The sequence below is a fragment of the Pseudomonas canadensis genome, assembly GCF_030980095.1.
Classification (GTDB): domain Bacteria; phylum Pseudomonadota; class Gammaproteobacteria; order Pseudomonadales; family Pseudomonadaceae; genus Aquipseudomonas; species Aquipseudomonas canadensis.
Genome location: NZ_CP133298.1, coordinates 461,330 through 519,000 on the forward strand (window position 1 = coordinate 461,330; position 57,671 = coordinate 519,000).

40 protein-coding genes and 1 pseudogene (1 of these 41 cut by a window edge) are annotated in these 57,671 nt (G+C 60.7%); 25 read left to right on the plus strand and 16 right to left on the minus strand.

Annotation, left to right across the window (positions count from 1 at the left end; genetic code table 11):
* Nucleotides 1-199: the 5' portion of a beta-ketoacyl synthase chain length factor gene (locus tag RB216_RS02090; RefSeq protein ID WP_028615447.1), read on the minus strand. The gene continues 521 nt to the left of window position 1, outside the view; only the first 199 of its 720 coding nucleotides appear in the window; the start codon lies at nucleotides 197-199; its stop codon lies beyond the left edge, outside the window.
* Between the two features lie 348 nt (nucleotides 200-547).
* Between RB216_RS02090 and RB216_RS02095 the strand changes: the two genes are divergently transcribed.
* Both RB216_RS02095 and RB216_RS02100 read left to right on the plus strand, forming a co-directional pair.
* On the plus strand, nucleotides 548-1,318 hold the full coding sequence (locus RB216_RS02095; protein ID WP_028615448.1) for a ParA family protein: 771 nt from the start codon (nucleotides 548-550) through the stop codon (nucleotides 1,316-1,318).
* Between the two features lie 479 nt (nucleotides 1,319-1,797).
* On the plus strand, nucleotides 1,798-2,013 hold the full coding sequence (locus tag RB216_RS02100) for a DUF6124 family protein (RefSeq protein WP_028615449.1): 216 nt from the start codon (nucleotides 1,798-1,800) through the stop codon (nucleotides 2,011-2,013).
* A 91-nt stretch (nucleotides 2,014-2,104) separates the two neighbouring features.
* Here the strand turns inward: RB216_RS02100 and trxC are convergent, their stop codons facing one another.
* Nucleotides 2,105-2,539: a thioredoxin TrxC gene (gene trxC / locus RB216_RS02105; protein WP_058423529.1), complete on the minus strand. Its 435-nt coding sequence runs from the start codon at nucleotides 2,537-2,539 to the stop codon at nucleotides 2,105-2,107.
* A 236-nt stretch (nucleotides 2,540-2,775) separates the two neighbouring features.
* Here trxC and RB216_RS02110 point away from each other — a divergent pair, with 236 nt between their 5' ends.
* Nucleotides 2,776-3,063 carry a type II toxin-antitoxin system HigB family toxin gene (locus RB216_RS02110; protein ID WP_028615451.1) on the plus strand — a complete coding sequence of 96 codons (288 nt, stop codon included), beginning with the start codon at nucleotides 2,776-2,778 and terminating at the stop codon, nucleotides 3,061-3,063.
* Nucleotides 3,064-3,071: 8 nt separating this feature from the next.
* A complete protein-coding gene (locus RB216_RS02115; RefSeq protein ID WP_069078677.1) occupies nucleotides 3,072-3,473 on the plus strand; it encodes a helix-turn-helix domain-containing protein in 402 nt (133 codons plus the stop codon).
* A 40-nt stretch (nucleotides 3,474-3,513) separates the two neighbouring features.
* Here RB216_RS02115 and selO read toward each other — a convergent pair whose 3' ends face one another.
* The 5 genes and pseudogenes from selO to RB216_RS29760 all read right to left on the minus strand — a co-directional run.
* Complete coding sequence (gene selO / locus RB216_RS02120; protein WP_236317981.1) at nucleotides 3,514-4,977, minus strand: protein adenylyltransferase SelO; 1,464 nt, start codon at nucleotides 4,975-4,977, stop codon at nucleotides 3,514-3,516.
* Between the two features lie 48 nt (nucleotides 4,978-5,025).
* Nucleotides 5,026-8,409 carry a mechanosensitive channel MscK gene (gene mscK, locus RB216_RS02125; protein ID WP_028615454.1) on the minus strand — a complete coding sequence of 1,128 codons (3,384 nt, stop codon included), beginning with the start codon at nucleotides 8,407-8,409 and terminating at the stop codon, nucleotides 5,026-5,028.
* A gap of 50 nt (nucleotides 8,410-8,459) precedes the next feature.
* Complete coding sequence (locus RB216_RS02130; RefSeq protein ID WP_016977199.1) at nucleotides 8,460-10,202, minus strand: potassium/proton antiporter; 1,743 nt, start codon at nucleotides 10,200-10,202, stop codon at nucleotides 8,460-8,462.
* Between the two features lie 343 nt (nucleotides 10,203-10,545).
* The gene (locus RB216_RS29755; protein ID WP_370694346.1) at nucleotides 10,546-11,418 is read right to left on the minus strand and encodes a methyl-accepting chemotaxis protein; all 873 of its coding nucleotides are present in this window, start codon (nucleotides 11,416-11,418) and stop codon (nucleotides 10,546-10,548) included.
* Between the two features lie 30 nt (nucleotides 11,419-11,448).
* Nucleotides 11,449-12,210: pseudogene (locus tag RB216_RS29760) on the minus strand (MCP four helix bundle domain-containing protein); the annotation flags it as partial.
* A 239-nt stretch (nucleotides 12,211-12,449) separates the two neighbouring features.
* Here RB216_RS29760 and RB216_RS02140 point away from each other — a divergent pair.
* Together RB216_RS02140 and RB216_RS02145 are read left to right on the plus strand one after the other, a co-directional pair.
* Complete coding sequence (locus RB216_RS02140) at nucleotides 12,450-12,680, plus strand: hypothetical protein (protein ID WP_016977201.1); 231 nt, start codon at nucleotides 12,450-12,452, stop codon at nucleotides 12,678-12,680.
* Nucleotides 12,677-12,970: a cell division protein ZapA gene (locus tag RB216_RS02145; protein WP_016977202.1), complete on the plus strand. Its 294-nt coding sequence runs from the start codon at nucleotides 12,677-12,679 to the stop codon at nucleotides 12,968-12,970. The genes RB216_RS02140 and RB216_RS02145 overlap by 4 nt, the downstream gene beginning before the upstream one ends.
* On the opposite strand, the gene RB216_RS02150 is transcribed toward RB216_RS02145, so the two are convergent.
* Nucleotides 12,967-14,769: an acyl-CoA dehydrogenase gene (locus RB216_RS02150; RefSeq protein WP_308908263.1), complete on the minus strand. Its 1,803-nt coding sequence runs from the start codon at nucleotides 14,767-14,769 to the stop codon at nucleotides 12,967-12,969. The two genes, RB216_RS02145 and RB216_RS02150, sit on opposite strands and share 4 nt — an antisense overlap.
* A 200-nt stretch (nucleotides 14,770-14,969) precedes the next feature.
* Nucleotides 14,970-18,923, minus strand: coding sequence for a trifunctional transcriptional regulator/proline dehydrogenase/L-glutamate gamma-semialdehyde dehydrogenase (putA, locus tag RB216_RS02155; RefSeq protein WP_308908264.1), 3,954 nt, complete (start codon nucleotides 18,921-18,923; stop codon nucleotides 14,970-14,972).
* 460 nt (nucleotides 18,924-19,383) lie between these two features.
* On the opposite strand from putA, the gene putP reads away from it, so the two are divergent.
* The 3 genes from putP to RB216_RS02170 all read left to right on the plus strand — a co-directional run bounded on the left by putP (nucleotide 19,384) and on the right by RB216_RS02170 (nucleotide 23,739).
* The gene (gene putP / locus RB216_RS02160; protein ID WP_308908265.1) at nucleotides 19,384-20,868 is read left to right on the plus strand and encodes a sodium/proline symporter PutP; all 1,485 of its coding nucleotides are present in this window, start codon (nucleotides 19,384-19,386) and stop codon (nucleotides 20,866-20,868) included.
* Nucleotides 20,869-21,072: 204 nt separating this feature from the next.
* Nucleotides 21,073-23,034 (plus strand): type VI secretion system Vgr family protein, encoded by a 1,962-nt coding sequence (locus RB216_RS02165; RefSeq protein ID WP_308908266.1) that lies wholly within the window; start codon nucleotides 21,073-21,075, stop codon nucleotides 23,032-23,034.
* 21 nt (nucleotides 23,035-23,055) lie between these two features.
* The gene (locus RB216_RS02170; protein WP_308908267.1) at nucleotides 23,056-23,739 is read left to right on the plus strand and encodes a DUF4123 domain-containing protein; all 684 of its coding nucleotides are present in this window, start codon (nucleotides 23,056-23,058) and stop codon (nucleotides 23,737-23,739) included.
* Here RB216_RS02170 and RB216_RS02175 read toward each other — a convergent pair.
* The gene (locus RB216_RS02175) at nucleotides 23,725-25,002 is read right to left on the minus strand and encodes an O-acetylhomoserine aminocarboxypropyltransferase/cysteine synthase family protein (protein ID WP_308908268.1); all 1,278 of its coding nucleotides are present in this window, start codon (nucleotides 25,000-25,002) and stop codon (nucleotides 23,725-23,727) included. The genes RB216_RS02170 and RB216_RS02175 overlap by 15 nt on opposite strands.
* A 174-nt stretch (nucleotides 25,003-25,176) precedes the next feature.
* Here RB216_RS02175 and RB216_RS02180 point away from each other — a divergent pair, with 174 nt between their 5' ends.
* Complete coding sequence (locus tag RB216_RS02180) at nucleotides 25,177-26,013, plus strand: 23S rRNA (adenine(2030)-N(6))-methyltransferase RlmJ (RefSeq protein WP_028615462.1); 837 nt, start codon at nucleotides 25,177-25,179, stop codon at nucleotides 26,011-26,013.
* Between the two features lie 195 nt (nucleotides 26,014-26,208).
* Here RB216_RS02180 and msrA read toward each other — a convergent pair whose 3' ends face one another.
* The 4 genes from msrA to aceE all read right to left on the minus strand — a co-directional run bounded on the left by msrA (nucleotide 26,209) and on the right by aceE (nucleotide 34,238).
* The gene (gene msrA, locus RB216_RS02185; RefSeq protein WP_028615463.1) at nucleotides 26,209-26,856 is read right to left on the minus strand and encodes a peptide-methionine (S)-S-oxide reductase MsrA; all 648 of its coding nucleotides are present in this window, start codon (nucleotides 26,854-26,856) and stop codon (nucleotides 26,209-26,211) included.
* Between the two features lie 73 nt (nucleotides 26,857-26,929).
* Nucleotides 26,930-29,623: a putative bifunctional diguanylate cyclase/phosphodiesterase gene (locus tag RB216_RS02190; RefSeq protein ID WP_028615464.1), complete on the minus strand. Its 2,694-nt coding sequence runs from the start codon at nucleotides 29,621-29,623 to the stop codon at nucleotides 26,930-26,932.
* 305 nt (nucleotides 29,624-29,928) lie between these two features.
* On the minus strand, nucleotides 29,929-31,581 hold the full coding sequence (aceF, locus tag RB216_RS02195; RefSeq protein WP_122685811.1) for a dihydrolipoyllysine-residue acetyltransferase: 1,653 nt from the start codon (nucleotides 31,579-31,581) through the stop codon (nucleotides 29,929-29,931).
* An 11-nt stretch (nucleotides 31,582-31,592) separates the two neighbouring features.
* Complete coding sequence (gene aceE, locus RB216_RS02200; RefSeq protein WP_028615466.1) at nucleotides 31,593-34,238, minus strand: pyruvate dehydrogenase (acetyl-transferring), homodimeric type; 2,646 nt, start codon at nucleotides 34,236-34,238, stop codon at nucleotides 31,593-31,595.
* Nucleotides 34,239-34,621: 383 nt separating this feature from the next.
* Between aceE and glnE the strand changes: the two genes are divergently transcribed.
* From glnE to RB216_RS02240, 8 genes are all read left to right on the plus strand, one after another.
* Nucleotides 34,622-37,561 (plus strand): bifunctional [glutamate--ammonia ligase]-adenylyl-L-tyrosine phosphorylase/[glutamate--ammonia-ligase] adenylyltransferase, encoded by a 2,940-nt coding sequence (gene glnE / locus RB216_RS02205; RefSeq protein WP_308908269.1) that lies wholly within the window; start codon nucleotides 34,622-34,624, stop codon nucleotides 37,559-37,561.
* 161 nt (nucleotides 37,562-37,722) lie between these two features.
* The gene (gene waaF / locus RB216_RS02210) at nucleotides 37,723-38,757 is read left to right on the plus strand and encodes a lipopolysaccharide heptosyltransferase II (protein WP_308908270.1); all 1,035 of its coding nucleotides are present in this window, start codon (nucleotides 37,723-37,725) and stop codon (nucleotides 38,755-38,757) included.
* Between the two features lies 1 nt (nucleotide 38,758).
* On the plus strand, nucleotides 38,759-39,820 hold the full coding sequence (gene waaC / locus RB216_RS02215) for a lipopolysaccharide heptosyltransferase I (RefSeq protein WP_028615469.1): 1,062 nt from the start codon (nucleotides 38,759-38,761) through the stop codon (nucleotides 39,818-39,820).
* A complete protein-coding gene (locus RB216_RS02220; protein ID WP_308908271.1) occupies nucleotides 39,820-40,944 on the plus strand; it encodes a glycosyltransferase family 4 protein in 1,125 nt (374 codons plus the stop codon). The genes waaC and RB216_RS02220 overlap by 1 nt, the downstream gene beginning before the upstream one ends.
* Nucleotides 40,941-41,747 (plus strand): lipopolysaccharide core heptose(I) kinase RfaP, encoded by an 807-nt coding sequence (gene rfaP, locus RB216_RS02225; protein WP_068932718.1) that lies wholly within the window; start codon nucleotides 40,941-40,943, stop codon nucleotides 41,745-41,747. Before RB216_RS02220 ends, rfaP begins: the two co-directional genes overlap by 4 nt.
* Nucleotides 41,747-42,481 (plus strand): lipopolysaccharide kinase InaA family protein, encoded by a 735-nt coding sequence (locus RB216_RS02230; RefSeq protein ID WP_028615472.1) that lies wholly within the window; start codon nucleotides 41,747-41,749, stop codon nucleotides 42,479-42,481. Before rfaP ends, RB216_RS02230 begins: the two co-directional genes overlap by 1 nt.
* Nucleotides 42,478-43,230 (plus strand): lipopolysaccharide kinase InaA family protein, encoded by a 753-nt coding sequence (locus RB216_RS02235; protein ID WP_308908272.1) that lies wholly within the window; start codon nucleotides 42,478-42,480, stop codon nucleotides 43,228-43,230. The genes RB216_RS02230 and RB216_RS02235 overlap by 4 nt, the downstream gene beginning before the upstream one ends.
* Nucleotides 43,230-44,669 carry a lipopolysaccharide kinase InaA family protein gene (locus RB216_RS02240; protein ID WP_308908273.1) on the plus strand — a complete coding sequence of 480 codons (1,440 nt, stop codon included), beginning with the start codon at nucleotides 43,230-43,232 and terminating at the stop codon, nucleotides 44,667-44,669. The genes RB216_RS02235 and RB216_RS02240 overlap by 1 nt, the downstream gene beginning before the upstream one ends.
* Before the next feature lie 118 nt (nucleotides 44,670-44,787).
* On the opposite strand, the gene RB216_RS02245 is transcribed toward RB216_RS02240, so the two are convergent.
* Complete coding sequence (locus RB216_RS02245) at nucleotides 44,788-46,872, minus strand: TonB-dependent receptor family protein (protein ID WP_308908274.1); 2,085 nt, start codon at nucleotides 46,870-46,872, stop codon at nucleotides 44,788-44,790.
* A gap of 205 nt (nucleotides 46,873-47,077) precedes the next feature.
* Here RB216_RS02245 and RB216_RS02250 point away from each other — a divergent pair, with 205 nt between their 5' ends.
* From RB216_RS02250 to RB216_RS02275, 6 genes are all read left to right on the plus strand, one after another.
* Nucleotides 47,078-47,416 (plus strand): YceK/YidQ family lipoprotein, encoded by a 339-nt coding sequence (locus RB216_RS02250; protein ID WP_122730539.1) that lies wholly within the window; start codon nucleotides 47,078-47,080, stop codon nucleotides 47,414-47,416.
* A gap of 142 nt (nucleotides 47,417-47,558) precedes the next feature.
* The gene (locus RB216_RS02255) at nucleotides 47,559-49,316 is read left to right on the plus strand and encodes a carbamoyltransferase family protein (protein ID WP_028615477.1); all 1,758 of its coding nucleotides are present in this window, start codon (nucleotides 47,559-47,561) and stop codon (nucleotides 49,314-49,316) included.
* Nucleotides 49,317-50,213 (plus strand): antimicrobial resistance protein Mig-14, encoded by an 897-nt coding sequence (locus tag RB216_RS02260; protein ID WP_028615478.1) that lies wholly within the window; start codon nucleotides 49,317-49,319, stop codon nucleotides 50,211-50,213.
* A complete protein-coding gene (locus tag RB216_RS02265) occupies nucleotides 50,210-51,610 on the plus strand; it encodes a PIG-L deacetylase family protein (RefSeq protein ID WP_236318022.1) in 1,401 nt (466 codons plus the stop codon). The genes RB216_RS02260 and RB216_RS02265 overlap by 4 nt, the downstream gene beginning before the upstream one ends.
* Before the next feature lie 59 nt (nucleotides 51,611-51,669).
* Nucleotides 51,670-52,818 (plus strand): glycosyltransferase family 4 protein, encoded by a 1,149-nt coding sequence (locus tag RB216_RS02270; RefSeq protein WP_308908275.1) that lies wholly within the window; start codon nucleotides 51,670-51,672, stop codon nucleotides 52,816-52,818.
* The gene (locus RB216_RS02275; RefSeq protein ID WP_028615481.1) at nucleotides 52,815-53,696 is read left to right on the plus strand and encodes a glycosyltransferase; all 882 of its coding nucleotides are present in this window, start codon (nucleotides 52,815-52,817) and stop codon (nucleotides 53,694-53,696) included. Before RB216_RS02270 ends, RB216_RS02275 begins: the two co-directional genes overlap by 4 nt.
* Before the next feature lie 54 nt (nucleotides 53,697-53,750).
* Here RB216_RS02275 and RB216_RS02280 read toward each other — a convergent pair whose 3' ends face one another.
* Nucleotides 53,751-55,607 carry an O-antigen ligase family protein gene (locus RB216_RS02280; protein ID WP_308908276.1) on the minus strand — a complete coding sequence of 619 codons (1,857 nt, stop codon included), beginning with the start codon at nucleotides 55,605-55,607 and terminating at the stop codon, nucleotides 53,751-53,753.
* A 158-nt stretch (nucleotides 55,608-55,765) separates the two neighbouring features.
* Here RB216_RS02280 and msbA point away from each other — a divergent pair, with 158 nt between their 5' ends.
* Complete coding sequence (gene msbA / locus RB216_RS02285; RefSeq protein WP_028615483.1) at nucleotides 55,766-57,571, plus strand: lipid A export permease/ATP-binding protein MsbA; 1,806 nt, start codon at nucleotides 55,766-55,768, stop codon at nucleotides 57,569-57,571.
* Nucleotides 57,572-57,671 lie beyond the last annotated feature (100 nt).

A 57,671-nucleotide genomic window follows, 5' to 3' on the forward strand; every position in this document is an offset into this window, starting at 1 on the left:
CCAGTGGCCAGCCCACGCTGAACGCCATGCGTGCCAGGCGGTTCAGGCGGCGGCGTTGCATGGCCGGCAGGAATGACACATCGGGACAGGCTTCGCTGGCAGGCAGCAACATCGGGGCCAGGCACCAGGCGCGCCAGTCGTCCACGCTATCGAGCCCAGGGGCCCAGGCGCGCCATTGGGCGATGTTGAAATTGATCACTGAGAAGTTATCCCGCCCCTGCGGGCTTCCATGTGCGACTTTTGGCCCCGAATACCGGGACAGGGAACAATAGTCGAATGGCGCGCATTATCCCGGTGCCGTGGGGTTCTAGCAAACTTTGGTAAAAATTTGTGCACGGTTGATTACAAAATAGTGGAAAGGATTTACAGATTGTCCTTTACCAGAGGACTGATTGGATTGTCGGACCGTTCTTTTTAATCTGTCGGCTGCGTATTAAAGACAGGTCACCAATCGCCCGTGATGCAGCAGTGCATGGATGAACGAGGTAGCTAACAGGCGCTTTTGCCCTCTACACTCGGATATTCATTGATACACGGAGGTTTTTCCATGCGGCGTGTGGTGTTCAATCAGAAAGGCGGCGTTGGCAAGTCCAGCATTGCCTGCAACCTGGCGGCAGTCAGCGCCAGCGAAGGTTATCGAACCCTGTTGGTGGACCTCGATGCACAAGCCAACTCAACCCAGTACCTCACGGGGCTGACCGGCGACGATATCCCCATGGGTATCGCGGATTTTTTCAAGCAAACCCTGTCTTCCGGGCCATTTTCCAAGAAGAACAAGGTAGATATCTACGAAACCCCGTTCGACAACCTGCACGTCATCACCGCGACCCCGGAGTTGGCCGACCTGCAGCCCAAGCTTGAGGCCAAGCACAAGATCAACAAGCTGAGAAAGCTGCTGGATGATCTGAGCGAGGATTACGACCGGATCTACCTGGATACACCGCCAGCCCTGAATTTTTATGCGGTTTCGGCGCTAATTGCCGCTGATCGTGTGCTGATCCCCTTTGATTGCGACAGCTTCTCGCGCCAGGCCCTGTATGGTCTGCTGGCGGAAATCGAAGAATTGAAGGAGGACCACAACGAAGGCCTTGAAGTGGAAGGCATCGTGGTCAACCAGTTCCAGGCCCGGGCGAGCCTGCCGCAGCAGATGCTGGATGAGTTGATTGCTGAGGGCCTGCCGGTGTTGCCGGTGTACCTGGCCAGTTCCGTACGCATGCGTGAATCGCACCAGGAGAGCAAGCCGCTGATCCACCTGGACCCACGGCATAAGCTCACACAGCAATTTGTGGAGCTGCATAACCTGCTGGAAAACGCGTGATCTGAAAGGCAGCGCGGATCTGAGTTTGAAATGCGATCAGTGTGGGAGCTGGCTTGCCTGCGATCGCATCGCCTCGGTGTATCAGGCAGACCGAGTCGCCTGCATCGCAGGCAAGCCAGCTCCCACACTTGGTTCTGCATTCCAGCCGCTGGATTTGTCCCACAGAGGCTGTAGGACGGGTCTGGCAATGGGGTTATGCCTTGTAACGATGCCTACAGGTAAGCCAGAATCGCCCGGCTTGTGCGTCTGGATGGGCTTCTCTTAAGGTTCTCGGGCCGCTGAATTCTCAGTGGTCGGGTTTAGTAGCCCGTGTTGAGACGTACAGCAAAATCGTCGATCAGGACCTTCCTGAATTTGATGGTGGCTGTACGGAGGGCGCTCTTGAGCGCGCCGGTTGCGTCTCCCGGTCTACTAACCTGCGTACAGCTGCCACCCCCGTTTAGTAGCGGTCGGTTGCGGCTCCTGCTCGGAGACGATCCATGGTTAACCTTTATACCGTCACCCCCAACCTCCCCACCGAAACCCTGGTCCTCAACAGCTACGAAACCTTCTCATCCGTTCGCACCCTGTTGCTCAACCTGTCCAACGATCTCACCGGCGAACACCGCGACGTAGCCCTGGCAATCCACCAATTAAGCGAACTGGGCGTATTGCTGGTCGGCCAGATGATGGACCGCGAAACACCCGTGGCCTAACGCTGGAATGCCTCACTGTAGGAGCCGGCTTGCCGGCGATGGCGCCCTCAAGAACGCCATCGCCGGCAAGCCGGCTCCTACAGGTCGGGTGTCAAATGCCCTGGCTGCGTAACCACGCCATCAACTGCGGCAACGGAAACGCCCCACTCTGGCGCGCCACTTCGCGACCGTTCTTGAACAGAATCAAACTGGGAATCGAGCGAATCCCCAACTGCGCCGACAACTGCTGATTGGCCTCGCTGTCCAGCTTGGCCAGCCGGCACTTGCCCGCCAACTGCCCGGCCGCCTGCTCGAACACCGGCGCAAACGATTTACACGGTCCACACCAGTCGGCCCATACATCCACCAGCAACGGCAGGTCGCCTTTGATCTGGCTGGCGTAGTCGCCTTGTTTCAGCTCAAACGGCTTCTTCAACAAAACCGGCTGCTTGCAGCGCCCGCACTTTGGCGCATCACCCAGGCGTTCACCAGGGATGCGGTTGAGCCCGTTGCAGTGGGGGCAGGGGATTACAAGAGGTTCGGACATGGTGGGGCTCCAACGAAAGCAGTCAGTGGAGCTCAATGTGGAGTCGGGCGCAGGTGTTATCAAGTTCTAAGCGACGTTGCATATGCTCACAGATTTTTGCGCGCCGATTACGCGTGCCTATCTAGGCTGTGAAAGCGTGTTCGACAAGGCACCACCGGTCCGATCGGTTCTATAGCAAATTGCGATAGTCAGCGTTCGGGTTTAACCTTCATAGCAAGATGCGATAGGGATGTTGCATGCGAGTGATCAGTGCGAAGCAAATACGAAATGCCAAGGAAAAATGGCCTCACTCAGCGAGTGCTCTGGATGAGTGGCATCGTAAGGTCAAAGTCATCAGCCCTGAAGATTTTGCGACGTTGAGAGCAGTTTTCCCTGCTGTGGATAAAGTTGGGGCACTGCATGTGTTCAATATTGGAGGTAACAAGCTCCGCCTTGTTGCCATCGTGCGCTATCGAATGCAGCGCCTCTATATCCGGCATATTTTGGACCATCGTGAATACGACAAGGGTAAATGGAAGGAGTAATGGGAAAAATGAGTGTATTGATCGAGCAGGTTGCCGAGCATTGGCAGTTCGTGTCCCCCTTGTTGCGTAAGCCGAAAACCGAGGCTGATTACGATCTGTTGGTAGAGGCGCTCGACGAATTGCTGGATATCGTGGGGGAAGATGAAACCCATCCGCTGATGGGGCTGGTCGATATCATCGGTGACTGGGTTGAGGCCTACGACTTAGAGCATTGGCCTATACCTGAGGCGAGCGGAGTTGATGTACTGCGGTCAATGATGCAGGAGCATGGTTTGACGCAAAGTGATCTGCCTGGCGTAGGCGCTCAATCGGTTGTCTCAGAAATCCTGAGTGGAAAACGCCAGCTGAACGTTCGGCAGATTCGTTGGCTGGCGGAGTTCTTCAAGGTGCCGGTGGACATGTTCATCTGATCATGACCAAGACGGTGGGCGATCTTCTGGATACGCCTCCTTAAGACGAACAACTAATCTCCAAATGCTTCCCCCAATCCGGCGGCCGCTGTGCGTATTGCTCCATCCCCGCTTGCTCCTCAAACGGCTTGGAAAGCACCTCATGCAGCCGTCGCACCTCGCTGTAATCCCCGGACTCGGCGGCAGCGATGGCATTCTGCGCAAGATAGTTGCGCAAGATGTACAGCGGGTTCACCGCGTGCATCCGTGCACGGCGCTGTTCCTCGCCGTAGTCACCATCCCGTGCAACACGCGCCTTGTACTGCTCGGCCCAGGCATCAAACCCGGCCAGGTCGACGAAGTCATCGCGCAGCCGCGTCACCGCCAACGCCGCCGACTCATCCCCCAGGCGGCGGAAGAACAGGGTGTAATCCACGCCGCTGTTCTGCATCAGCTTCAACAACCGCTCGACCAGATGCTGGTCATCGTCTTCGGCGGTGGTGAGTCCCAGGCGGCGGCGCATCAGATCCAGGTAGTTCGCCTGATACAGCGGCAGGTACAGCCCAAGGGCTTCTTTCAAGGCGTCGACGCTGATAAACGGCGTCAGTGCTTGCGCCAATGCACTCAAGTTCCACTGCCCAATCGGCACCTGATTGCTGAAGGAATAGCGTCCTTCATGGTCCGAGTGGTTGCAGATGAAGTGCGCGTCAAAGTCATCCAGAAACGCAAACGGCCCGAAGTCGAAAGTGATGCCGAGGATCGACATGTTGTCGGTGTTCATCACGCCATGGCAGAAGCCATAAGCCTGCCACTTAGCGATCAATTCGGCGTTGCGCTCGACGATTTCGCGGAACATCGCCAGGTACGGCTCGGGTTGTTCGCGGCACTCGGGGTAGTGCAGGTTCAGTACATGCTCGGCCAACAGCGCCTGCTGCTCGGGCTTCTTGGTGTAGTAGAAATATTCGAAATGGCCGAAGCGGATATGGCTGTGCGCCATGCGCAATACCATCGCGCCACGCTCCTGTTTCTCACGCCACACGGGGGTGTCGGAGCCGATCACGCACAGTGCGCGGCTGCTGGGGATGCCCAGCGCGTGCAGGGCTTCGGAGGCCAGAAACTCACGGATCGACGAGCGCAACACGGCACGCCCATCGCCCATGCGTGAGTAAGGTGTCATCCCGGCGCCCTTGAGGTGCAGGTCCCAGTGCTCGCCGGCTTCGTTGTACACCTCACCCAGTAACAACCCACGGCCGTCACCCAGCTGCGGGGTGTAGCCGCCGAACTGATGCCCGGAATAGACCATCGCCCGCGGTTCTGCCTCGGCCCACAGTTTGTGGCCGCCAAACAATTCGGCAAATACCGGCGTTTGGGCAACAGCGGGGTCAAGGTCGAGCAGGGCCATCGCGGCCTCGCTCGCTACGACCAGGCGCGGTGCGTCGAGGGGCTCAGGCAGTACGTGGGTCGAGAACGCGTCGCCCAGGCGTGCGAAGCGGTTGTCGAAGGTCAGTTCGTCGAGGGCTTTCACCGGCCATCTCCAGCAGAATGTCCGAGCATTCTGCTGGGGATAGCGGAGTTAGTCGAGCTTGCTCGGCGGCGGTTCCGGCGCATCGTCGACTTTGCCGGGTGGCGGCTCGGGGGCGTCTTGCTCTGTCTCAGGCCCTGCGATGGTCTTGCGGTCATCCTCAACCGGCACCAATTTGTATTCCTGACCGTGCATATTCTTCAGGTACACCTCCATCTGCCGGAACGAGATGTTGATGTGCTGTTTCTTGAACTCACGGTTGATGTAGCGGTTGACCTCGTCCAGCACCGGGTTACGGTCACCCAGGTCGCGCACATGCATGCGCAGTTCGTGGTCGAGCGTGCTTTCGCCGAAATTGAGGAAGTAAACATGGGGTTCTGGCTCTTTCAGGACCCGTGGGTTTTCCCTGGCAGCCTTGAGTAACAGTTCCTTCACCAGGTCCAGATCCGAGCCGTAGTCCACGCCCAGTTTCAGGGTGACGCGGGTGATGGTATCGGTCAGCGACCAGTTGATCAGTTGCCCAGTGATGAAGGTTTTGTTCGGGACAATGATGTCCTTGCGGTCAAAGTCAGTGATCGTGGTGGCGCGGATGCGGATCTTGCTCACCGTGCCCGACAGGTTGCCGATGGTGATGGTGTCGCCGATGCGCACCGGGCGTTCGAACAGGATCATGATGCCGGAGATGAAGTTCGCGAAGATCTCCTGCATACCAAAGCCCAAGCCCACCGACAGCGCCGCCACCAGCCATTGCAACTTGTCCCAGCTCACGCCGAGGGTGGACAAGGTGGAGACGAAACCGACGCCGGCAATCACATACGACAGCAACGTGGTGGTCGCATAGGCGCTGCCCTGGGCCAGGTCCAGCTTGGACAGCACCAGCACCTCGAGCAGGCCGGGCAGGTTGCGCGCCAGGGCGAAGGTGATGCCGATGATGATCAGCGCGCCGAGCAAGTCGCCGATGCTGATCGGCACCATGCTGATATTGGCACCCGTACCGCTGGTGTATTCGTACAACGTGACGTTATCCAGATACGAAAACACCGAGATCAGGTCAGACCATACCCAGTACAGCGCCGCGATAAAGCCGCCGAGCAAGGCCAGGCGAATCAGTCGCATGGACTGTTCGTTAACCTGTTCGATGTCCAGGGTCGGTTCTTCGATCACTGCTTCGCCGTCGCCGGCTTCCTTGGCGGCCTGGCGTTTGGCCAGGGCACGCGCATAGGCCAGTCGCCGGGCGGCAACGCCCAGGCCGCGGACGAAGGTGGCTTCGATCACCAGCCAGAACATCAGCAGGTAAAGGGTGTTGATCAGGCGGTCGCTGAGCTTGAGCGCGGTGTAGTAGTAGCCAAAGCACACGGCGATAAACAGCGCGACCGGCAGCGCGGTAAACATCAGGCCCACGGCCTTGCGGAACAGTGAGGCCTTTTCATGGGTCGGGCTGTTGAGCAACAGGCGGCCGAGCAGCCAGGCCATCAGCGCGTAGCAGGTGAGTACCACGCCGATGCCCAGCACATCGTCGGCCAGCGCCGCCGGTTGGTGTTCAGCGATGGCCACCACGGCCACCAGCGCGAGTACCACCAGCCCGAGTTTGCGCACCCAACCTTGCAGGAATTCGACCTGGGGCTTTTCCCAGCGAAAGTGCAGTTCCGCCACGCCACCCGGCGCCAGGATGCGATAAGCGGTATAGAACACCAGCCAGGCCTGGGCGATTTGCAGCAGGGCCGAACCGAGGTTGGCGTTCTGCCCACGGGCGTCGATTTGCAGCGCGTAGCCGCACAGCGCCAAGCCTAAGGAAACCGGCATTGCGAGCAGAATATTGATCAGGATGGCCTGGGGCGTGTGCCACTGGCTGTCGCGCTTGAAGTGGCCAATATCCAGATGCACCTTGTTCAGGCGCTGGTACAGGTTTTTACGGCGCCATAGCAGCGCGCCAATCAACAGCAGCAGCGGCAGGAACAGCAGCGGGCGCTGGGTCAGGCCGTCGTACAGTTCGCTGACGCTGGAGGCCCAGGGCAAGGTGGCGACTTGCTTGCTCAGGTGCGCCGGTACCGTTTCCAGCCATTCGGTGTCCAGCGGCTTGTTGCTGGGGATCCAGAACATCTGCTCATCCAGCGTCGCGCGCAGGGTGGTGGCGGTGCTGAGCAGTTGTTTCTGGTTCAGTTGCAGGGTGATGGATTCATTGAGCAGCGCGCTCAGCTCACGGCTCAGGCGCTCCAGCAGGTCGCTGCGGGTGATCGCCAGTTCCAGCAGGGTGCGGCGCAGTTGGGGGGTGATGTCTTCCGGCGCTTGGTTGGCCAGCAAGTTATCCACATAGGCACTTGGCGAACTGATCAGTTCGCGTTGCTGGTTGACCTCGAATTGGTACAGGCGAATGTTGGCGATGTCGTCCGCCAGGTCGCGGTCCACGGTCAGGCGTGGCAAGGCTTGTTTCTGTTTGTAGAGGATCTTGGACAGCAACAGGCTGCCCTTGAGCACGTTGATCTGCTCGTCCAGGGCCGAGTCGCTCTGGGTCACCGTGTCGAGTTGCTGCTTGGTTTTCAGGTTCTTCTGGGTCAGATCGTTGAGGCGGTCGGTGCTTTTGAGCAGGTAGTCGGACAACTTCAGGTTGGCCGCGCTTTCCGTGGCCAGCAGGCTACTGCCGCCGGCCTTTTGCGCTTCGATGGACTGCTGGGTCACCGTTTGTTGGGACTGGGCCAGGCGTTTCTGGTTGATCAGGGTTTGCAGGTCCTGGATCTCTTGTTCCAGGCGCGCGGTTTTTTCCATCACCAGGTCGTGTTGGCTGTTGCCCAGGTCTTGCAGTTGACTGTTGCCGGCCAGTTCCTGGCGACGCAGCGGGATCAGTGCGTTGAGGGCGGCCAGTTCGGCATTGAGCTGGTTGCGCTGGTCGCCGCTGAGGGTCTTGCCGTTGTCCTTGCCGGCCTTGAGGATCGAGTTGATCTGCAGGATGCGCGTCTGGCTGCTGCTGATTTCGGTCTGGGCGCGCTCGGGGCGGGTTTGCGCGGCGATGGACAGGCTGTTGGCGTCAGCCAGTTCTTTTTGCAGGTCGCCTTGCTGGGTGGTGCGCTGCACCAGCAGTTGCTCAAGCTGCGGCACCGGCAGGGTGGCGTAGCGCTGGGCGACCGGGATGATTTTGGTGGCCTTGAGCCGGGTCAGTTCGCGCTGGTTGTCGGCGGTCTCGCGCGGCGCGTCTTCCAGCTGGCGCTTGAGGTCGACCAGGCGCTGCTCGTAATCCTGCTTGTTGCCCAGGTACGTCAAGGTCTGCTGCAGGATGCCCTGCAGGGCCTTCATGTCGGCGTCGGGCAACTTGCGGTCGGGCAGCTTGTCCAGGGTTTGCTGGATGGCGTCGGCGCTGGGCGGGTCGGCCGCGTGAACGGTGCCGACACAAAGGGTCAGGCCCAGCAGGGCAGTGGCGAGGAACGTGCGCAGGGTAGGCATAGAGACCGGTCTTGCAAGGTGAAGAATCGGGGGCGTCGTCGCCCCGCAGTTTAGAGGAAGAGTCCGGGGCCCGGGCGACTTCCTTCGGGGAATCTGACGCCCACTTTGCCAATCTTGTTCCCGTCCATGACCGCGACGGTCCAGATGGTGTTGTTCCACTCCACCTGGTCGCCGACGATGGGCGCGCCGCCGACTTTCTGGGTGATGAAACTGCTCAGCGGCATATCCGGGTCGATGCCTTCCAACTTCAGGCCGTACAGCGCGGAAACCGCGCCCAGTTGGGCATCGCCTTCCAGCACGAAGTCGCCGAAGAAACGCAGGTCCAGACCGCGTTGCGGGGCTTGGCTGAACAGTTTGCCCAGGGCCGGCAGGTTGTGTTCGTGGCCGATCACGCAGAGCAGGTCGCCGACTTCCAGCACGGTACTACCCGACGGATGGAGCAGTTGCTGGCCACGGAACAGCGCGGCGATCCGCGTGCCTTCGGGCATTTTCAGCTCACGCAGGGCTGCGCCGATGCACCATTTTTCCGCGCCCAGGCGGTAGACGAACAGCTCCCACTCGCTGGTGACGTGCACTTCCAGCGCGGCGCGGGAAATCGGCGCCGGGTCCGGCGGTACGGTGACTTTGAGCAGCTTGGCCACCCACGGCAGGCTCGTGCCCTGCACCAGCAGCGACACCAGCACGATAAAGAACGCGAGATTGAAGTACAGCTGCGCATGGGGCAGCCCGGCCATCAGCGGGAACACCGCCAGAATGATCGGCACCGCGCCGCGCAGGCCCACCCAGGCGATAAAGGCCTTTTCCCGACCGTGGAACGCTTTGAAAGGCAGCAGGCCGACCATTACCGACAATGGCCGCGCAAACAGAATCATCCACAGCGCCAGGCCCAGGGCCGGCAACGCGATGGGCAGCAAGTCATGGGGCGTGACCAGCAGGCCCAGTACCAGGAACATGCCGATCTGCGCCAGCCACGCCATGCCGTCGAGCATATGCAAAATGCCATGACGGCTGCGCACCGGGCGGTTGCCGATCACCAGGCCGCACAGGTACACGGCGAGGAAGCCGCTGCCGTGCAGGGCGTTGGTTACGGCGAACACGAACAGGCCGCCAGCGATCACCAGGATCGGGTACAGGCCGGTGGCCAGGTTGATGCGGTTGACCATTTGCAGCATCAGCCAGCCGCCGCCCAGGCCGACCACGCCGCCGATGCCGAACTCGCGCACCAAGTGAGTCAGCAGGCTCCAGTGCAGGCCGGTCTGGCCGCTTGCGAGCATGTCGATCAAGGTGACAGTGAGGAACACCGCCATTGGGTCGTTGCTGCCGGATTCGATTTCCAGGCTGGCGGTGACCCGTTCGTTGAGGCCCTTGCCGCCGAGCAGCGAGAACACTGCCGCAGCGTCTGTGGAGCCGACAATTGCGCCAATCAACAAGCCTTGGATGATATTGAGGTCAAACAGCCAGGCCGCGGCCATGCCGGTGAGGCCTGTGGTAATCAACACCCCCACCGTGGCCAGCGACAACGCCGGCCAGAGTGCCACGCGGAAACTCGCCACCCGTGTGCGTAAACCGCCATCGAGCAGGATCACGGCCAGGGCGAGGTTGCCCACCAGGTAGGCGGTTGGGTAGTTATCGAAGATGATGCCGCCGCCATCGACGCCGGCGACCATGCCCACGGCCAGGATGATCACCAATATCGGGATACCCAGGCGGGACGAAAGAGAACTCACCAGAATGCTCGCACTCACCAGCAACGCGCCGATCAAGAACAGGCTGTTGATGGTCGTCGCATTCAAAGGCAGTACTCCATGAGCAAACAAGACGGGGCGCAAACTGACCATGCAGTCTGCGTGCCAGCGATTCTAACCTGTTGAATTGCTGCGCTGTCAAAAAGCTTTTTCTGATTCGTGCGGAGCTAATGTAGAAGCTGGCTTGCTCTAGTGAGCAGGGCTCTAGTGGTGAGCAGGCAGGCTGTGATGATCAAGACTTTTGTGGTGAGCAGGCTTGCCCTGCGCTGGGCTGCGAAGCAGCCCCAAAACCAGTCACCGCATACTGTCTGTAAAAATGAGGTGTTCCTGTTGGGGCTGCTTCGCAGCCCAGCGCGGGGCAAGCCCGCTCACTACAGTCGGTCGGGGTCAGTTACAGGCGGAAGCGCCCGACCATTCCATTCAAGTCCACCGCCAGGCGCGACAGCTCGCTGCTCGCCGCACTGGTCTGGCTGGCACCGGTGGCCGATTGCACCGACAGGTCACGGATGTTCACCAGGTTGCGGTCCACTTCCCGCGCCACCTGGGCCTGTTCTTCCGCTGCGCTGGCGATCACCAGGTTGCGTTCGTTGATCTCGACGATCGCGGTATTGATGGTATCCAGCGACATCCCGGCGCCTTTGGCGATATTCAGCGTCGATTCGGCGCGTTCGGTGCTGTTGCGCATCGAATCCACCGCGTGTTCGGTGCCGGCCTGGATACTGCCGATCATCCGCTCGATCTCGCTGGTCGATTGCTGCGTGCGATGAGCCAGGGCGCGCACTTCATCGGCGACCACCGCAAAACCGCGACCGGCTTCGCCAGCACGTGCCGCTTCAATCGCCGCGTTCAGGGCCAGCAGGTTGGTCTGGTCGGCCAGGCCACGGATCACGTCCAGCACCTTGCCGATATCGCGGGACTCATTGGCCAGGTCGCCAATCAAGGTGGCGGTGGCTTGCACATCGCCGCTCATGCGTTCGATGGCGCTGACGGTTTCCTGCACCAGGTCACGGCCATCGCCGGCAGAAGTGGTGGCGTTGCGCGATGCCTCGGAGGTGCTCACCGCATTGCGGGCAACTTCTTCGACGGCACTGGTCATCTCGTTCACCGCCGTGGCGGCTTGTTCGATTTCGTTGTTTTGCTGGGTCAGGCCACGGGCGCTTTCGTCGGTGACGGCGTTCAGTTCCTCGGCAGCAGACGCCAGCTGGGTCGCGGACCCGGCGATGCGTTGCAGAGTGTCGCGCAGTTTGTCCTGCATCTTGGCCATGGCCGCCAACAGGCGCCCGGCTTCGTCGTTGCCGTCGACTTTGATCGGGCGCGTCAGGTTGCCTTCGGCCACTTCTTCGGCTGCTTCCAAGGCCTGGGAGATGGGCAGGGTGATGCTGCGGGTCAGCAGCCACGCAAACAGCAGTGTCAGCAGGGTGGCGATCACCAGAAGGCTCACCACCATGTTGAAGGCCATGTTGTATTGGTCTTCGGCGTCTTTATTGGTAGCCAGGGCCATCTTATTGTTGATGTCCAGCAGACGGGTGAGCACGGCGTTGACCTGCTCGGAGTTGCTCAGCAGTTCGGTGTTGAGCAGGGTGCGCAGCTCTTCCACTTGATTGGCGCGCGACAGGCTCTTCATGCGCTCTTCAATCTGATGGTACTGGCCCAGCAGGCGTACGTATTCGTCGTAGGTCGAGAGCTCTTCGCTGCTCTCGATGAGTTTTTCGTAGATGCCCTGGGCCGTGCGAATCTGCTGATTGCGCAGCTCAAAGGCTTCCAGGGTTTTTTGCTGGACCTCCGGCTCGCGGTTGGTCAGCAGGCGGTACGACAGCACCCGCAGGCGCAGAGTCAGTTGGGTGAACTCATCGAGGGCACGAATGCTTGGCACGCTGGACAGGGTGATGTCTTCCGTGGCGGCGCGTATCTTGCTCATTTGATTCAGGGCGAACACACCGAGAAACAACATCAACGCGCCAATAAACGCGAAGCCGAGGAAGGCCCTCGGAGCGATATTCATATTACGAAGCGACATGCGGGAATCCTGGGGGAGATGCGCGATCCGTGCGGCCATCAGACGGGGTGTCCCTCTTTATCGGTCGTACGACTAAAGTCTAAAGGGGCGTGTGCGGTTTTGTCGCATCTGACGAGGGGTTTGATCGATTCAGGAACCAGATCCGGTAAATGCAGTCACTAAGGCTCGAAAGTGCGGCCCGGCCCTTAAAAATCGGGCTGCGCGCCGGGGATAACCCTGGCATCCGAGGTGAATTTTCTTTATCGTCACCGCCCTTTTAAAAAGCTCGAGAAATCAAAATGTTAGAAGCATCCCTCAGCCAATTGGAACAACTGGTCAGCGACCTGGTACAGCAGAACCAGGATCTGCTGGGCACCAACGAATCCCTCAAGGCCGAACTGGCCCGCGCCAAGGACGAGAACGACAGCCTGCAACTGAACCTGATGGAACAGGAAGAAAAGCACGGCGCCACCGCCGCGCGTATCCAGGCGCTGGTTGAGCGTGTGAGCGCAGGGCCTGTCGGCGCATGAGTGAAGGGATAAAGGTCGTTTCGATTCTCGGAGAGGATTACTCGATCAAGGCACCGGCCGGGGAAGAGAAAACCCTGATGCACGCCGTGACCCTGCTCAAGGCGTCCCTGGCCACCACCAAGAAGAAGTACCCGACCCTGATCGGTGACAAGCTACTGGTGCTGGCGGCGCTGAACTTGTGCGCCGAGCAGATCGAAATGCAGCAGGCGCACCAGCAGGAACTCGACCGTTACCAAGAGCAAGTCAGCGCCACGGTCGATGTGATTTCCAAGGCGATCGGAACGCCTTAGAACCACTCATCTTGCATGCCGAGGCACGTGTCATCGCGGGCCTCCAAGATTGCCAGTTCATGATGGCAGCTCGGCACTTCCCAGGTCAGGAAGTACCGGGCAGCCTGGAGCTTGCCTCTATAGAAGGCCACATCCGCCGCATGACCCTTGGCCAAGCCTGCTTCGGCGCGAATCGCCTGTTCCAGCCAGCGCCAGCCAATTACCGTATGCCCGAACACCTTCAGGTACAGCGCCGAATTCGCCAGGCTGCTGTTGACCTTGCCCTGGGCGAGATCCGTCAGCAGGCCAAGGGTGACGGTTTGCAGGCGGTTGACCAGCTGTTCCAGGGGTTCCCTCAGTGGGGTGAGGCTTGGGTAAGCCTGCGCGCGAGCACCAGTTTCGGCAATTAGTCTTATCAGTTGCTTCAGACCCGCACCGCCATTTTGTGCCAATTTGCGCCCGAGCAAATCCAGGGACTGGATGCCGTGGGTGCCTTCATGGATAGGGTTCAGGCGGTTGTCACGGTAATACTGCTCCACAGGGTACTCGCGGGTGTAGCCATGGCCGCCGAGAATCTGGATCGCCAGTTCGTTGGCTTTGAGGCAGAACTCCGACGGCCAGGATTTGACGATGGGCGTGAGCAGGTCCAGCAGTTCGTGGGCCTGTTTGCGTTCGGTTTCGGTGGCCAGGGTGGTGGTGTCGTCGAACAGCCGCGCGGCGTAGAGGCCGAGGTCGAAGGCGCCTTCTACGTAGGATTTTTGGGTGAGCAGCATGCGCTTGATGTCTGCGTGCTGAATGATCGAGACCGGCGCGGTCGTGGGATCTTTACTATCGGGCAGGCGGCCTTGTGGGCGTTCGCGGGCGTATTCCAGCGAGTAGAGGTAGCCGGCGTAACCGAGCATGACGGCGCCCATACCGACGCCAATCCGCGCCTCGTTCATCATCTGGAACATGCAGCTCAAACCCTGGTGCGGCTTACCCACCAGATAACCGATGCAATTGCCGTTATCGCCGAAGTTCAGCGCAGTGGACGTGGTGCCGCGCCAACCCATCTTGTGGAACAGCCCGGCCAGCAACACATCGTTGCGCTCGCCCAGGCTGCCGTCGTCGTTGACCAGGAACTTGGGCACGATAAACAACGAAATGCCCTTCACCCCGGCCGGTGCGTCCGGAAGTTTGGCCAGCACCATGTGCACGATGTTTTCCGACAGCGGGTGGTCACCGCCGGAAATGAAGATCTTATTGCCCTTGAGTCGGTAAGTCCCGTCAGCCGCTGGCTCTGCGCGTGTACGAATATCTGACAGGGATGAGCCGGCGTGAGGTTCGGTGAGGGCCATGGTGCCAAAGAAACGGCCGTCGATCATCGGTTGCAGAAAGCGTTGTTTCTGGTCCTCAGTGCCGAAGCTCTCGATCAGGTTGGCGGCGCCCATGGTCAGGAACGGATAGGAAGTAGATGCCGCGTTGGCCGACTGGAAGTGCGCAAAACAGGCTTGGGACAGCAGGGTGGGCAGTTGCATGCCACCCGCTTCAAAGCTGCGGGCTGCGTTGAGGAAGCCGGCTTCGAGGAACGCATCCACCGCTGGCTTCACTTCCGGAATCAGGATGGCCTTGCCGTCTTCGTAGCGCGGTTCGTTTTCGTCGTTCTTGCGGTTGTGAGGAGCGAAATACTTCTCGGCAATAGTGCGCGCGGTACTGATGGCCGCATCGAAGGTTTCGCGATTGTGCTCGGCAAACCGCTCGCGCTGGGTCAGGCCCTCGGCATCGAGGACTTCATACAGCTCGAAAGCCAGATTGCGGGAACTGAGCAGCGTCTCGGACATGGCGGCTTACCTTTGGAGGAATTGGCCTGAGTCTAAGTGCGCGAATAGAGGCTGGATAGCAAGATTGATTTGGGTGATGGAAGGCCAGAACAAACTCGGTTCTTGTGGGCGCTGGCTTGCCTGCGATGCAGACACCTCGGTGCGTCAGTTGCACTGAGGTGCTGCTCTCGCAGGCAAGCCAGCTCCCACAGGGTTTACCGTTAGCCGATGGTCATGAGGCTGGCGTTACCGCCAGCTGCCGCCGTGTTAACACTCAACGCCCGCTCGATCACCAGGCGTTCCAGTGCAATCGCGGTCTCGCCTTGGGACAAGCCATGCACCCCGACAATCGCCCCACTGCGCTGCGCAACTTGCTGGCACACCGCACGCAATTGATCGGAATCACCGTGATGCAAGACCGCGTCGAACACTACGTCGTCCTTGGTCCAGTCGGCCACGCGCTTGATCTTCGCCTGAATCTCCTTCGGCAGGCGTGGGAACAAGGCCTTGGTCAGGTCAGATTCCGGCCATACCGCCGAACCGCCCACGGCCAGTACCGCCGCCAGTTGCGTCAGCAGATCGCCTTCCACTTCCGCCAGGCACAGTACGTGCTCGCGGGGCAGGATGGCGTAGCTGTTGCGTTCGCCGGTCGGGCCGGCCAGTTGGCGGGTGATACCGCTTTGCGATTGCGCGGCGAACTGGCTGCACAGGGCGCTCAGGTCGCTGAACTTATTGCTGTCGGCCCAGGATTTCAGGGCGGTCAGCGGCTGGCTCATGGCATCTCGCAGGCGCACGTCCGGCGCGGCCAGTGCGTCGCCGCGTACGAAGGATTGCTCGATGGCATCCGTAGGGCGCGTCGACAGCAGGCGGTACAGGTACAGCGGGCCTCCGGCTTTCGGGCCAGTGCCCGACAGACCTTCGCCGCCGAAAGGTTGCACGCCGACCACAGCGCCCACGATGTTGCGGTTCACATAAACGTTACCGGCGTTGACGTTGTCGATCACCTTGGCGATGGTCTCGTCGATACGGGTGTGCACGCCCAGGGTCAGTCCGTAGCCGGAAGCGTTGATCTGGCCGATGAGCTGGTCGATCTCTTTGCGCTTGTAGCGCACCACGTGCAGCACCGGTCCGAAGATCTCCCGTTGCAGCTCGTCGAAGCTTTCCAGCTCGATCAGGGTCGGCATCACGAAGGTGCCACGCTTGATCTCTTCACCGTCGGCAATCGCCACTTGATACACATTGCGGCCTTTGTCGCGCATGGCCTGGATGTGTTTTTCGATGCCGGCCTTGGCTTCGGCATCGATCACCGGGCCGATGTCGACGGACAGGCGCTCAGGGTTGCCCAGACGGCATTCCGCCATGGCGCCCTTGAGCATTTCGATGACACGGTCTGCCGAATCTTCCTGCAGGCACAGTACACGCAGGGCCGAGCAGCGTTGGCCGGCACTGTCAAAGGCCGAGGACACCACGTCGATTACCACTTGTTCGGTGAGCGCCGAGGAGTCGACGATCATCGCGTTCTGGCCGCCAGTTTCGGCGATCAGCGGGATCGGACGGCCCTGGGCATCCAGGCGGCCGGCGACATTGCGTTGCAGCAGGCGCGCCACTTCGGTAGATCCAGTGAACATCACGCCTTTGACGCGATCATCCCCCACCAGGCGGGCACCCACGGTTTCGCCCTGGCCCGGCAGCAGTTGCAGCACGCCTTCCGGAATACCGGCTTCCAACAGGATGCGCACGGCTTGCGCGGCGACCAGCGGAGTTTGTTCGGCCGGCTTGGCCAGTACCGGGTTGCCGGCGGCCAATGCGGCGGCGACTTGGCCGCTGAAGATGGCCAGCGGGAAGTTCCACGGGCTGATGCACACCACCGGCCCCAGTGGGCGGTGGGCGTCGTTGGTGAAATCGTTGCGTGCCTGCACCGCGTAATAGCGCAGGAAGTCTACGGCTTCACGCACTTCGGCGATGGCGTTGGCGAAGGTCTTGCCGGCTTCACGGGCCAGCAGGCCCATCAGTGGCTGAATCTCGCCTTCCATCAGGTCGGCGGCACGTTCCAGGATGGCGGCGCGCTCGGCGGGCGGGGTGGCCTGCCAGATCGGACCGGCGCTGATGGCGCACTGGATAGCGTTGTCGACGTCTTCGACGGTGGCTTCTTGAACATGACCGACCACGTCACGCAGGTCGGACGGGTTCAGTACCGGCGCCGCCGCTTGCTCGCTGGAGGCGCAACCGAGCATCGGCGCAGCTTTCCAGTTGTTGTGAGCCGTGGCCAGCAAGGCGCAGGACAGCGACGCCAGGCGGTGTTCGTTGGCCAGGTCGATACCGGCCGAATTGGCGCGGTCGCTGCCGTACAGGTCACGCGGCAAGGGGATACGCGGGTGCGGCAGGCCGAAGCCGCCTTCCAGCGTGGCCATTTGCTCGATGCTGGCCACTGGATCGGCCACCAGCTCCTGAATGGAGATGGATTGGTCGGCAATGCGGTTGACGAACGAGGTGTTCGCGCCGTTTTCCAGCAAGCGACGGACCAGGTAAGCCAGCAGTGTTTCGTGGGTGCCGACTGGAGCGTACACACGGCACGGACGGTTCAGCTTGCCATCGGCAACCTTGCCTACGACCTGCTCGTACAGCGGTTCGCCCATGCCGTGCAGGCATTGGAACTCGTACTGGCCGGGGTAATAGTTCTGACCGGCGATATGGTAGATGGCCGACAGCGTGTGAGCGTTATGCGTGGCGAACTGCGGGTAGATGACTTCCGGCACCGACAGCAGCTTGCGTGCGCAAGCAATGTAGGAAACGTCGGTGTACACCTTGCGGGTGTAGACCGGGTAGCCTTCCAGGCCTTCGACCTGGGCGCGCTTGATTTCGCTGTCCCAGTACGCGCCTTTTACCAGACGGATCATCAGGCGGTGGCGGCTGCGGCGCGCCAGGTCGATGACGTAGTCGATCACATACGGGCAACGCTTCTGGTAGGCCTGGATCACGAAACCGATGCCGTTCCAGCCGGTCAGTTGCGGCTCGAAGCACAGGCGCTCGAGCAGGTCCAGGGACAGCTCCAGGCGGTCGGCTTCTTCGGCGTCGATGTTCAGGCCGATGTCGTATTGCTTGGCCAGCAAGGTCAGGGACAGCAGGCGCGGATACAGCTCGTCCATCACGCGCTCGTACTGCGCACGGCTGTAGCGCGGGTGCAGTGCCGACAGCTTGATGGAGATACCCGGACCTTCATAAATCCCACGGCCGTGGGAGGCTTTGCCGATCGAGTGAATGGCTTGTTCGTACGAGGCCAGGTACTTCTGCGCGTCGTGTTCAGTCAGCGCAGCTTCACCAAGCATGTCGTAGGAATAGCGGAAACCCTTGGCTTCGAACTTGCTCGCGTTGGCCAGGGCTTCGGCGATGGTTTCGCCGGTGACGAACTGTTCGCCCATCAGGCGCATCGCCATGTCGACGCCCTTGCGGATCATCGGCTCGCCGCTCTTGCCGATGATGCGGCTCAGGGACGAGGTCAGGCCTGCTTCGTTGTGGGTGGCGACCAGTTTGCCGGTCAGCAGCAGGCCCCACGTAGCAGCGTTGACGAACAGCGACGGGCTGTTGCCCAAGTGCGGCTGCCAGTTGCCGGTGCTGATCTTGTCGCGGATCAGTGCGTCGCGAGTGCCCTTGTCCGGGATGCGCAGCAGCGCTTCGGCCAGGCACATCAGTGCCACGCCTTCCTGGGACGACAGGGAAAACTCCTGCAGCAGGCCCTGAACAATACCGGCACGGCCGCCAGCACTTTTCTGGTTACGCAGTTTTTCGGCGATTGAGGCGGCCAGCTTGTTGGTGGCTTCGGCCATCGGGGCCGGCAGACGAGCCTGTTCGATCAGCATCGGCACCACTTCTGGCTCGGGGCGGCGGTAAGCGGCGGTGATCGAGGCGCGCAATACGGATTGCGGCAGGATGCTCTCGGCGAACTCAAGGAAGCACTGGTGGGCGTGGTCGGTCTGGACCTCGCCTGCATCGTCGGCGTCCTTGCTGCTCAAACCATTGAGTTCGGACAGGGTTGCACCACCCTCCAGTTTCTCCAGGTAATTGAAAATCGCCTGCTTGATCAGCCAGTGCGGCGTGCGATCAATGGAGGTCGCGGCAGCCTTCAGGCGCTCGCGGGTCGGGTCGTCGAGTTTGACCCCAAGGGTGGTCGTAGCCATTTTCTTATCCTCATGGGTGCCACTACCGAGTGGCATTAGCTGGCGGCAAGATTAGCTTTGCGCATGCAGAGGTGCAACCGGGTGCAACCCTTTTTATTCAGGAAATTTTCGATCGTGATCGGGAAAAAAAGACACTGCCGACGGATTCCGCTCTGCCTTGGTGCGTTTGCTTCTGAGATCGGCTGTTCTTGCTCCGAAAAGGAGCAAAAACAGGGCGTTTTCCACAAAACATATCAAGGTGCAACTTATTCTCACGAAACTGGTTGCACCTTATTTGCTTTGTTGAATAGCATTCGCGCCCAAGGTGCAACCACTTTGAAAGTTCGGTTCATCGGCTGACGGCTTTCCTGGGGAAACGTCAGTCATAAATGCGCGGCACGCAGCTACGTCTACCTACTTCCAGTGGGTGGCCGTCTGACAGACCGTTGCTACATAAAAACAAAGCCAGGGCGTCACTCTTATGAGCGTTAGTAATCCAACCCTGATCACGTTCGTGATCTATATCGCAGCAATGGTGCTGATCGGCTTCATGGCCTATCGCTCCACCAACAACCTTTCCGATTACATCCTGGGCGGTCGCAGCCTCGGTAGCGTGGTGACTGCCTTGTCGGCCGGCGCTTCCGACATGAGCGGCTGGTTGTTGATGGGCCTGCCGGGCGCGATCTACATGTCTGGCCTGTCGGAAAGCTGGATCGCCATCGGCCTGATCGTCGGTGCCTACCTCAACTGGCTGTTCGTCGCCGGTCGCCTGCGGGTCCAGACCGAGCACAACGGTGACGCCCTGACCCTGCCGGATTACTTCTCCAGCCGTTTCGAAGATAAAAGCGGCCTGCTGCGGATCATCTCCGCCGTGGTGATCCTGGTGTTCTTCACCATTTACTGCGCCTCCGGTATCGTCGCCGGCGCCCGCCTGTTTGAAAGCACCTTCGGCATGTCCTACGAGACTGCCTTGTGGGCCGGTGCCGCAGCGACCATTGCCTACACCTTCATCGGTGGTTTCCTGGCCGTGAGCTGGACAGATACCGTACAAGCCACGCTGATGATCTTCGCGCTGATTCTCACGCCGATCATCGTGCTGCTGGCCACCGGTGGCGTCGACACCACGTTCCTGGCGATCGAAGCCCAGAACCCTGACAACTTCAACATGCTGAAAAACACCACCTTCATCGGCATCATCTCGCTGATGGGCTGGGGCCTGGGTTACTTCGGCCAGCCGCACATCCTGGCGCGTTTCATGGCGGCGGATTCGGTGAAGTCGATTGCCAAGGCACGTCGCATTTCCATGACCTGGATGATCCTGTGCCTGGGCGGCACCGTGGCGGTGGGCTTCTTCGGTATTGCCTACTTCTCGGCGCATCCGGAAGTGGCAGGTCCTGTGACCGAAAACCACGAACGCGTATTCATTGAGCTGGCCAAGCTGCTGTTCAACCCATGGATTGCCGGCGTGCTGCTGTCGGCCATCCTGGCGGCGGTGATGAGCACTTTGAGCTGCCAACTGTTGGTGTGCTCCAGCGCCTTGACCGAAGACTTCTACAAGACCTTCCTGCGCAAAAACGCGTCCCAGGTTGAGTTGGTATGGGTCGGTCGCCTGATGGTGCTGCTGGTCGCACTGATCGCCATCGCCATGGCCGCCAACCCGGAAAACCGCGTACTGGGCCTTGTGAGCTACGCCTGGGCCGGTTTCGGCGCCGCATTCGGCCCTGTGGTGCTGATCTCGGTGATCTGGAAAGGCATGACCCGCAACGGCGCACTGGCCGGTATCCTGGTCGGCGCGATCACTGTGATTGTGTGGAAACACTTCGAATTGCTGGGCCTGTACGAAATCATCCCAGGCTTTATCTTCGCCAGCCTGGCGATCTATTTCGTGAGCAAGATGGGCGCACCGACTGCCGGTATGGTCGAGCGTTTTGATGCTGCGGAAAAAGACTACAACCTCAATAAGTAATTCGCTGGGTGTTTAGCGCCAAGTGAGTTGAAAGAAAGGCCCGCGTCCTACGGATTGCGGGCCTTTTTTTATGTGTAATTTATGTCGGTCCTAAGAAAATTCGGACGTGCGCACGTAGGGTTTTACTGATTTTCTTGGCGAGTGCTCAGCAGGTCGCAAGGGTGATGCAAAATCGGCAGCCCACTCCCCGCAGAGAAACACCGGATGTTCGCTCCTGCCAACCAAAGCGCCTTTACCCTGACCCTCGACGGGGAGCCCAGTGAATTCCAGATCCACGGTTTCGTGGGGGATGAGTTCATCAGCCTGCCTTTTCGCTTTGACCTTGAGTTGGTCAGCGAACAGTCCGATCAAGACCTTGAGAGCCTGCTACACCGTCAAGCGTTCCTGGGGTTTGACGCTCATGGCCATGGTATTCATGGCTTGGTGTATCGGGTGGCGCAAGGCGATTCGGGCAGGCGCCTTACCCGTTACCAGATCACCCTGGTGCCGCAGCTGGCTTATCTGGAACACAGCACTCACCAGCGGATTTTCCAGAAAAAAACCGTACCCGAGATCATTGCGCAGGTATTGCAAGCTCAGACTATCCAAAGTGATGCCTTCGCGTTTCAACTGAGCGGCAAGTATCCCGAGTGTGAATACTGTGTTCAGTTCGGCGAAACCGATCTGGAGTTCATTCAGCGTCTATGTGCCGAATCGGGCATTCACTATCACTTCCAGCACACCCCTGAGCGTCACCTGTTGGTGTTTGGCGACGATCAAAGTGTTTTTGCGCGGCCTGATCAACCCACACCTTATTCGCCTGGTACCGGGATGGTTGCCGACGAGACAGCGATCAAGCGCTTTATTCTGCGGCTGAAGACTCGTACCACCGGTGTGAACCTGCGGGACTACGATTTCAAAAAGCCTAGCCTGACGTTGGAAAGCGAAGTATCCAGTCAGCTGCGGCCCACCCTGGACGACCAGCGCTACCCTGGGTACTTCACGGATCGTGAGCGTGGTAAGTACCTGGCGCAACGCCTGCTGGAGCGTCATCGCAGCGATTACCGTCAGGCGAGCGGCGCTAGCGACCAGCCGGCGTTGGTCACTGGGCAGTTCTTGAAGATGACTGGGCATCCTCGTCAGGAATGGAATGATTTGTGGCTGATTACCCAGTTGCACCATGTAGGGCACCAACCTCAGGTGCTTGAGGAGTCTGTTGGCAATGAGTCGCCTCAAGGCTACAGCAATGAATTTGTTGTAACGCCTTGGGACGTAGCGTTTCGAACACCTCTGATTATGTCCCGGCCTCAAATATCGGGTTACCAGAACGCAGTGGTGACCGGTCCCGCCGGCAGCGAAATCCATTGCGACGAATACGGCCGGGTCAAGGTGCAGTTGGCGTGGGATCGCGATGGGGAACATAACGACCATTCCAGCTGCTGGCTGCGGGTTGCCAGCGGCTGGGCGCATGATCGTTATGGGGCGGTATTGATCCCTCGGGTCGGTATGGAAGTGTTGGTAGGCTTCGTTAATGGCGACATGGATATGCCGCTGGTCATGGGCTGCCTACCCAATGCGGCCGCCCAGGTGCCCCTCGATCTGCCTGCGGACAAGACCCGCAGCATCTTCCGCAGCCAGAGCAGCCCCGGTGGTGGTGGCTACAACGAGTTGCGCATCGAGGACCGCAAGGGGGCCGAGGAAATCTACCTGCGTGCCCAGCGGGACTGGACCCAACACGTGCTGCATGACCTTCGGGTAAAAGTGGACGGTGAGTCGCATCACGAACTGCAAGGCGAGGAGCTGCGCATTATCCATGGCAACCGCCTGACTGACCTGAAGCGAGACGACCACTTGATGGTTGGCGGCTCTCGGCAGGTAAGGGCAGGGCAGGCCATTCTGATAGGCGCGGGGCAAAGCGTTGTGATCGATGGTGGCGCAACTGTCACGATTCAGGCGGGCGGGCAGTCGATCACGCTGTCTGCGGGCGGGATTTTCAGCAGTGTGCCAATCCAGCTTGGCAGTGCGCCCGCTGCTACTGCAGCGCCGTTAACGCCTGGACTGAAGGAAACACTGCTGGCGGTGATTCCTGCTCCGCTGAGCCGCGTGCAGGTGGCCAGCCTCAAGCGCAGCGCGCCGTTTTGCGAAGAGTGCGAGCGTTGCAAAAACGGCCAGTGCGGCCCCATCTGACTTTTAAAGGGATTTACGAAGATGCATCAACCTTTGCTGCCTGGCGAACAACTGTTTGCAGTGCTGAGCGCTGCCAGCGACGCCAAACCCCTTGACGCTTGGCGGGCGCTCGCCGTCGGGGCCCCGCCGCAACCCGTATGGGCCGGCACGGCCTATGCGACATGGGACGAGGTCATGCCCTATGTAGGCATTGTCGAGCCGGGCAGTCCTTTCCTGGAATGGGCCGCCTGCACTGATGCCACGGATTGGGGGTGGTTGGCCATATCGACCCACCCGCTGGAAACCGTGATTGCACACCTGCAAGGACTGACCAAGGTCTACCTGCCCGATGGTCAGGATGTGTTCTTACGGTTCTGGGATGGTGCTCAATTCCTGCCAATCCTTCAGCAGTCGGGCGATGAGCTATTGCCGGTGTTCCAGCGCTACGTGATCAATGGCCAGTCGCTGACCGTCACTTCTGGCCCAGTCACAGCCGCCAAGGCGAGCCCGTGGTGGCGAGCGCCTGCGCCTTTACTGCAACATCTGGCCGAGCAATCGCCCCAAACTCTGATCGATAACCTCCTGCAAGGGCTCGAAGAGCAGCGGCCCGACCTTTACACCGCATTCGTGCCGACGACCTTGCGGCACAAGGTCGCCTGTTTCACGCGCCGCCGGGATGTCAGCCATCACGGTTTGGCGGACTACCTGGCTTCAGAGTTGAGTTGAACCCAGCGCCTGCTGCAGATCTTCGATCAGGTCTTCAATCGCCTCGATGCCTACTGACAGGCGAATCATTTCCGGCTTCACGCCGGCTTTGGCTTGTTCCTGCTCGTTCATTTGCCGGTGAGTGGTGGACGCCGGATGACACGCCAGCGACTTGGCGTCGCCGATGTTCACCAGGCGCTTGAAGATTTGCAGCGCATCGTAGAAGCGCACACCGGCGGCATAACCGCCCTTGAGGCCGAACGAAAGAATCGCCGAGGGTTTCCCCTGCAGGTATTTCTGCGCCAGTTCGTGGTGCGGATGATCCGGCAAGCCGGCGTAGCTGACCCATTCCACCTCGGCATGGCCTTGGAGGAACTGCGCAACTTTCAAGGCATTTTCAGTATGACGCTCCATGCGCAGGGCCAGGGTTTCCAAGCCTTGTAGCAGCAGGAAGGCATTCATCGGTGCCAGCGCCGCGCCCGTGTTGCGCAACGGCACGGTACGCGCGCGGGCGATGAAGGCGGCGGGACCGAACTTTTCGGTGTAGACCACACCATGGTAGGCCGGCTCTGGGTTGTTGAGACCGGGAAATTTCTCCGGGTAGTCGGCCCAGGGGAAAGTGCCGCTGTCGACGATTACGCCCCCCAGGGAATTGCCGTGGCCGCCGATGTATTTGGTCACCGAGTGCACCACGATATCGGCGCCGAACTGGATCGGCTTGCACAGGATCGGCGTGGCCACGGTGTTGTCCACCATCAGCGGCACGCCACGCGCGTGGGCGACCTTGGCCAGGGCTTCCAGGTCGACGATATTGCCCGCCGGGTTGCCGATACTTTCGCAGTAGACCAATTTGGTGTTGCCGTCGATCAGTTCGGCGATAGCTTCGGCCGAGTCGTCACGGGCGAAACGCACATCGACGCCAAAGCTGGGTAGCAAGTGCGCGAACAAGGTGTAGGTGCCGCCGTAGAGCTGCGGGGTGGTGACGATATTGTCGCCCGCTCGCGTAAGGGTCTGGATCGCATAGTGAATCGCTGCGCTGCCGGCCGATACCGCCAGCGCCGCGATACCGCCTTCCAGCGCGGCGATGCGCTGTTCCAGCACGTCATTGGTGGGGTTCATGATCCGTGTGTAGATATTGCCGGGCACGTCCAGGTTGAACAGATCGGCGCCGTGCTGGGCGTTATCGAATTCGAACGCGACGTTCTGGTAGATCGGCACAGCGACGGCCTTGGTGGTCGGGTCCGACTTGAAGCCGTGGTGCAATGCGATGGTGGCGTCTTTCATGATGGTGGTGGACCTCCCTGGCGTGTGGATCGCCACAATAAATCCGCACCCTCACCAACATTTAGACTTTTTTCAGGTGCACACCTCTCTTTTCGACATAAGCACCGCCCGGCACGCCGCACTGCACCAACGCCCGCGTAAAAGGTAAACTTCGCCCCCTGCGCAGGAGCAACCATGAATTATCGTCACGCCTTTCACGCCGGCAACCACGCCGATGTCTTCAAACACCTGACCTTGACCCGCCTCATCGCCCTGATGTCGCGCAAGGAGCAGCCGTTCGCCTACCTCGACACCCACGCCGGGATCGGCCTGTACGATCTGCAGGGCGACCAGGCCAACCGGACCGGTGAATACCTGGAAGGCATCGCGCGCCTGTGGGGCGAAAGCGATCTGCCGCCGTTGACAGCCGATTACATGCGCGTGCTGCATGAGATGAACCCGGATGGCGAGTTGCGTTACTACCCAGGTTCGCCGGAGTTGGCGCGACGCCTCACTCGCCCACAGGACCGTGTGCTGCTCAATGAAAAACACCCGGAAGACGGTGTGCTGCTCAAGGACAACATGAAGGGTGATCGCCGCGTGAAGGTACATTTGGGCGAAGGCTGGCATGTACCGCGTGCCCTGCTGCCGGTGCCGGAAAAGCGTGCGCTGATGCTTATCGATCCACCGTTCGAGAAACTCGACGAGATGCAACGCTGCGCCGCTTCCCTCAAGGAAGCCGTGAGCCGCATGCGCCAGACCGTCGCGGCCATCTGGTACCCGGTGAAAGACCAACGCATGTTGCGCCGTTTCTACCAGGACTTGGCCGGCACCGGTGCGCCGAAGTTGCTGCGTGTGGAGTTGCTGGTGCATCCGTTGGACACACCCAACACCCTGACCGGCTCGGGCCTGGCGATCGCCAACCCGCCGTGGGGTTTGGAAGAGGAGTTGCGTGAGCTGCTGCCGTGGCTGTCCAAGAAGCTGGGTCAGACCCAGGGTGGATGGCAGATGGATTGGCTCATCGCTGAGTAGTCAGCAACGCTGATCAATTTGCGGGGGGCGGGCTGTTGTGGTGAGCGAGCTTGCTCGCGCTGGGCTGCGTAGCAGCCCCAAAACCAGTCACCACGGTCTATCAGAAAAACCGTAGCGGCCTTATTGGGGCCGCTTCGCGCCCCAGCGCGAGCAAGCTCGCTCACCACAGGGGATCTGTGTAACCACAAAATGGCTTCAGATCGGGCAGCTCACGCCCGTTCCGCCAATCCCGCAATAGCCCTGCGGATTCTTCGCCAGGTATTGCTGGTGATACGCCTCGGCAAAATACACCGTCGGCGCTTCTTCGATTTCCGTGGTGATCGCACCCAGTCCGGCTTTGGTCAGCTCAGCTTGATAAGCCTCGGCACTCGCCTTCGCTGCCGCCAATTGCTCCGGCGTGGTCGCATAGATCACCGAGCGGTACTGGCTGCCGATGTCGTTGCCCTGGCGCATGCCCTGGGTCGGGTTGTGCAGTTCCCAGAACATCTTCAGCAAATCTTCGTATTTCACCTTGGCCTGGTCATACACCACCAGTACCACTTCGCTGTGGCCAGTCAGGCCGGAGCAGACTTCTTCGTAGGTCGGGTTCGGCGTGTAGCCGCCGGCGTAACCGACCACGGTGCTGACCACGCCATCGCGCTGCCAGAACCGGCGCTCGGCCCCCCAGAAGCAGCCCAGGCCGAAGATTGCAAAGCCGACGTCATCAAGGAACGGGCCCAGCAGCGGGTTGCCGTTGACGAAGTGATTCTCTGGCAGCGCCATCGGGGTTTCACGGCCAGGCAGAGCTTGTTCTTGGGTAGGCAGCACGTTTTTGTTCACCAGAATTTCCGAGCGCAAGACCATGATCAGTCCTCTCGTCAGGTTGAGTTAGCGGTAAATTTTCAGACCGTCAGTGTGCCCGAGTGTTACAGCGCTGTCAGGCGATTGGCCCGCGCGGGTAGCGTTTGAGCATCGCCAGCAGCTCTGCACCGGGGATTGGCCGGTCAAACAGGTAACCCTGGCCCACATCACAACGGTGCCGACGCAGGAACGCCAGCTGCTCGGCGGTCTCGATGCCTTCGGCGACCACCTTGAGCTTGAGGTTGTGGGCCATGGCGATCACTGCGGAGGTGATTTCCATATCGTCCTGGTTGTCCGGGATTTCGTGGATAAAGCTGCGATCGATTTTGATGATGTCGATGGGGAATTTTTTCAGGTAACTCAGCGACGAGTAGCCGGTGCCGAAGTCGTCCATGGCCAGGGTCAGGCCAAAGCTTTTCAGTTGATCAAGCTGCAGGCGCGTGTCTTCGGTGGCTTCCAGCAGCAGGCCTTCGGTCAGTTCCAGCTCCAGCAGGTTGGCCGGTAACTGTTCTTCCTTGAGGATCGCGGCAATCGAGGCCACCAGGTCCGGGTCGGAGAACTGCTTGGGCGACAGGTTGATTGCCACCTGCAAGTTGCCCATGCCGCCGGCGCTCAGTTGCTTGCTCATGCGGCAAGCCTGGCGGGCGATCCATTTGCCGATCGGGATGATCAGGCCGGTCTCTTCCGCCACGCTGATGAATTGATCCGGGCGGATCATGCCCTTTTCCGGGTGGTTCCAGCGCAGCAACGCTTCCATGCCCAGCAGGCGGCCGCTGCGCAGGCACAGCTTGGGCTGGTAGAACACGTCCAGCTCGTTCTGGGTGAGGGCGCGGCGCAGGTTGTTCTCGACGAACAGCTTGTAGCTGGCCTCGGCGTTCAGCGCTTCGGTAAACACTTGGACCTGATGCTTGCCGTTGGCCTTGGCCTTGTGCAAGGCCAGGCCGGCGTTGCGCATCAGTGTTTGCGGATCGCGACCGTGCAGCGGTGCGCACGCCAGGCCCACGGAGCCGGTGACGCTGATCAACTGGTTGTCGACGAACATCGGTTTGTCGAGGGTTGCCAGCAACTGGCTGGCAACCTGCTGGCCGCTCTCCAGGTCGGTGTCGTCGAGCAGCACCGCGAACTCGTTACTCGCAAACCGTGCCAGGCTGCCGCCGGCACTCAGGCTGTTACGCAAACGCCGTGCGAGGCTGATCAGCAGCTTGTCGCCGGTCTGGTGGCCGAGGCTGTCGTTGATGCGCTTGAAGTTGTCGATGTCCACCAGCAACAGGCTGATCGGGCTGTCGCTGTCGCGGGCAAAGCGTTCGTCGAGGTTGCGGATGAACGCCGGGCGGTTGCCCAGGTTGGTCAGGTTGTCGGTGTAGGCCAGGCGCTCGATGCGCTGCTGGGCCAGCTTGGTCTGGGTGATGTCTTCGTAGATGCCTATGTAGTGGGTCAACTCGCGGTTGTCGCCATACACCTTGGAAATCGACAGTTGGCCCCAGTAGGGTTCGAGATTTTTGCGGCGGCTCTTGAATTCACCCTGCCAGCTGTTGCTCTTGGCCAGGGCTGACGGTGCGTCGAACAGCAATTCACTGAGGTTTTCCAGCGCCGGCAACTGGGCCAGGCGGTGGCCATGGACCTCTTCGGCACTGTACTGAGTGATCGCGGTAAAGCTCGGGTTGACGTACTCGACCACACCGTCGCAATTGACCAGCAGAAAGGCATTGGCGCTTTGCTCCACGGCGCGCTGGAACAGGTGCAGAGCGCTGGTCGCCGTACGGCGGTTGTGGTTGTTGATGACCTGCGCGAACTGATCGGCCAGCTCGCCGGCAAAGGCAATTTCATCGGCCTGCCAGGCGCGGGTGCTGCCGCTTTGCTCCAGGCACAGCACGCCCACCACATGGCCGTCGACGCGAATGCTCGCGTCGAGCATGGCGTGGATGTCTTTATCGCGCAGGCTGTCGGCCATTTCCCGGGTGCGAGGGTCGCGCAGCGCGTTGGTGGCGTCGATCGCCCGGCTGCTGTGCAAGGCTTCCAGGTAGTCCGGGAAGCAGCTTGCATCAATGGATTCGGGCAGGTGGTGTTGCTCGTCGGCGCGGTGGTAGGCGGAGATCGGCACCAGGCGCTGGCCTTCGAGGTTCCAGATGCTGGCGCAGTCAATCTGGTAGATATCACAGGCACTGCGGGTGATCAGTTCGGCGGCTTCTTGCAGCGAATTGTGGGTGGTGTAGCGCTGGCGGGCCAGCAACAGGATCAGTTCCTGCTGGGCGCGCACCCGCTCCAGATGCTGCAATTGTTCAAGTTGGGCACGCTGGTTGAGTTCCAGGGCGATCTGCAGGCGGCTGTTCTGGTTCTCCAGGTCTTCCGTCGGGGCAGCGGTGGGAATTTCGCTGAACAGGCCGTCGACCACCATCAAGTAACCGCGCAGTAGGTGGCGATTGTGTTGTTTATAGGATTCGCCCATCTCCAGCAGGCTCATCGGCCCGTCGTTGGTGTGCAGGGTGTAGCGCACCAGGTAATGCGGGCTCTGGGTCAGTTGCTGCTGGATGGTGTCGTGCAGTTGATAGCGTGCCTGGGGCTCCATCAGGCTGGCGTAGGGCGTGCCGATCAAGGCGCACAGCTCGACCGCCGGCAGGCCGAATTGGCGTTCGCAATTGGGGTCGAGGTAAAGGAGGGCCCAGCTTGCCTCATTCAGCCGCTCGAAACGCAGCATACCGAGGCGCGAAGGCACCGGTAACTGCGTCACTACCTCGGCCGCCATACGGGCGACATCGGGCTGGCTTTTCATGGGGGAAACTCACTTGAAATTACGCGCACGGCGCCGGGCTCACGCCCTCTTTTCTGTTGCCTGCGGCAAGGTTGCATCATGCGGCGCGGGCTGACAAGAGAGGATGAAGGCTAAGTGCTATAAGGGGGGTATCGGCCGCGAGAGGGATTTCTGCAATCGGGGTGATGGAAGGTGTACAAGCCTGTTTTTATTGTTCAACAAACCGGCAAAAAAAGCCCCGCCAAGTGGCGGGGTTGAGGTACGAGCGTGGCGCTCGAAAATCGGTGCAACCAGGCCTCCCGGGTGAGCGGGAGGCCTGTTCCTGCTTATAGCAGGATGGTACGGATGTCGTTCAGCAGTTGGCTCAGACGCTGGGTGAAGCGAGCAGCAGCAGCGCCGTTGATCACACGGTGATCGTAGGACAGCGACAGTGGCAGCATCAGCTTCGGCTGGAACGCTTTACCGTCCCACACAGGCTGGATGGTTGCCTTGGACACGCCCAGGATCGCCACTTCCGGCGCGTTGACGATTGGCGTGAAGCCAGTGCCGCCAATGTGACCGAGGCTGGAGATGGTGAAGCACGCGCCCTGCATGTCGTCCGGGGTGAGCTTCTTGTCGCGGGCCTTGGCAGCCAGTGCAGCGGCTTCCGCAGCGAGTTGCAGCAGGCTCTTCTGGTCGACGTTCTTGATGACCGGTACCAGCAGGCCGTCCGGGGTGTCGACCGCAAAACCGATATGCACGTACTTCTTGCGGATGATCGCCTTGCCGCTTGGCGCCAGCGAGGCGTTGAAGTCCGGCAGCTCTTTGAGCAGGTGCGCGCAGGCCTTGAGCAGCAGCGGCAGCACGGTCAGTTTCACGCCGGCCTTTTCGGCCACGGCTTTCTGCGCAACGCGGAAAGCTTCCAGGTCGGTGATGTCGGCCTGGTCGAACTGAGTCACGTGCGGGATGTTCAGCCAACTGGCGTGCAGACCGGCCGCGCCGATTTGCATCAGGCGGGTCATCGGCACTTCTTCGATTTCACCGAAGCGGCTGAAGTCCACGGTACGGATCGGCGGAATGCCCGAACCACCGGTAGCGCCGCCGGCAGCCGGAGCTTCCTTGGCTTTCTGCATCATGGCCTTGACGTAGACCTGCACGTCTTCCTTCAGCACGCGACCGTGAGGGCCGGTGGCCGACACAGCGTTCAGCTCAACGCCGAACTCACGGGCCAGTTGACGCACGGCAGGGCCGGCGTGCACCTTGGCGCCGCTTGGCGCTGGAGCGGCAGCAGCAGGGGCCGGAGCAGCCTCGGCTTTGGCAGCAGGCGCAGGGGCGGCAGCAGCCGGAGCCGGAGCCGATTCAGCCTTGGCAGCCGGAGCGGCCGCTGGTGCTGGCGCGGCAGCAGGTGCAGCGCCTTGTACTTTCAGCTTGAGGATGAAGTCGCCAGTGCCGACTTCGTCTTCCAGCTTGACCGCGATGCTTTCCACCACGCCGGCAGCCGGCGAAGGGATTTCCATGGAGGCCTTGTCGGACTCCAGGGTGATCAGCGACTGGTCGGCTTCGACGGTGTCGCCGACTTTGACCAGCAGCTCGATGATCTTGGCCTTGCCCGACGAACCGATGTCCGGGACATGAATGTCCTGGACGCTGGCGGCGGCAGGTGCGGCAGCCGGGGCCGGAGCGGCCTCGGCAGCAGCAGGCTTTTCAGCAGCAGGGGCAGGGGCAGCAGCGGCAGCAGGAGCCGCCGCAGGGGCCGCATCAGCGGCACCTTCGATTTCCAGTTCCAGCAGTTCGTCGCCTTCTTTCAGGCGGTCGCCCAGCTTCACTTTCAGGCTCTTGACCACGCCGGCCTTGGGAGCAGGGATTTCCATGCTCGCCTTGTCCGACTCCAGGGTCAGGATGCTCTGGTCGGCTTCGACGGTGTCGCCGACCTTCACAAACAGCTCGATTACTTCACCTTCACCGCTGCCGATGTCAGGTACGCGAATGAGTTCGCTCACAAAAAATCTCCTCAGCAGTCCAGTGGGTTGCGTTTTTCCGGGTTGATCCCGAACTTGACGATAGCGTCAGCCACCACCTTAGGTTCGATCTCACCACGGTCAGCCAAGGCTTCCAGGGCTGCCAACACCACGAAGTGACGGTCAACTTCGAAGAAGTGACGCAGCTTCTTGCGGCTGTCACTGCGGCCGAAACCGTCGGTGCCCAGGACTTTGAATTCCTTGGACGGGACCCACTGGCGAATTTGTTCAGCAAACAGTTTCATGTAGTCGGTCGATGCGATCACCGGGCCTTTACGGCCAGTCAGGCATTCTTCGACGAAGGTGCGCTGTGGCTTCTGGCCAGGGTGCAGACGGTTGTGACGCTCTACGGCCAGGCCATCGCGACGCAGTTCGTTGAAGCTGGTCACGCTCCACACGTCAGCGCCAACATTGAACTCGTCACGCAGGATCTTCGCCGCTTCACGCACTTCGCGCAGGATGGTGCCGGAGCCCATCAGCTGTACGTGGTGCGCCGCTTCCTTGGTGTCCTCTTCGAGCAGGTACATGCCCTTGATGATGCCTTCCTCGACACCGGCCGGCATGGCTGGCTGCTGGTAGGACTCGTTCATCACGGTGATGTAGTAGAAAACGTCCTGCTGCTCTTCGGTCATCTTCTTCATGCCGTCCTGGATGATCACCGCCAGCTCGTAGCCGTAGGTTGGATCAAAGGTGCGGCAGTTCGGGATGGTGGCAGCCAGGATGTGGCTGTGACCGTCTTCGTGTTGCAGGCCTTCGCCGTTCAGCGTGGTCCGGCCGGCGGTGCCGCCGATCAGGAAGCCACGGGTACGGCTGTCGCCTGCAGCCCAGGCCAGGTCGCCAATGCGCTGGAAGCCGAACATCGAGTAGAAGATGTAGAACGGCAGCATCGGCTGGTTGTGGCTGGAGTACGAAGTACCAGCAGCGATGAAGGAGCTCATTGCGCCCGCTTCGTTGATGCCTTCTTCGAGGATCTGGCCCTTCTTGTCTTCCTTGTAGAACATCACTTGGTCTTTATCGACTGGCTCGTAGAGCTGGCCGACGGAGGAGTAGATGCCCAACTGACGGAACATGCCTTCCATACCGAAGGTACGGGCTTCGTCCGGGATGATCGGAACGATGCGCGGGCCGATGTCCTTGTCCTTGACCAGCTGCGCCAGGATGCGCACGAAAGCCATGGTGGTGGAAATTTCACGGTCGCCCGAGCCGTCGAGGATAGCCTTGAGGGTGCTCAGGTCTGGCGTCGGTACGCTGAAGCTGTTGGCGCGGCGCTGCGGCACGAAACCACCCAGTGCGGCGCGGCGCTCGGCCAGGTAACGGGCTTCGGCGCTGTTCGGCTCCGGCTTGAAGAACGGCAGGTTCTCCAGCTCTTCGTCCTTGACCGGGATGTCGAAGCGGTCGCGGAACAACTTCAGGCTGTCGACATCGACTTTCTTGGTGTTGTGCGCAGTGTTCTTCGCTTCGCCGGCACCGGTGCCATAACCCTTGATGGTCTTGGCCAGGATGACGGTCGGTTGTTCTTTGTGGTTGACCGCTTCGTGGTACGCCGCGTAGACCTTGTACGGGTCGTGGCCGCCACGGTTGAGTTTCCAGATCTCGTCGTCGGACAGGTCTGCAACCATTGCCTTGAGTTCAGGCGTGTTGAAGAAGTGTTCACGCACGAACGCGCCGTCTTTGGCTTTGTAGTTCTGGTACTCGCCGTCGATGACTTCGTCCATGCGACGTTGCAGGATGCCGTCGACGTCTTTGGCCAGCAGTGGGTCCCAGAAGCGGCCCCAGATGACTTTGGTCACGTTCCACTGAGCACCGCGGAACACGCCTTCGAGTTCCTGGATGATCTTGCCGTTGCCGCGAACCGGGCCGTCGAGGCGCTGCAGGTTGCAGTTGATGACGAAGATCAGGTTGTCCAGCTTCTCGCGGCCGGCCAGGGAGATGGCGCCCAGGGATTCTGGCTCGTCACACTCGCCGTCGCCCAGGAAGCACCAGACTTTCTGCTTGCCTTCAGGGATGAAGCCACGGGCTTCCAGGTACTTCATGAAACGTGCCTGGTAGATCGCCTGGATTGGGCCCAGACCCATGGAAACGGTCGGGAACTGCCAGAATTCAGGCATCAGCCAAGGGTGCGGGTACGACGACAGGCCGTTACCGTCCACTTCCTGGCGGAAGTTGTTCATGTGTTCTTCGGTGATGCGGCCTTCCATGAACGCACGGGCGTAAACGCCTGGAGAAGTGTGGCCCTGGAAGTAGATCAGGTCGCCGCCGTGTTCGTCGGTCGGGGCCTGGAAGAAGTAGTTGAAGCCGATGTCATACAGGGTTGCGCTGGAAGCGAAGCTGGAGATGTGACCGCCCAGGTCCGAATCTTTCAAGTTCGTGCGCATTACCATCGCCATGGCGTTCCAACGTACCAGCGAGCGAATGCGGCGTTCCATGAACAGGTCGCCAGGCATGCGTGCTTCGTGGGTAACGGGGATGGTGTTGCGGTATGGCGTAGTGATGGCGTAAGGCAGTTGCGAGCCGCTGCGGGTCGCGAGTTCGCCCATACGGGTCATCAGGTAGTGAGCACGGTCTTCGCCTTCTTTGTCGAGAACCGATTCCAGGGCGTCCAGCCATTCCTGGGTTTCGACGGGATCGAGGTCTTGCATGGCTTGCTCCAGGGCGGAAAGGCTACCAGAATCGGTTGCCTGAAGTTTGCGACTGGCCTTGTGGGCAGACGACATAAATTCTTGGATGGCCGAAGGTTGCTTCGGCGTCCTGTAGTTTTACTACAAATCGTCGGCCATTTCAGCCTTTCGAATGTATATACGAGTAGTAAAACTACACAAGACTGAGCGTATGGCTCGGTCTGGCTGGTGAGCATAATCGTTATTGTTGATCTTTTGCGAACAAGAAAAGGTGAATGTTTGATGTTGGCTGCCAAAATGAAATTAATTTCAGCTATTTCTAACCTTTGTTCGACAGTCCTTCATAGAGCGTGGTTCTTGCGTTCACAGCAACAGGCCATTTACGCGCCGATCAAGGATAGACCATGAGCCTTCCAACACTCGCCGAACTCCCGGCCATTCTCTTGCCAAAAGCCCAGCGGGCCGAGCAGTCATTTCGTGACGCAGTGGCCGCGCTGGACGACGATCATGGACTTTCCGCGTGGACGCCGCAACGGTGGGCCGACTTCGCCCGCGTGTGCGCGGCGAGTGATTTCGTCATTGAACAGAGTGTTCGTGACCCTTTGATGTTGCTCGAACTCGTGGCCTGGGGCGAGCTGGACCGTGGTTTTGCCCCTGGTGAGCTGTGCGGGCAGATTGCTGGCGCCGTGCAACAAGCCGAAACAGAAGATGAGCTGGGCCGTGTGCTGCGTCGCCAGCGTACGCGCCAGCAAGTGCGCATCATCTGGCGCGACCTGACCCGCCAGGCCGACCTGGTGCAAACCTGCCGCGACCTCTCCGACATGGCTGACGCCAGCATCGACCAAGCCTACCAATGGCTGTACCAGCGCCACTGCGTGCAATTCGGCACGCCCACTAGCCGGCGCAGCGGCGAGCCGCAGCACATGGTCATCCTCGGCATGGGCAAGCTCGGCGCGGTGGAGCTGAACCTGTCGTCGGATATCGACCTGATCTTCGCCTACCCCGAGGGCGGTGAAACCGTCGGCGTCAAACGCTCCCTGGACAACCAGGAATTCTTTATTCGTCTTGGTCAAAAACTGATCAAGGCCCTCGATCCAATGACCGTCGATGGTTTTGTGTTCCGTGTCGACATGCGCCTGCGCCCCTACGGTTCGGCCGGCGCGCTGGTGCTCAGCTTCAATGCGCTGGAGCAGTACTATCAGGACCAGGGCCGCGATTGGGAACGCTACGCCATGATCAAGGCGCGGGTTGTTGCCGGCGACCAAGTGGCCGGTGCGCAACTGCTCGACATGCTCCGACCGTTCGTCTACCGCCGCTACCTGGATTTTTCCGCCATCGAGGCGCTGCGCACCATGAAGCAGCTGATCCAGCAGGAAGTGCGGCGCAAGGGCATGGCCGACAATATCAAGCTGGGCTCGGGCGGGATCCGCGAAGTGGAATTCATCGCCCAGGCCTTCCAACTGATCCACGGCGGACGTGACCTGAGCCTGCAACAGCGCCCGTTGCTCAAGGTACTCGGTACGCTGGAAGGCCAGGGCTACTTGCCTCCGACGGTGATCGCCGAATTGCGCAATGGCTACGAATTCCTGCGTTACACCGAACACGCGATCCAGGCGATTGCCGACCGGCAGACGCAAATGCTTCCAGACAGCCCGGAAGACCAGGCGCGCATAGCCTTTATGTTGGGCTTTGCCGACTGGGCCGCCTTCCACGAACGCCTGATGTACTGGCGCGGTCGGGTGGACTGGCACTTCCGCCAAGTGATTGCCGATCCGGACGAAGAAGAGGGCGAAGAAAGCGAATTGGTCGTGGGCGGTGAGTGGTTGCCGCTGTGGGAAGAGTCCCAAGACGAAGACGCAGCCTGCCGCCAACTGGCCGAAGGCGGTTTCACCGATGCGCCCAAGGCCCTCAAGGCCCTGGCCGGCCTGCGCGGCAGCCCGCAACTGCGCGCCATGCAGCGCCTGGGGCGCGAACGGCTGGATGCCTTTATTCCGCGCCTACTCGCCCAAGCTGTTGAACATGCCAACCCGGACCTAGTGCTGGAGCGCGTGCTGCCGCTGGTGGAAGCCGTCGCCCGGCGTTCCGCTTATCTGGTGCTGCTCACGGAAAACCCCGACGCCCTGCGTCGGCTGTTAACCCTGTGCGCCGCCAGCCCGTGGATCGCCGAGCAGATCACACGCTTCCCGCTGTTGCTCGATGAATTGCTCAACGAAGGCCGCCTGTTCAAGCCACCGTTGGCGCCGGAGCTGGCTGCCGAGCTGCGCGAGCGCCTGACGCGCATCCCGGAGGACGACCTGGAGCAACAGATGGAAGCCCTGCGCCACTTCAAGCTGGCCCACCGCCTGCGCGTGGCCGCTTCGGAAATCGCCGGCAGCCTGCCGCTGATGAAAGTCAGCGACTACCTCACCTGGCTTGCCGAGGCCATCCTCGAACAAGTATTGGCCTTGGCCTGGCGCCAGACCGTGGCGCGCCATGGCTCGCCGCAACGCGTGGACGGCACCCTGTGCGATCCTGGGTTCATCATTGTCGGTTATGGGAAAGTCGGCGGGATCGAACTGGGGCATGGTTCGGACCTGGACCTGGTGTTTATCCACGATGGCGATCCACAAGCGGAAACCGATGGCGCCAAGCCGATCGACGGGGCGCAGTTCTTTACGCGCCTGGGCCAGCGCATCATTCACTTGCTGACCACGCAGACCAACTCCGGCCAGTTGTACGAAGTCGACATGCGCCTGCGGCCTTCCGGCGCGTCCGGTTTGCTGGTGAGTTCGCTGGGGGCGTTTGACCGCTATCAACAAAATGAAGCCTGGACTTGGGAGCATCAGGCGCTGATCCGCGCGCGGGTACTGGTGGGCAGCCAGGATGTGGGCCAGGCATTCGAGCAGGTACGGGCTAAAGTGTTGGGGCAGGAACGCGACCTGGCGAAGCTGCGCCAGGAGGTCAGCGAGATGCGTGCCAAGATGCGCGACAACCTGGGCACCAAGACCACGGCGGCCGGCACTGGCGCCAATGCCTTCGAGGCCACGGCGGCGTTCGACCTCAAGCAGGACGCCGGAGGTATCGTCGATATTGAATTTATGGTGCAATACGCGGCTTTGGCGTGGTCTGCGCAACATCCATCGTTGCTGCGCTACACCGACAATATCCGCATTCTGGAAGGCCTGGAGCAGGTGGGCTTGATGCCCGCGGCCGATGCCCACCTGCTGCGTGAGGTGTATAAGGCCTACCGTTCCGCCGCACACCGCCAGGCCTTGCAAAACGAGGCGGGCACGGTGGCCGGGGATCAGTTCGCCGACGAACGGCGCCAGGTGATGCGAATCTGGAAAGAACTGGGGTTAAGTTGAGTCAACTGTAGGAGCCGGCTTGCCGGCGATGAGGCCCTTGGAATCCATGGAGATCTTTCGGACGTTATCGCTGGCAAGCCAGCTCCTGCAATTGTTCGTCTCCTACAGAAAATTTCGATGCGGGGAGGCATAAGCCTCCCCGCATCGTTTGTGGAAACTACATGAATATTCTGATCGTTGGGCCCAGTTGGGTCGGTGACATGGTGATGGCGCAGACACTGTTCCAGTGCCTGCGTATGCGCTACCCGGACTGCCAGATCGACGTACTTGCCCCTGAGTGGAGCCGGCCGATCCTCGAACGCATGCCCGAAGTGCGCAAGGCCCTGAGCTTTCCGCTCGGCCATGGCGCTCTGGAGCTGGCGACCCGCCGTCGTATCGGTAAATCCCTGGCGGGTGAATACGACCAGGCGATCCTGCTGCCCAATTCGCTCAAGTCGGCGTTGGTGCCCTATTTTGCTGGCATCCCCAAACGCACCGGCTGGCGTGGCGAGTTCCGTTACGTGCTGCTCAATGACGTGCGTACCCTGGACAAAGCTCGCTACCCGTTGATGATCGAGCGTTTCATGGCCCTGGCCTACGAGCCGGGCGCCGAGTTGCCCACGCCGTATCCGCGTCCGAGTTTGCAGATTGACCCGGTAAGCCGTGACGCCGCCCTGGCCAAGTTCGGCCTGGAGCTCGACCGTCCGGTCCTGGCGCTGTGCCCGGGGGCCGAGTTTGGCGAGTCCAAGCGCTGGCCGTCGGAGCACTACGCCAAGGTTGCCGAGGCCAAGATCCGTGAAGGCTGGCAGGTGTGGCTGTTCGGGTCGAAGAAGGACCATCCGGTAGGCGAAGACATTCGCCAGCGCCTGATTCCTGGCCTGCGTGAAGAGGCGGTCAACCTCAGTGGTGACACGTCGCTCGCCGAAGCCATCGACCTGCTGTCCCGCGCCGATTCGGTGGTGTCCAACGACTCCGGGCTGATGCACGTCGCCGCCGCGCTGAACCGCCCGTTGGTGGCGGTGTACGGCTCCACATCACCGGGCTTCACGCCGCCGTTGGCCGACAAGGTCGAAGTGGTGCGCCTGGGCCTGGAGTGCAGCCCGTGTTTTGATCGCACCTGCCGTTTTGGTCACTACAACTGCATGCGCCAGTTGCTGCCGCAGCCGGTGAATGAAGCCTTGCAGCGGTTGCAGGGCTCTGCGGTCGAGGTCCGATAGTTTGCGCGTACTGGTAATCAAGACCTCATCCCTGGGCGATGTGATTCATGCCTTGCCGGCCCTGACCGACGCGGCGCGGGCGATCCCCGGCATCCGATTCGACTGGGTGGTGGAAGAAGGCTTCGCCGAGATTCCCACCTGGCACCCGGCGGTCGACAAGGTGATCCCGGTGGCGATCCGCCGCTGGCGCAAGAACATCTGGCAGACCATCAAGAGTGGCGAATGGCGGCGCTTCAAGCAGCAAGTCCAGTCGACCAAATATGACCTGGTGATCGACGCCCAGGGACTGCTGAAAAGCGCCTGGCTGACCCGCTACGTGCGTGCGCCCATCGCGGGTTTCGACAAAAATTCCGCCCGTGAGCCGATAGCTGCACGTTTCTATTCCCGCCGCCTCGCCGTGGCGCGTGGGCAGCACGCGGTGGAGCGTTTGCGTCAGCTGTTCGCCGTGGCCCTCGGTTATGACTTGCCCAAGGGCTTGGGCGACTACGGCCTGAGCACTGAAAAGCTCCTGGGCTTGCCGCCGAAAAAGCCGTTTGTACTGCTGCTGCACGGCACCACCTGGGACACCAAGCACTGGCCCGAAGCCTACTGGCGCGAGCTGGCCGAGCGCATGGGGCGTCTGGGCGTGGATGTCAAATTGCCGTGGGGCAACGCTGCCGAAAAAGCCCGCGCCGAACGCCTGGCCCAAGGCCTGCAAAACGCCGAAGTGCTGCCCAAATTGAACCTGGCCGGTGTCGCCCGGGTACTGGCCGGCGCCCGTGCCTGTGTGGCGGTGGACACCGGTCTCGGTCACTTGGCCGCCGCGCTGGATGTGCCGACCATTTCCCTGTTCGGCCCGACCAACCCCGGTCTCACCGGCGCCTACGGCAAGGGCCAGATTCACCTGGCCAGCGACTTCCCTTGCGCGCCGTGCCTGCAAAAACACTGTACCTATCAACCGACGGCCGACGACCTGCGTCGGTTCGACCTCAAGCGCGAGTCGCCCCTGTGCTTCACGCGCCTGAACCCTGAGCGTGTGGCAAGCCGACTGAGCACGTTGTTATTGGCTGAGGAGCTGCACTGATGCAACTGGCTTTTGTTTTGTACAAATATTTCCCCTTCGGTGGCCTGCAGCGCGACTTCATGCGCATCGCCCTGGAGTGCCAGCAGCGCGGCCACCAGATTCGTGTCTACACGCTGATCTGGGAAGGCGATATCCCGCCCGGTTTCGAAGTGCTGGTGGCACCGGTCAAGGCGTTCTTCAACCATCGGCGCAATGAGAAACTCAGCGCCTGGATGGCCGCCGACCTGGCCAAGCGCCCGGTGGACCGTCTGATCGGCTTCAATAAAATGCCTGGCCTGGATGTGTATTACGCCGCCGACGGCTGCTTTGAAGACAAGGCACAAAACCTGCGCCACTCGCTGTACCGCTATTTTGGCCGCTACAAGCACTTTGCCGAGTACGAGCGCGCGGTGTTCGCCAAGAACGCCAAGACCGAGGTCTTGATGATCTCCGAAGTGCAGCAGCCGCTGTTTATCAAACACTACGACACGCCGCTGGAGCGCTTCCATCTGCTGCCGCCGGGGATTGCCCAGGACCGCCGCGCGCCGCCGAATGCCGCAGAAATTCGCGAGGGTTTCCGTAAGGAATTCAACCTGGGCGACGACGATTTACTGCTGGTTCAGATCGGCTCGGGATTCAAGACCAAGGGTGTCGACCGCAGCCTCAAGGCTCTGGCCGCGTTGCCGTCTGAGCTGAAAAAACGCACGCGCCTGTTTGTAATCGGGCAGGACGACCCCAAAGTATTCCAACTGCAAAGCGCTACGCTGGGGCTGGGGGACAACGTGCAGTTCCTCAAGGGCCGCAGTGATATCCCGCGCTTCCTGCTGGGCGCCGACCTGTTGATCCACCCGGCGTACAACGAAAACACCGGCACCGTATTGCTTGAAGCCCTGGTGGCCGGGCTGCCGGTGCTGGTCTCGGCCGTGTGTGGTTATGCCCACTACATTGGCGAAGCCGACAGCGGCCTGGTGCTGGATGAGCCGTTCGAACAAGCGCAGCTCAATCAATACCTGGCGAATATGCTCACTGACACTGCACGGCGCGCGGCCTGGAGCCGCAATGGTTTGGCCTTCGCTGAGACGGCCGACCTTTACAGCATGCCGCAGCACGCTGCGGATGTGATCCTGGCGGAGCCAAAACGATGAAGTTGATTCTTGCCGAACCGTTCCAGACGTTATGGGCCGGGCTTGATGCCTTTGCCGAAGTCGAAAAACTGCAAGGCGAAGTATTCCGTGAGCTGGCGGCGCGTCGCACCCTGCGTACCGTGGTGGATGGCCGTCCCTATTTCGTCAAGATCCACCGTGGTATCGGCTGGGGCGAGATCTTCAAGAACCTGATCACCGCCAAGCTGCCGGTGCTGGGCGCGGGCCTTGAGTGGGCGGCGATTCATCGCCTGCAAGCACTCGGCGTGCCGACCATGACCGGCGTGGCCTTTGGCGAGAAGGGCAGTAACCCGGCGGACCAGCACTCGTTCATCATCACCGAAGAGCTGGCGCCGACCCTCAGCCTGGAAGACGTGACCATCAACTGGGTGGCCGAGCCTCCGGCGCCTGCGTTGCGTCATGCGCTCACCCATGAACTGGCGCGCATGGTCGGCGACATGCACCGTGGTGGTGTGAACCACCGCGACTGCTACCTGTGCCATTTTCTGCTGGACACTGCCAAGCCCATCGATGCGAAGAACATCAAGCTGTCGGTGATCGACCTGCACCGCGCCCAATTGCGCGCGCACTTGCCGTTGCGCTGGCGCGACAAGGATCTCTCCGCGCTGTACTACTCGGCGCTGGAGATTGGCCTGACCCGTCGCGACAAACTGCGCTTCCTCAAGGGTTACTTCCGCCAGCCGCTGCGCCAGATTCTGGCCGAGCAATCGGCGTCGTTGAACCTGATGCAGCGCAAGGCCGACAAGCTCTACGCACGCAAGCAGCGCCTCGGGGATGCAATCTAATGGCGGGTTGGAACCTGGAGCCTGCTTACGCCAACCTGGCGGATGATTTTGGAAGCCTCGAAGCGGTATTCGCCCTGCAAGGCGAGCGGCTGACCCGTGACCCACTGTCGGAGGTGATCCGCGTGGAGCGCGGCGGGGTCAATTACTACGTCAAGCGCTACACCGGCGCCGGCAAGGGCCTGCGGCGTTACTTGGGCAAGCCGCGGGTCAAGTCCGAATGGCAGAACCTCAAGCGCTTCGCCAAGTGGGGCATTCCCACCGCCGATGTGGTGGCCTGGGGGCTGGAGCGCAAAGGCCTGGCCTACAACCGCGGGGCGATGATCACCCGCGAGCTGCCGAGGACCGAAGACCTCTCGGTGCTGGCCGAGCGCAACGATGCGCGCCTGAGCGACCCCAAGTGGGTCAATGCGGTGAGCCGCCAACTCGCCGAATACACGCGCACGATGCACGGCCATCGTTTTACCCATAATGATTTGAAGTGGCGCAACCTGCTGATCGATGACCAGGCCACCCTGTACCTGATCGATTGCCCCAATGGCGATTTCTGGCGTGGGTTTTGGCTCAAGTACCGCATCACCAAAGACTTGGCCTGCCTGGACAAGGTGGCCAAGTATCATCTGTCCGCCACCCAGCGCCTGCGCTTCTACATGCAGTACCGTCAGTGCCGGCACTTGAGTGCATCGGATAAAGAGCGGATTCGCCACGTGGTGAAGTTTTTCGAGGGACGCGAATGAGTGATTTCCTGGCGGCTGAAGACCGTGCGCTGTTGGAGCGGCACGGCCTGGCGACGTTCGACGCCTTGTGGGCCAAACAACTGGATGCGGTGGATGAACCCAATACCAGTCGCGGTGGCTGGAGCAGCGTGTTCCGCCTTGAACTCGACGGTCAGGGTTACTACCTCAAGCGCCAGAGTAATTACCTGACGCGCAGCTTGCACCGCCCTTTTGGCGAGCCGAGTTTTTCCCGCGAATTCCGCAATATCAGCCGTTATCGCAAGCTCGGTATTCCCGCCTTGCAAGCGGCGTTCTACGGCGAGCGTAAAGTTAACGGCGAACACCGTGCCATGTTGCTGACCCGCGCCCTGGACGGCTGGAATGACCTGGATTCGCTGCTGGAACAGTGGGCGCAACTGAGCGATGCGCAGCACTGCGCGATCCTGTTGGCCTGCGGTCAGCTTGCGCGTCAATTGCACAGTGTCGGCCAGGTGCATGGCTGTTTCTATCCCAAGCATATTTTCCTACAGGCCACCGGCGACGGTTATGCCGCGCAGTTGATCGACCTGGAGAAAACCCGCCCGCTGCTGTTCGGCTGGCGTGATCGGGTCAAGGACCTGGAGCCTCTGTTGCGTCGTGCGCCGCAGTGGTCGGACGAGCAGGTGCGTCAACTGCTGGCTGCCTACCTCGATCAGCCGGAGGACGGCGCGCTGGTCGCCACTTGGCTACAGAAATTGACCGTCCGCCGCAGCCACAAGGAAAACCGTTGATGCGTTTGTCCGAGCTGAAAACCGCCGGCCGTTCCCCGGACTTGCCCCTGACACTTGAGCTGGCCGATGCGGCGGGCCCAGGTCAGTTGCAACTGTTGAGCCTGTTGCGCGTGCTGCCGGGCGAACGCTATGTAGGCGCCGCCGTGTGGCGTGGCCGTCCGGTGTTGGCCAAGTTACTGGTGGGCAGCAAGGCGGCACGGCACTTTCAGCGAGAGCTCAGCGGCGTGCGCCTGCTGGCCGAGCAAGGTCTGACCACGCCGTTGCTGCTGGCCGATGGCTTGCAGGAAGGCGAGGGTGGTTGGCTGCTGTTCGAATTCATCGAGGGCGCCGAAAGCCTGGCCGATGCCTGGCAGGCCGTCGAAGGGTTGCCGCCGTTGGCTGATGAACAAACCGCGGTGCTGGCCGAAGCGCTGGGCGCAATTGCGCAGATGCACACTCGGGGGCTATGGCAGGAAGACCTGCACCTGGACAACCTGCTGCGCCAGGACGGCAAGCTGTACCTGATCGATGGCGCCGGGATCCGCGTCGAAGAGGCGGGCAAGCCGTTGTCGCGCAACCGCGTCCTGGAAAACCTCGGCGTGTTTTTCGCCCAGTTGCCAAAGAATCTCGAACCGTTCACCGAAGAACTGCTGGTGTACTACCTGCTGAGCAATGGCGAGCACGCCCTGCCGTTGGAAGCCCTGGAGAAGCAGGTGCGCAAGGTCAGCGCCTGGCGCCTCAAGGACTTTTTGAACAAAGTCGGGCGCGAGTGCACCTTGTTCAGCGTGGTGCGTGGCGCTTTTGCCTTGCGCGCCATTCGTCGCGAAGAAGAGGCGGCGATGCTGCCGGTGCTGGAGCAGGCCGATTCGCTGCTGGATAAGGGCCATCTGTATAAAACCGGTGGTGCTGCCAGCGTGGCCAAGGTCGAAGTGGCTGGGCGTCAGTTGGTGATCAAGCGCTACAACATCAAGGGTTTCGCCCATTGGCTCAAGCGCTTCTGGCGTCCGAGTCGCGCCTGGCATTCCTGGCGTGAAGGCAACCGCCTGGCGTTCCTCGGTATTGCCACGCCCAAGCCGCTGGCGGTACTGGAAAAACGCTTCTTCTGGTTGCGTAGCCGCGCGTACCTGATCACCGAATACCTGCCTGGTCCAGACATCATCGAACGCTTCGCGCCGTACGTTGAAAACGGCGATGCGCCGGAAAACGAGCTGCGGGCGCTGGATCACCTGTTCGCTGAACTGATCCGCGAGCGCATCAGCCATGGTGATTTCAAGGGGCACAACCTGTTTTGGGACACGGATCGCTGGTCGCTGATCGATCTTGATGCCATGTGCCAACACACCTCCGACGCCAGCTTTGCCTCAGCGTATGCCAAGGATCGTGCGCGGTTTATGCGTAACTGGCCATCGGAGAGTGCGTTGTACAAACTCATCGATCAGCGCTTGCCAGCTCAGGTCTGATCGCGGTCAAAATGTGGGAGCGGGCTTGCCCGCGAGTAGGGTGTGTCAGTTAGTACATTTGTTGCTGACCTAACGCATTCGCAGGCAAGCCAGCTCCCACATGAGCCTTGAGGTGGTTTTAGAATTGGTACTCGGCGCCAGCACCGGCGTACCACGAGCGGCCAGGAGCGGCTTCGTAGTAACGGTTGTTGCCATCGCCGACGATCACCGAGCCGACGTACTGGCGGTCGAGCAAGTTGTCCAGGCGCAGGGTCTGGTGGAAGGTCCAGTGTTCGACCTTCTGCTCAAAACGTGCGCGCCAGTTGAAGACGCTGTAGGCCGGCGCGGCACGCTGGCTGTTGGTGTCTTCGACATAGACCTTGCTGCGGTACAGGCCTTCGATGGCGGTGCTGACCCAGTCGCGGGGCTTCCAGTTGAGTTCGGCGAACAGCGTGGTTTGCGGCACGCCGGGCAGGTAGTTGCCCTTGTCGACGGCAGTGCTGCCGCCGCTGACGAAGTCGCTGTCGTAGGTGGCTTGCAGGCGGGTGTAGGCGAGGTTGGCGGTCCACTGTTCGCTGAGTTGGCTTTCGACGCCCAGTTCGAAGCCGCGGCGCAGGGTGCGACCGGCATTCTGGTAGCTGGTGCGACCGCCCAGGGATTGATAGACCACCAGTTCATCCTCGGTGGTTATCTGGAAGACCGCCGCGTTGATGCGTGTGTTGTTGAGCTGGGCCTTCAAGCCCACCTCGTACTGGGTGCTTTCGGAAGGCTTGAGACCGAAGTTGAAGCCCTCGATGCTGCCCGGTGCGTAGGCCAATTCCGCCTGGGTCGGTGTTTCGAAGCCTTTGCCGGCACTGACATAACCGTGCAGCTGCGGTGTGAACGCATACATCACGCTCATCGACGGCGTGTTTTTTTGATAGGTCTTGTTACCGCTGGAATCGCCGTTGCTGAGGAATTGGTCGTCGACGTCCAGCTCCATGGTGCTGTGGCGGACCCCGGCTTGCAGAGTCCAGCGGTCGAGGGCCCAGTTGGCCTGGATATAGGGGTCGAGGCTGCGGGCGGTGTCGATTTCATCACGGCGTAGTTGGCCTTTCACGCCGAGGGTGTTGCCACTGTAGTTCTGGTAACCGTGGCGACTGTCCTCGCTCTGGTCGAAGTCCAGGCCGGTGATGATCATCAGTTCGCCCGGTGCACTTTCGATGGGCTGCATCCAGCGCACGCTGCCGCCGTAGAACTTGCGGTCGAATTGCACCACGCCGCCGCCGCGTTCGTTGGCCGGGGTGCCTTTGGGAATCGACAAATACTGAATCACACTCCGCCGCCCCGTATACCCATTCACCTGCAACGTCGCATCACCGATATAGCGCTCGTAATTCATCCCCAATTGCTGGTGATCGATACTTTTTCGCGTGTTGTAGGTGAGTGCATTGGCACTCACCGAGCGCGGATCGGCCTTGTACGCCGCCCAGGTCTGCCCCAACGGATCCTGCGTGCCGTTTTGCTCCAGGCTGCTGTAGATCAGTGCCAGTTTGCTGTCGTCATCCGGCTGGAAGTTCAACTTGGCGAAGGTCTGGTCGCGGCGCGCGCTGCTGTGGTCGCGGTAGCCGTTGGTGTCCATGCGCGAGGCGTCGAGCACGAAGCCTGCGCCATTCGCTGCGCCCTCGGCGGTCAGGTGGTTCTTGTTCAATCCGTCGCTGCCCACCAGGGTTTCGGCGCCAATGCGCGGCGGGCCTTCGCCGTCGCGGGAGAACATCTGGATCACGCCGCCAGCATTGCTGCCATACAAGGTGGCTGCAGGGCCGCGCAGCACTTCGATGCGTTCAGCGGTGTCGAGGTTGAACGTGGCTGCCTGGCCCTGGCCATCCGGCGTGCTGGCGGGAATGCCGTCGGCGATCAGCTTGATGCCGCGCACACCGAAGGCGGAGCGGGCGCCGAAGCCGCGGGAAGAAATCTGTAGGTCTTGGGCGTAGTTCTGGCGGTTCTGCACCACCAGACCCGGCACGCGGGCCAGCGCCTCGGAGGCATTGATGCCCAATTGGCCGTCGCTGATCTGCTCACGGCTGATGCCGTCGACCGAGTAGGGCAGGTCGAAGGTCGGGCTGGCGCTGCGTGAGCCGGTGACCACGCTGGGGTCGAGGATCAACGGGGCATCATCGGCCAGCGCAGGAGTGTTCAGGCCCAGCAGTAATAGGGCAAGGCGAGTGGAGGCGATTGTGTTCATGGAGAGGCCGGATCAGTGGCGCGACGCGTGGTAAGGAGCGTAGGCGCAAAAAAAACGCGAGTTTAACGGCTGCCTCCCTCGTTTACCGAATTTCTGACACGTCAGGCATATGGGACGTTTCCTACGCAACGTTACGTTGTCGGGTGACTGTAAATAGCTGGGTGCGGTGGTAGGTTTTTGGTCCCTCTACAGATTGGAGAGATTTATGATGTCTAACGTTGCAGGGTTATTGGCATTGCTGGGTGTGTCTTTGATGGTGGCCGGTTGCGGCACCATGACCACGGTGCTGCGTGAAGACAGTGCTACAGTCCAGTCGCTCAAAGCGAAAAAAACCTATTGCCAGTCGGTTCCGCGCGTTTACAGCGGAGTGGCTTATGACTTGTGCGTGCTGCATGCGCCGCCGAACTCTGGAAGTTGGGTCTCCTTGAACGATGTTCCATGGCCTTTTCTCGATGTGCCCGTATCCGCTGTCCTGGATACATTTTTCTTGCCCTACACCATTTACCGCCAGAGTCAGGACGGCAGCATCGAGATCTTCCGCTGATCCCTCTTGACGCTTGCCGCTAACAGCTTCCCTTCGCTTTTAAGCTATAATCCCGCCCTTTAGCTGTTTCCTGCCCGGGCAGGAGGCACACTTTTTTCAGGCGCAACCCGCCTGCATGCAGACTAAAAGAGGCTAGACCCCTGTGGCATTGACGATTCTTGGCCTGTCCGGCGCCCTTAGCCATGATCCTTCCGCAGCCTTGTACATCGACGGCAAGCTGATCGCGGCCGCCGAAGAAGAGCGCTTCGTACGCGACAAACATGCAAAGAACCGCATGCCCTACGAATCGGCGAAGTTCTGCCTGGAACAGGCCGGCATCAAGCCTTCCGACGTTGACGTGGTGGCGATTCCGTTCGCCCCGATCAGTCTGTTCGGCGAGGCGCGCTGGCACTACGCCAAGCGTTACTGGTACGCCCCGGACCGCGCCCTTGACGCGATCCTGATGGGCAACCGTCGCTACAAGCGCTATCGCAACAAGATCGTCTGGTGCCTGGAGCAGCTGGGCTTCGATCCAAAGAAAATCAAGATCGAGCCGGTTGAACACCACCTGGCCCACGCCTCCAGCGCCTACCACTGCTCCGGCTTCCAGGAGAAAACCGCGATCCTCGGCATCGACGGTAAAGGTGAGTACGCCACCACGTTCTTCGGCTACGGCGAAAACGGCAAGATCCACAAGATCAAGGAATTCTTTGACCCGGACTCCCTCGGCGGCCTGTACGGCGCGATCACTGAGTTCCTCGGTTTCGAGATGCTCGACGGCGAGTTCAAGGTCATGGGCATGGCGCCGTACGGCGACGCCAGCAAATACGACTTCTCGCGCCTGGCCTCCTTTGAAAACGGCGAGTTGGTGATCAATACCGAATACGCCAACGTCATCGGCCTGCGTCGCTACAAAGAAAAAGGCAAGGGGTTCTACTTCTCGCCAAAACTGATCGAGTGGCTGGGTCCGAAGCGCGAAGGCGATATCGCCGACGAGCCGTACATCCACTACGCCGCCAGCATGCAAGCGCTGTTCGAGAAGCTGGCGTTGCAAATGATCGACCACTACCTGGGCGACATCCTGAAAGACACCGGCAAGCTGGCCTTTGCTGGCGGCTGCGCGTTGAACGTCAAGCTGAACCAGAAGATCATTGCCCGCGACGACGTGAAGGAGCTGTTCGTGCAACCAGCGTCCGGCGATGCCGGCACGGCTGTCGGTGCAGCGGCCTACGTGTCCCACGCCCGTGGTGTACCGGTCGAGAAGATGGAGCACGTCTACCTCGGCCCGTCCTACAGCAACGAAGAGGTGATTGCGGCGTGCGCCAAGCACGAAAGCAAGCCCGTGTGGCGCAAGATCGACAACATGCCGCAGCGCATCGCCAAGATCATGGTCGACGGCAACCCGGTGGCCTGGTTCCAAGGCCGCATGGAGTTTGGCCCGCGCGCCTTGGGCGGTCGTTCGATCATCGGTTGTCCGAGCGCCACCGGCGTGGCTGACCGCATCAACCACCAGATCAAGTTCCGCGAGCGCTGGAGGCCTTTCTGCCCGTCGATGCTCGACACTGTCGCCCCACAGATGATCAAGGTCGACCATCCGGCGCCGTTCATGACCTTCACCTTTGAAGTGGCGGAAGAGTGGAAGACCCGAGTGCCGGAAGTGGTCCATGAAGATGGCACCTCCCGCGCCCAGGTGCTCAAGCGCGAGTACAACCCGCGTTACTACGACATGATGAAAGAGCTGGAAGTGCTGACCGGCAACGGTGTGTCGCTGAACACCTCGCTCAACCGTCGTGGCGAAGCAATGATCTGCTCGCCGAAAGACGCGCTGGACATGTTCTTCGGCTCCGACCTGCAATACCTGATCATGGAAGACATCCTGGTCGTCAAAGACGGCGTGGACCCTTATGACGCCGTGGTCTAAATGCTGAACCGCTTCCAGGGTTGGCGTGAGCGTGGCTGGGCGCCAGTCGAGGCCGAGGTTTACGCCCAGGCCTGGCAGCGGTTTGGCGGCAGCGTGGCGACCCATCCGCAGATTGTCGAGCGGTTGGCGGGCCTGGCGCAGATTCCTGTGCGCTACCTGGGCTGGGAACAGGACGGCGAACTCAAGGGGGCGATTGCCACCTGGGGGCGCGACCTGGCCCTGTCCAAGGACGTGCTCAAACGCAGCGGCAAGAAAGGCCTGTTTGACCTGGGCAATGCCGAGATCATCCTGCCGATCGCGACCGATGCGCAGTTGCCGGTGCGCCATCGCGGGCGCTACCTCTCAGCGCTGAACGAGGGGCGTATCAGCACCCTCAAGCCCCAGGCCGAGCAATTGGCCATGGCGCGTACCCCCGAAGACTTGTCGAAGAAGTTTCGCTACAACCAGCGCCGCGAACTGCGTCTGCTGGAAGAGGCGGGCGGCGTGGTGCGGGCGGTGAGCGAGTTTTCGAGCACGGAACTGGCGGCGATCTATTGCGATCTGTTCCAGCGCCGCTGGGGCTTTGCGGCCACGGGCGCCGAGCGCCTGGCCGAGGTGCTGGCGCTGCTCAAGGAGTTCCTGATCGGCTCGGTGCTGTTTCTCAACGATGCGCCAATTGCTGTGCAACTGGTGTATCGCGTCGAGGCGCCCGAGTGGACCAGCATTGAGTACGTCAACGGCGGGGTCGACCCTGAAACCCGCGCGTTCAGCCCCGGTAGCGTGTTGAGCTTCCTCAACACGCAAAGCGCCTGGGAACAGGCGCGTGCCGTGGAAAAACCGCTGCGCTTTTCCTTCGGGCGTGCCGACCGTGAGTACAAGGAGCGCTGGTGCAACCCGGTGCCGGTGTTCAGCGTATGAGTCGCAAACAGCAACTGCTCAAGCGCCACCGGCGCAATAAACGCATTGCGCTGCTGATCGGGCTGCTGCTGTTGATCGCGGCCGGTGTGCTGGTGGCCTGGTGGCTACCGCTGATCCTGGCGGTCGTGTTGTGGGTGGCCCACGAAGCCTGGTTTGCTGACCACCTGTTTTATTCGCCCAAGGATGACTACCAGTACCGTTTTGCGCCGAGTGGCCAACAGGTCGGGTTGCGTCTGGAAGGCAGCAGGTTGCTGGCCGATAGGCCGCTTGAGCTGGCTGGCGATGAAACGTTGATCGTCGAAGTACAGCTCAAGAGCAACCTGTGGGGGCGTTTATTTGATCCTGCGGTTGAGTTTCTGGACGATCGCCAGGCATTCGAGCGCGGCGTGGCCGGCAAGCGTTACCTGAACCTCACTGGCTCGGCGGCGGCATTGGCCGGCGGTGAACTGCGCCTGCGCGGTCGTTTTTGCCGCGTGATCGGCCAGCCTGTCTTGTGGGTATTTCGCCAGCCCGACGCTGCCCGACAGCGCGTGATGGTGATCGCGCCCCATGCCGACGATGCCGAGTTAGCTGCCTTCGGCCTGTACGGTCAGGCGGATGAAAGCTGGATCGTGACCCTGACCGCGGGTGAAATCGAGGCCGAGCACTATCAACAGATGGGCATGGCCAAGGCTGAAGCGGCGCGGATCAAAGGGCGCCTGCGCGCCTGGGACAGCATCGCCGTACCGCGTTGGGCCGGTGTGCCCGAGGCGCACTGCGTGCAACTGGGGTACTTCTGTCTGCAACTGCCGGCCATGCGTGACGCCCCCGATCAGCCCCAGGCATCGCGCGAAGCGCAGTTGGACGATACGCGGCTGTTCCGTCAGTTCAATGCCTTGGCGTTGCCGGGCGATGTAGACGGTGCGCCGACCTGGAATAACCTGATTGCCGACCTGCGCGCGGTGCTGCTCAAGGCGCGCCCCGAGGTGATTGTGTTGCCGACACCGGTGCTCGACCCGCACCCGGACCATATCTGCGCGCACACCGCCGTAGTGCAAGCCTTGCAGGGCCTTGAGTGGCAACCGACCACATTGCTTGGCTACGCCAATCATCTGCATGATAACGACCGTTGGCCCATGGGTGATTCAGGCGCCGGCATTGCTTTGCCGCCGCAGTTCGATGCCGCTCAGGTACTTGAGCCCTATTGCCGCGTGCTGAGCCTGAGCCAGCAGCAGGACAAGGCCATGGCGCTGGGCATGATGCATGACCTGCAGCCCCGGGCACCGTTCAAGCGTCGGGTGCGTCGCTTGTTGCAGCAATGGCTTGCGCGTCGTGGTCCATCGCCTTACGGCGAGAATGAATTTTTTCGCAAGGCCGTGCGCCGTCACGAGCTGCTTTGGGTGCTGAAGCAGGACTGAAATTGAATTTTTTCGTCGGGCTGCCCGCGTGTAGCCGCCCGATTGCCTCATGGAGTGATATGAAGCCTCGTTTCAAGGTTTTGCAATTGCAGCCTGACTACAACGTCAAACTCAATGATTTCGCCGATCTTGGCGAGCAGATCGTCAAGGCGTTGCCGACCGAGCGGTTTGAGGTGACGTCGGCCTTCCTCAGTGGGCGACCGCAGCCGGGACAGCCGTTGAGCGTGGCGGATCACTCCAAATATTTCGAGTTTCCCGAAAAAGCGCTCAAGGGCATTCGCCTGGGCGCCATGTGGGAGATCTACAAGTACTGCCGCGAGCAGAAGTTCGACGTGGTCATCTGTAATCGCTTCAAGTCGGTGAACATGATGCTGTCGCTCAACCGCTGGTTGAAGATTCCATTGTGCATTGGTATCTCCCACGGTTTCGGCGAGTACGAGCGTGCCTATCGCCGGCGCCAGACGCGTCGTTTGGTCAGCCCGGCCTGGCGTTTTGTCGGGGTGTCGGCGGCGGTCAGGGATTACCTGGTCGGCCTCAACTGCGGCTTTACCCACGAGAACACCACCTTCGTCACCAACGCCATCGATATTCCGCAGGCCGAAGCTTTGCAGTTGCCACGCGATCAGGCGCGCCAGGCGCTCGGCCTGCCGCTCGACGCGCGGATCATCGGCGCATTGGGACGCCTGGTGCCGATCAAGGGCCATACGCATCTGTTGCAGGCGTTCGCGCGCCTCAAGGACAAATACCCCAACGCCCAGGTCGGCATCATCGGTTCCGGCCGTGCCGAGGCGGATTTGCGTGGGGATATAGAGCGCCTGGGGCTCACCGGCCGTGCCCATCTGCTGGGCTTTCGCGAGGATGGCCTCAAGTATGTGCGTGCCTTCGATATCTGGACCATGCCTTCCCTGCTTGAAGGGCTGGGCCTGGCGCTACTGGAAGGCATGAGCGGACGCTTGCCGGTGATTGCCTCCAACGGCCCGGCCATGCTGCCGCTGGTTGAAGGGGCGGGCGGCTTGTCCCACGAGCCTGGCAATGTCGAGCAACTGACTGCTGCCCTGGACACTTACCTGGCCATGAGCGATGAGCAATTGCGCGCCAAGGGTGAACAGGTGTTCCGTTACCTGGAAGAAAACCACGCACTGGCTGAATTCCAGCAGAAGTACCTGAACCTCATCGAAACCGGTTTGAAAGAAGTAGGTAGAGCATGACCGCGCAACAACCCCTGGTCTCGGTGATTATCGCGTCCTATAACCACGGCCGGTATATCGAAGAGAGCATCCTCAGCGTGCTCGGCCAGACGTACCCGAATATCGAACTGCTGGTGGTGGATGACGGCTCCAAGGATGACAGCGTCGAGCGCATCCAACGCCTGCAGGCCGAGCACGGCTTTGATTTCCAGGTGCAGCAGAACCAGGGGCTGACCGCCACGCTCAACGGTGCCATCGCCCGCGCCAAGGGCAGCCTGATCGCTCCGTTCGGCTCGGATGACATCATGCTGCCGGACCGTATCGCCATCCAGGTGGCGTATATGGCAGACAAACCAAAGGTGGGCATGTGCGCCGGCAATATTGAGCTGATCGACGGTGATGGCAACCTGCACCCGGAGAAAAAACAGCGCCGCGACGTACCGTTTCGCAGTCTCGACTTCGACGATATGTTCATGGATCGCAAGCCTTTCCCGCCAGCACCAACCATGCTGATCCGCCGCGAAGTGCTGGAGGAGGTCGGCGGCTTCGACCCGCTGATTCCCCTGGAAGACCTGCTGATCCAGCTGAAGATCACTGCTGCCGGCTACACGATCGATGCCCTGGGCGTGGTAATGGCGCAGTATCGGCAGCACGCAAGCAACACCTACAAGAACCACCGCTACATGATCCAGAATATTCTCAAGACGTATGCCCAGTTCAGCGAACACCCGGCTTATGACGCGGTGCGCTACAACTTCCTGAACTCGATGTTCCTCAAGACAGCCGACCGTGACCGGCCATTGGCGCGGGAAATCCTCAAGCAGATCCCGCTGAAGTTCTGGGGGCGCAAGACCTTGCGTGGCTTGGTGCGGTTGTATCTGGCGCCTCTGAGGAAGTGAGGCGGTAGGTGAAATGAAAAAGGCGACTATCAGCAGTGATAGTCGCCTTTTTTATCAGGCGGCGGTGCTGGCCAACGCCAGTACGTGCTCGCGGATTTTCGCTGTGGCGCCTGGGCTGGCGACCGACGCATAACCTTTGGCCAACTGTTCGAAGTGAGTTTCGAACAGCCAGGCGCGGTCCTGCGGATAGCGCTGCATATGGCGAAGGTTGCGCTGGCGCAACGCGTTGCGCAGCGGTGACGGGTAGATGCGCAGGTCGGCGATATCGATCAGGCCGAACTCACCGTCTTCCATCAACAGCACGTTGCCCAAGTGCAGCGAGCGGAAGTACACGCCGCGCTCATGCAACTGGGCCATGAACTGGCCAAAGCGTTCGATCAGCGATTCACGCAGGCTGTTGTCCAGGCTTTGCAGGGCCTGGCGCAGGGTCAGGCCGGGCAGTGGCGTGTAGCTGACGGCACTGCTGGCGTCGCGCAGTCGATAGACACCGAGAATCTGCGGCGTGGGGATACCCAGGGAGCGCAATTGCTCGGCGTTGCTGGCAAACCGTTCGGAGTAAGGGTTGAAGCTGCCTGAGGTATACCACCGGCGCGGGCGGAACACTTTGAGGAAACGACCGTCGGCCAGGCGCAGGACCTTCGGGCCCAGGCCGTCGGCTTCGATCACGTGGGCATCGGCGCACAGTCGCTCGAAGTCTTCAGGCTGCAGGTTTTGCACCGGTATGCTCAGCAGGCTGCGGCGGCGCTGGGCGATGCTCAGGCCGGTGATGATGGCCAGTGGGATCCACAGCAGGAACCAGTGCTCCTTGGGCCGTGACAGAATGCCACCGCCTTCGGTCAAGCCGGCGCCGATGCCATAGGCAAGCAGCGACGAGGCCAGGATAAACAGGGGTTGTGCCCGTTCCTTGAGGCCTTTGTACAGGCCCCAGCCGAGCATGAAGATCCATGGGATAAAACCGATGATCCCGACGTAATACAGCACGCCCAGGGCAAAACTGTGCGGCTCGCGCAGCTCGTTGCCGTCGGCCAGGGTCAGGTACAGTTCGGAGTCATAGCTGTGGCCTATCCATGGATGTTCAGCAATGCGCTGCAGGGACATGCCCCACAATTCGAAGCGGAACGAGCTGCCGCGACTGGTGATCACCTCGGGGTAGAGCAGCAGAAGCCCTGCGGCGCCTAGGATCATGCCTGCGATCAGCCAGGCTGAGCGGCGGTTGCGGCTGACGAAGGTCATCCACAGGATGGTCAGTGTCAGGGCTACCAGCGGAGTGCGCGAGCCTGTGGCCAGAACCGCAGCGAGCATGACGGCCAGGGCCGGGGCGCTGAACCACAGGACTTTCAGGCGCTGGGTGGTCATGCAGACATAGAGCCAGTAGACGCTGAAGAAACCGAATAGATGAGAACTCAGCAGCGGGTTGTCGAGGGCGCCACGTCCACCGATCATGCGCATGCCCGGTTCGAAGCCTTTGACGAACGCCACCAGGTTGCACAGGCTCACCACCAGTGCAATTACAGCTGCACTGAAGAAGATCGGCTTGAACAGTTCGTTGCGGTAGTGCAGCAGCAGCCCGCAGCCGCCAAACAGCATGAAGGTATTGAGCGGGCGCTTGAACAGGTCGGTGTCGGCGGTGGGCTCGGGGCTCCACAGCAGGCTGGTCATGGCCCAGGCGGAGAAGACCAGGAATGCGAGTGCCAGGGGCTCGCGCAGTAATGCTTTCAGCTCCCGGGGGCGCATGCACAACATGAACAGGGTCGGTACGCTGAACAGGATGTAGACGATTCGATGCAGCACGTTGCGGTTGGATACGAAGAACAGCGAACTCAGCAATAACAACAAGCCAATGGGCAAAATCCACAGGACCAGGAAGTCGAAAACGCGATTTGAGCCATAGATCAGGCGCTTGGAGTGCATACAGTAAAGCCATTCCATTTTGAGAAAGCCAACCATCTTAAAGTAGTGGCTATGTAATGTCGCTGGTCGGGTCCGACCAGGCTGTGGGTCATGCAGGGTGCAAGTACAACAGAGAAGCTGTGCTAAAGTCAGCCTCCTTTTTCAAAACGCCGCGTGATATGACCGACTCCAGTCCGAGCGCAAGCCCTTCGAGCTTGAAAATATACTTCCGCCTGCTCAGTTACGTTAAGCCCTACGCCGGCTTGTTCGCGCTGAGCATCGTCGGATTTCTGATTTTCGCGTCGACCCAGCCAATGCTGGGGTACATCCTCAAGTACTTCGTCGACGGCCTTTCCAATCCTGAAGCCGTGCTGTTCCCCAGCGTGCCATTCCTGCGGGACCTGCAATTGCTGCAGGCCGTGCCGCTGCTGATCATCCTGATTGCCGCCTGGCAGGGCCTCGGTTCGTTCCTTGGCAACTACCTGCTGGCCAAGGTTTCCCTGGGCCTGGTGCACGACCTGCGGGTGCAGTTGTTCAACAACCTGCTGACACTGCCAAACCGCTACTTCGACAACCACAACTCCGGGCACCTGATTTCCCGTATCACCTTTAACGTGACCATGGTCACGGGCGCGGCCACTGACGCTATTAAAGTGGTGATTCGCGAAGGCATGACGGTGATCTTCCTGTTCGCCTCGCTGCTGTACATGAACTGGCGCCTGACGCTGGTGATGATCGCCATCCTGCCGTTGATTGCAGTGATGGTGAGCACGGCAAGCAAGAAATTTCGCAAGCAGAGCAAGAAGATCCAGGTGGCCATGGGCGACGTGACCCACGTCGCGTCGGAGACCATCCAGGGCTATCGCGTGGTGCGCAGCTTTGGTGGCGAAGTCTACGAGGAAAAACGTTTCCTCAAGGCCAGCCAGAGCAACACCGACAAGCAACTGCGCATGACCCGTACCGGGGCGATCTATACGCCGGCGCTGCAACTGGTGATCTACACCGCGATGGCGGTGCTGATGTTCCTGGTCCTTTATCTTCGCGGTGATGCTTCGGCGGGTGACATGGTGGCCTATATCACCTTGGCCGGCCTGTTGCCCAAGCCGATTCGCCAGCTTTCGGAAGTCAGCTCGACGATTCAGAAGGGCGTGGCAGGCGCCGAAAGCATTTTTGAACAGCTGGACGAAGAGGTCGAAGTTGACCGCGGCACGATCGAGCGTGAAAAAGTCAGCGGTCGTCTTGACGTACGCAACCTCAATTTCACCTACCCAGGCACCGAACGCCATGTGCTCAAGGACATCAGCTTTACCGCCGAGCCTGGGCAGATGATCGCTCTGGTAGGGCGTTCGGGCAGTGGCAAATCGACCCTGGCCAGCCTGATCCCGCGTTTCTATCATCATGAAAGCGGCGAGATCCTGCTGGACGGCGTCGAGATCGAAAATTACAAGCTGCTCAACCTGCGCAAGCACATCGCCCAGGTGACCCAGCACGTGACGCTGTTCAGCGACACCGTGACCAACAACATCGCCTACGGCGACCTGGCGGGTGCACCTCGGGCGGACGTTGAAGCCGCCGCGGCGGATGCCAATGCCAAGGACTTCATCGACCAGTTGCCCAAGGGCTTCGACACCCAGGTCGGCGAAAACGGCGTGTTGCTGTCCGGCGGCCAACGCCAGCGCCTGGCGATTGCCCGTGCCCTGCTCAAGAACGCGCCGTTGCTGATTCTCGACGAGGCCACCTCGGCCCTCGACACCGAGTCCGAGCGCCACATTCAGGCGGCGCTGGACAAGGTCATGCAAGGTCGCACCACGCTGGTGATCGCGCACCGTTTGTCCACCATCGAGAAAGCTGACCTGATCCTAGTGATGGATGACGGTCGGATTGTCGAGCGTGGCACTCACGGCGAACTGTTGGCCCAGAACGGCTACTACGCCCGCCTGCATGCCATGGGGCTGGATGCGCCTGTTTCCGCCGACATCACCTGAGCCTCCCTTGTAGGAGCCGGCTTGCCGGCGATGAGCGCTTAAAGTCCATCGCTGACTTGAGGCCGCCATCGCCGGCAAGCCGGCTCCTACATTGCAAATC

Coding starts and splice junctions, on each gene's coding strand:
- RB216_RS02095 (WP_028615448.1), top strand. CDS start 548: ATGCGGCGTGTGGTGTTCAATCAGAAAGGCGGCGTTGGCAAGTCCAGC.
- RB216_RS02100 (WP_028615449.1), top strand. CDS start 1,798: ATGGTTAACCTTTATACCGTCACCCCCAACCTCCCCACCGAAACCCTG.
- trxC (WP_058423529.1), bottom strand. CDS start 2,539: ATGTCCGAACCTCTTGTAATCCCCTGCCCCCACTGCAACGGGCTCAAC.
- RB216_RS02110 (WP_028615451.1), top strand. CDS start 2,776: ATGCGAGTGATCAGTGCGAAGCAAATACGAAATGCCAAGGAAAAATGG.
- RB216_RS02115 (WP_069078677.1), top strand. CDS start 3,072: ATGAGTGTATTGATCGAGCAGGTTGCCGAGCATTGGCAGTTCGTGTCC.
- mscK (WP_028615454.1), bottom strand. CDS start 8,409: ATGCCTACCCTGCGCACGTTCCTCGCCACTGCCCTGCTGGGCCTGACC.
- RB216_RS29755 (WP_370694346.1), bottom strand. CDS start 11,418: ATGGCCAAGATGCAGGACAAACTGCGCGACACTCTGCAACGCATCGCC.
- RB216_RS02140 (WP_016977201.1), top strand. CDS start 12,450: ATGTTAGAAGCATCCCTCAGCCAATTGGAACAACTGGTCAGCGACCTG.
- RB216_RS02145 (WP_016977202.1), top strand. CDS start 12,677: ATGAGTGAAGGGATAAAGGTCGTTTCGATTCTCGGAGAGGATTACTCG.
- RB216_RS02150 (WP_308908263.1), bottom strand. CDS start 14,769: ATGTCCGAGACGCTGCTCAGTTCCCGCAATCTGGCTTTCGAGCTGTAT.
- putA (WP_308908264.1), bottom strand. CDS start 18,923: ATGGCTACGACCACCCTTGGGGTCAAACTCGACGACCCGACCCGCGAG.
- putP (WP_308908265.1), top strand. CDS start 19,384: ATGAGCGTTAGTAATCCAACCCTGATCACGTTCGTGATCTATATCGCA.
- RB216_RS02165 (WP_308908266.1), top strand. CDS start 21,073: ATGTTCGCTCCTGCCAACCAAAGCGCCTTTACCCTGACCCTCGACGGG.
- RB216_RS02170 (WP_308908267.1), top strand. CDS start 23,056: ATGCATCAACCTTTGCTGCCTGGCGAACAACTGTTTGCAGTGCTGAGC.
- RB216_RS02175 (WP_308908268.1), bottom strand. CDS start 25,002: ATGAAAGACGCCACCATCGCATTGCACCACGGCTTCAAGTCGGACCCG.
- RB216_RS02180 (WP_028615462.1), top strand. CDS start 25,177: ATGAATTATCGTCACGCCTTTCACGCCGGCAACCACGCCGATGTCTTC.
- msrA (WP_028615463.1), bottom strand. CDS start 26,856: ATGGTCTTGCGCTCGGAAATTCTGGTGAACAAAAACGTGCTGCCTACC.
- RB216_RS02190 (WP_028615464.1), bottom strand. CDS start 29,623: ATGAAAAGCCAGCCCGATGTCGCCCGTATGGCGGCCGAGGTAGTGACG.
- aceE (WP_028615466.1), bottom strand. CDS start 34,238: ATGCAAGACCTCGATCCCGTCGAAACCCAGGAATGGCTGGACGCCCTG.
- glnE (WP_308908269.1), top strand. CDS start 34,622: ATGAGCCTTCCAACACTCGCCGAACTCCCGGCCATTCTCTTGCCAAAA.
- waaF (WP_308908270.1), top strand. CDS start 37,723: ATGAATATTCTGATCGTTGGGCCCAGTTGGGTCGGTGACATGGTGATG.
- RB216_RS02220 (WP_308908271.1), top strand. CDS start 39,820: ATGCAACTGGCTTTTGTTTTGTACAAATATTTCCCCTTCGGTGGCCTG.
- rfaP (WP_068932718.1), top strand. CDS start 40,941: ATGAAGTTGATTCTTGCCGAACCGTTCCAGACGTTATGGGCCGGGCTT.
- RB216_RS02230 (WP_028615472.1), top strand. CDS start 41,747: ATGGCGGGTTGGAACCTGGAGCCTGCTTACGCCAACCTGGCGGATGAT.
- RB216_RS02235 (WP_308908272.1), top strand. CDS start 42,478: ATGAGTGATTTCCTGGCGGCTGAAGACCGTGCGCTGTTGGAGCGGCAC.
- RB216_RS02240 (WP_308908273.1), top strand. CDS start 43,230: ATGCGTTTGTCCGAGCTGAAAACCGCCGGCCGTTCCCCGGACTTGCCC.
- RB216_RS02245 (WP_308908274.1), bottom strand. CDS start 46,872: ATGAACACAATCGCCTCCACTCGCCTTGCCCTATTACTGCTGGGCCTG.
- RB216_RS02250 (WP_122730539.1), top strand. CDS start 47,078: ATGATGTCTAACGTTGCAGGGTTATTGGCATTGCTGGGTGTGTCTTTG.
- RB216_RS02260 (WP_028615478.1), top strand. CDS start 49,317: ATGCTGAACCGCTTCCAGGGTTGGCGTGAGCGTGGCTGGGCGCCAGTC.
- RB216_RS02265 (WP_236318022.1), top strand. CDS start 50,210: ATGAGTCGCAAACAGCAACTGCTCAAGCGCCACCGGCGCAATAAACGC.
- RB216_RS02270 (WP_308908275.1), top strand. CDS start 51,670: ATGAAGCCTCGTTTCAAGGTTTTGCAATTGCAGCCTGACTACAACGTC.
- RB216_RS02275 (WP_028615481.1), top strand. CDS start 52,815: ATGACCGCGCAACAACCCCTGGTCTCGGTGATTATCGCGTCCTATAAC.
- RB216_RS02280 (WP_308908276.1), bottom strand. CDS start 55,607: ATGCACTCCAAGCGCCTGATCTATGGCTCAAATCGCGTTTTCGACTTC.
- msbA (WP_028615483.1), top strand. CDS start 55,766: ATGACCGACTCCAGTCCGAGCGCAAGCCCTTCGAGCTTGAAAATATAC.